At 71.6% G+C, this 57671-nt stretch carries 50 protein-coding genes and 2 pseudogenes (1 of these 52 running past the window's edge); 19 read left to right on the top strand and 33 right to left on the bottom strand.

The genetic code is table 11. The features are described 5' to 3' along the window. From ABIA32_RS14220 to ABIA32_RS14205, 4 genes are all read right to left on the bottom strand, one after another. Positions 1 to 206, bottom strand: the 5' end (the start) of a protein-coding gene (locus tag ABIA32_RS14220) for an ABC transporter ATP-binding protein (RefSeq protein ID WP_370094767.1). 526 nt of this gene lie to the left of the window's left edge; the window shows 206 of its 732 coding nt (coding positions 1–206); it begins with the start codon at positions 204 to 206; the stop codon falls past the left edge of the window. A gap of 151 nt (positions 207 to 357) precedes the next feature. Next, positions 358 to 1125, bottom strand: a complete 768-nt coding sequence (locus ABIA32_RS14215) for a DUF3710 domain-containing protein (protein ID WP_370094765.1) — start codon at positions 1123 to 1125, stop codon at positions 358 to 360. 2 nt (positions 1126 to 1127) lie between these two features. Then, the gene (gene dut, locus ABIA32_RS14210) at positions 1128 to 1637 is read right to left on the bottom strand and encodes a dUTP diphosphatase (protein WP_370095140.1); all 510 of its coding nucleotides are present in this window, start codon (positions 1635 to 1637) and stop codon (positions 1128 to 1130) included. A 5-nt stretch (positions 1638 to 1642) separates the two neighbouring features. Beyond that, positions 1643 to 2230 (bottom strand): PaaI family thioesterase, encoded by a 588-nt coding sequence (locus ABIA32_RS14205; RefSeq protein WP_370094763.1) that lies wholly within the window; start codon positions 2228 to 2230, stop codon positions 1643 to 1645. Between the two features lie 145 nt (positions 2231 to 2375). Here ABIA32_RS14205 and ABIA32_RS14200 point away from each other — a divergent pair, with 145 nt between their 5' ends. Next, positions 2376 to 2819 (top strand): DUF3093 domain-containing protein, encoded by a 444-nt coding sequence (locus tag ABIA32_RS14200; RefSeq protein WP_370094761.1) that lies wholly within the window; start codon positions 2376 to 2378, stop codon positions 2817 to 2819. A gap of 506 nt (positions 2820 to 3325) precedes the next feature. On the opposite strand, the gene ABIA32_RS14195 is transcribed toward ABIA32_RS14200, so the two are convergent. The 5 genes from ABIA32_RS14195 to ABIA32_RS14175 form a co-directional block, all read right to left on the bottom strand. Next, positions 3326 to 4183: a hypothetical protein gene (locus tag ABIA32_RS14195; RefSeq protein ID WP_370094759.1), complete on the bottom strand. Its 858-nt coding sequence runs from the start codon at positions 4181 to 4183 to the stop codon at positions 3326 to 3328. Positions 4184 to 4330: 147 nt separating this feature from the next. Continuing rightward, positions 4331 to 4630 carry a DUF4193 domain-containing protein gene (locus ABIA32_RS14190; protein WP_037607432.1) on the bottom strand — a complete coding sequence of 100 codons (300 nt, stop codon included), beginning with the start codon at positions 4628 to 4630 and terminating at the stop codon, positions 4331 to 4333. Positions 4631 to 5035: 405 nt separating this feature from the next. Next, positions 5036 to 6034, bottom strand: coding sequence for an acyl-ACP desaturase (locus ABIA32_RS14185; protein WP_370094757.1), 999 nt, complete (start codon positions 6032 to 6034; stop codon positions 5036 to 5038). Positions 6035 to 6242: 208 nt separating this feature from the next. Then, positions 6243 to 7505: a sensor histidine kinase gene (locus ABIA32_RS14180; protein WP_370094755.1), complete on the bottom strand. Its 1263-nt coding sequence runs from the start codon at positions 7503 to 7505 to the stop codon at positions 6243 to 6245. Between the two features lie 3 nt (positions 7506 to 7508). After that, positions 7509 to 8162 carry a response regulator transcription factor gene (locus ABIA32_RS14175; protein ID WP_370094753.1) on the bottom strand — a complete coding sequence of 218 codons (654 nt, stop codon included), beginning with the start codon at positions 8160 to 8162 and terminating at the stop codon, positions 7509 to 7511. 374 nt (positions 8163 to 8536) lie between these two features. On the opposite strand from ABIA32_RS14175, the gene ABIA32_RS14170 reads away from it, so the two are divergent. Further along, complete coding sequence (locus tag ABIA32_RS14170) at positions 8537 to 8722, top strand: hypothetical protein (protein WP_370094751.1); 186 nt, start codon at positions 8537 to 8539, stop codon at positions 8720 to 8722. 427 nt (positions 8723 to 9149) lie between these two features. Here the strand turns inward: ABIA32_RS14170 and ABIA32_RS14165 are convergent, their stop codons facing one another. Together ABIA32_RS14165 and ABIA32_RS14160 are read right to left on the bottom strand one after the other, a co-directional pair. Continuing rightward, positions 9150 to 9956: an inositol monophosphatase family protein gene (locus ABIA32_RS14165; protein ID WP_370094749.1), complete on the bottom strand. Its 807-nt coding sequence runs from the start codon at positions 9954 to 9956 to the stop codon at positions 9150 to 9152. Between the two features lie 89 nt (positions 9957 to 10045). After that, the gene (locus ABIA32_RS14160; RefSeq protein WP_370094747.1) at positions 10046 to 11188 is read right to left on the bottom strand and encodes a ferrochelatase; all 1143 of its coding nucleotides are present in this window, start codon (positions 11186 to 11188) and stop codon (positions 10046 to 10048) included. Between the two features lie 189 nt (positions 11189 to 11377). Between ABIA32_RS14160 and ABIA32_RS14155 the strand changes: the two genes are divergently transcribed. Then, a complete protein-coding gene (locus tag ABIA32_RS14155; protein ID WP_370094745.1) occupies positions 11378 to 12670 on the top strand; it encodes an MFS transporter in 1293 nt (430 codons plus the stop codon). Next, positions 12600 to 13937 carry a D-arabinono-1,4-lactone oxidase gene (locus ABIA32_RS14150; protein WP_370094743.1) on the top strand — a complete coding sequence of 446 codons (1338 nt, stop codon included), beginning with the start codon at positions 12600 to 12602 and terminating at the stop codon, positions 13935 to 13937. Before ABIA32_RS14155 ends, ABIA32_RS14150 begins: the two co-directional genes overlap by 71 nt. A gap of 24 nt (positions 13938 to 13961) precedes the next feature. Here the strand turns inward: ABIA32_RS14150 and ABIA32_RS14145 are convergent, their stop codons facing one another. Then, entirely contained in the window at positions 13962 to 14765 is an 804-nt protein-coding gene (locus tag ABIA32_RS14145; RefSeq protein ID WP_370094741.1) for a hypothetical protein, read from the bottom strand. 495 nt (positions 14766 to 15260) lie between these two features. On the opposite strand from ABIA32_RS14145, the gene sepH reads away from it, so the two are divergent. Beyond that, entirely contained in the window at positions 15261 to 16430 is a 1170-nt protein-coding gene (gene sepH / locus ABIA32_RS14140) for a septation protein SepH (RefSeq protein WP_370094739.1), read from the top strand. A gap of 81 nt (positions 16431 to 16511) precedes the next feature. On the opposite strand, the gene ABIA32_RS14135 is transcribed toward sepH, so the two are convergent. After that, positions 16512 to 17384, bottom strand: coding sequence for a sulfurtransferase (locus ABIA32_RS14135; RefSeq protein ID WP_370094737.1), 873 nt, complete (start codon positions 17382 to 17384; stop codon positions 16512 to 16514). Positions 17385 to 17442: 58 nt separating this feature from the next. Between ABIA32_RS14135 and ABIA32_RS14130 the strand changes: the two genes are divergently transcribed. The 3 genes and pseudogenes from ABIA32_RS14130 to ABIA32_RS14120 form a co-directional block, all read left to right on the top strand. Continuing rightward, positions 17443 to 18219 carry a VOC family protein gene (locus tag ABIA32_RS14130; protein ID WP_370094735.1) on the top strand — a complete coding sequence of 259 codons (777 nt, stop codon included), beginning with the start codon at positions 17443 to 17445 and terminating at the stop codon, positions 18217 to 18219. 225 nt (positions 18220 to 18444) lie between these two features. Continuing rightward, entirely contained in the window at positions 18445 to 19515 is a 1071-nt protein-coding gene (locus tag ABIA32_RS14125; protein WP_370094733.1) for a substrate-binding domain-containing protein, read from the top strand. Positions 19516 to 19660: 145 nt separating this feature from the next. Then, a pseudogene (locus tag ABIA32_RS14120) lies at positions 19661 to 20317 on the top strand (alkaline phosphatase family protein); the annotation flags it as partial. Positions 20318 to 20478: 161 nt separating this feature from the next. On the opposite strand, the gene ABIA32_RS14115 reads toward ABIA32_RS14120, so the two are convergent. The 7 genes from ABIA32_RS14115 to ABIA32_RS14085 all read right to left on the bottom strand — a co-directional run bounded on the left by ABIA32_RS14115 (position 20479) and on the right by ABIA32_RS14085 (position 28404). Further along, positions 20479 to 21396: a sugar phosphate isomerase/epimerase family protein gene (locus ABIA32_RS14115; RefSeq protein WP_370094731.1), complete on the bottom strand. Its 918-nt coding sequence runs from the start codon at positions 21394 to 21396 to the stop codon at positions 20479 to 20481. Next, positions 21393 to 22730 (bottom strand): alpha-L-fucosidase, encoded by a 1338-nt coding sequence (locus ABIA32_RS14110; protein WP_370094729.1) that lies wholly within the window; start codon positions 22728 to 22730, stop codon positions 21393 to 21395. The genes ABIA32_RS14115 and ABIA32_RS14110 overlap by 4 nt, the downstream gene beginning before the upstream one ends. 72 nt (positions 22731 to 22802) lie before the next feature. Then, positions 22803 to 23828: a hydroxyacid dehydrogenase gene (locus tag ABIA32_RS14105; RefSeq protein WP_370094727.1), complete on the bottom strand. Its 1026-nt coding sequence runs from the start codon at positions 23826 to 23828 to the stop codon at positions 22803 to 22805. Between the two features lie 30 nt (positions 23829 to 23858). Then, a complete protein-coding gene (locus ABIA32_RS14100; protein ID WP_370094725.1) occupies positions 23859 to 24725 on the bottom strand; it encodes a carbohydrate ABC transporter permease in 867 nt (288 codons plus the stop codon). Next, positions 24722 to 25678 carry a carbohydrate ABC transporter permease gene (locus ABIA32_RS14095; protein WP_370094723.1) on the bottom strand — a complete coding sequence of 319 codons (957 nt, stop codon included), beginning with the start codon at positions 25676 to 25678 and terminating at the stop codon, positions 24722 to 24724. The genes ABIA32_RS14100 and ABIA32_RS14095 overlap by 4 nt, the downstream gene beginning before the upstream one ends. Positions 25679 to 25688: 10 nt before the next feature. Further along, complete coding sequence (locus ABIA32_RS14090; RefSeq protein ID WP_370094721.1) at positions 25689 to 27023, bottom strand: ABC transporter substrate-binding protein; 1335 nt, start codon at positions 27021 to 27023, stop codon at positions 25689 to 25691. 202 nt (positions 27024 to 27225) lie between these two features. Beyond that, entirely contained in the window at positions 27226 to 28404 is a 1179-nt protein-coding gene (locus ABIA32_RS14085; protein ID WP_370094719.1) for a substrate-binding domain-containing protein, read from the bottom strand. 149 nt (positions 28405 to 28553) lie between these two features. Between ABIA32_RS14085 and ABIA32_RS14080 the strand changes: the two genes are divergently transcribed. Next, on the top strand, positions 28554 to 31400 hold the full coding sequence (locus ABIA32_RS14080) for a glycoside hydrolase family 2 TIM barrel-domain containing protein (protein ID WP_370094717.1): 2847 nt from the start codon (positions 28554 to 28556) through the stop codon (positions 31398 to 31400). Between the two features lie 37 nt (positions 31401 to 31437). Here the strand turns inward: ABIA32_RS14080 and ABIA32_RS14075 are convergent, their stop codons facing one another. Together ABIA32_RS14075 and ABIA32_RS14070 are read right to left on the bottom strand one after the other, a co-directional pair. Then, the gene (locus ABIA32_RS14075) at positions 31438 to 34431 is read right to left on the bottom strand and encodes a polysaccharide lyase family 8 super-sandwich domain-containing protein (protein ID WP_370094716.1); all 2994 of its coding nucleotides are present in this window, start codon (positions 34429 to 34431) and stop codon (positions 31438 to 31440) included. 276 nt (positions 34432 to 34707) lie between these two features. Then, positions 34708 to 35772: a LacI family DNA-binding transcriptional regulator gene (locus ABIA32_RS14070; protein WP_370094714.1), complete on the bottom strand. Its 1065-nt coding sequence runs from the start codon at positions 35770 to 35772 to the stop codon at positions 34708 to 34710. Positions 35773 to 35833: 61 nt separating this feature from the next. Here ABIA32_RS14070 and ABIA32_RS14065 point away from each other — a divergent pair, with 61 nt between their 5' ends. The 4 genes from ABIA32_RS14065 (at position 35834) to ABIA32_RS14050 (ending at position 40885) form a co-directional block, all read left to right on the top strand. Beyond that, entirely contained in the window at positions 35834 to 36985 is a 1152-nt protein-coding gene (locus ABIA32_RS14065) for a Gfo/Idh/MocA family protein (RefSeq protein WP_370094712.1), read from the top strand. Positions 36986 to 37062: 77 nt separating this feature from the next. Beyond that, entirely contained in the window at positions 37063 to 38199 is a 1137-nt protein-coding gene (locus ABIA32_RS14060) for a dihydrodipicolinate synthase family protein (RefSeq protein ID WP_370095138.1), read from the top strand. Continuing rightward, complete coding sequence (locus ABIA32_RS14055; protein WP_370094710.1) at positions 38196 to 39074, top strand: sugar phosphate isomerase/epimerase family protein; 879 nt, start codon at positions 38196 to 38198, stop codon at positions 39072 to 39074. The genes ABIA32_RS14060 and ABIA32_RS14055 overlap by 4 nt, the downstream gene beginning before the upstream one ends. Further along, a complete protein-coding gene (locus tag ABIA32_RS14050; RefSeq protein WP_370094708.1) occupies positions 39065 to 40885 on the top strand; it encodes a beta-galactosidase family protein in 1821 nt (606 codons plus the stop codon). Before ABIA32_RS14055 ends, ABIA32_RS14050 begins: the two co-directional genes overlap by 10 nt. A 38-nt stretch (positions 40886 to 40923) precedes the next feature. Here ABIA32_RS14050 and ABIA32_RS14045 read toward each other — a convergent pair whose 3' ends face one another. From ABIA32_RS14045 to ABIA32_RS14030, 4 genes are all read right to left on the bottom strand, one after another. Beyond that, on the bottom strand, positions 40924 to 41595 hold the full coding sequence (locus ABIA32_RS14045; RefSeq protein WP_370094706.1) for a thymidine kinase: 672 nt from the start codon (positions 41593 to 41595) through the stop codon (positions 40924 to 40926). Beyond that, entirely contained in the window at positions 41588 to 42772 is a 1185-nt protein-coding gene (locus tag ABIA32_RS14040) for an alkaline phosphatase family protein (protein ID WP_370094704.1), read from the bottom strand. The genes ABIA32_RS14045 and ABIA32_RS14040 overlap by 8 nt, the downstream gene beginning before the upstream one ends. 131 nt (positions 42773 to 42903) lie before the next feature. Continuing rightward, positions 42904 to 43494: a DUF5998 family protein gene (locus tag ABIA32_RS14035; RefSeq protein WP_370094702.1), complete on the bottom strand. Its 591-nt coding sequence runs from the start codon at positions 43492 to 43494 to the stop codon at positions 42904 to 42906. 31 nt (positions 43495 to 43525) lie between these two features. After that, a complete protein-coding gene (locus tag ABIA32_RS14030) occupies positions 43526 to 46258 on the bottom strand; it encodes a GNAT family N-acetyltransferase (protein WP_370094700.1) in 2733 nt (910 codons plus the stop codon). A gap of 231 nt (positions 46259 to 46489) precedes the next feature. Here ABIA32_RS14030 and ABIA32_RS14025 point away from each other — a divergent pair, with 231 nt between their 5' ends. Further along, entirely contained in the window at positions 46490 to 46768 is a 279-nt protein-coding gene (locus ABIA32_RS14025) for an HPr family phosphocarrier protein (protein ID WP_370094698.1), read from the top strand. Between the two features lie 270 nt (positions 46769 to 47038). Here the strand turns inward: ABIA32_RS14025 and ABIA32_RS14020 are convergent, their stop codons facing one another. The 4 genes from ABIA32_RS14020 to ABIA32_RS14005 form a co-directional block, all read right to left on the bottom strand. Beyond that, complete coding sequence (locus tag ABIA32_RS14020) at positions 47039 to 47536, bottom strand: TetR/AcrR family transcriptional regulator C-terminal domain-containing protein (protein ID WP_370094696.1); 498 nt, start codon at positions 47534 to 47536, stop codon at positions 47039 to 47041. 91 nt (positions 47537 to 47627) lie between these two features. After that, on the bottom strand, positions 47628 to 47843 hold the full coding sequence (locus ABIA32_RS14015) for a hypothetical protein (protein WP_370094694.1): 216 nt from the start codon (positions 47841 to 47843) through the stop codon (positions 47628 to 47630). Positions 47844 to 47883: 40 nt separating this feature from the next. Beyond that, positions 47884 to 48132 carry a hypothetical protein gene (locus tag ABIA32_RS14010; protein ID WP_370094692.1) on the bottom strand — a complete coding sequence of 83 codons (249 nt, stop codon included), beginning with the start codon at positions 48130 to 48132 and terminating at the stop codon, positions 47884 to 47886. 989 nt (positions 48133 to 49121) lie between these two features. After that, on the bottom strand, positions 49122 to 49520 hold the full coding sequence (locus tag ABIA32_RS14005) for a cupin (RefSeq protein ID WP_370094690.1): 399 nt from the start codon (positions 49518 to 49520) through the stop codon (positions 49122 to 49124). 159 nt (positions 49521 to 49679) lie between these two features. Here ABIA32_RS14005 and ABIA32_RS14000 point away from each other — a divergent pair, with 159 nt between their 5' ends. The 3 genes and pseudogenes from ABIA32_RS14000 to ABIA32_RS13990 all read left to right on the top strand — a co-directional run bounded on the left by ABIA32_RS14000 (position 49680) and on the right by ABIA32_RS13990 (position 51230). Next, positions 49680 to 50381, top strand: a complete 702-nt coding sequence (locus ABIA32_RS14000; RefSeq protein ID WP_370094688.1) for a TetR/AcrR family transcriptional regulator — start codon at positions 49680 to 49682, stop codon at positions 50379 to 50381. Positions 50382 to 50494: 113 nt separating this feature from the next. Further along, positions 50495 to 50848: pseudogene (locus ABIA32_RS13995) on the top strand (class I SAM-dependent methyltransferase); the annotation flags it as partial. An 88-nt stretch (positions 50849 to 50936) separates the two neighbouring features. Then, the gene (locus ABIA32_RS13990; RefSeq protein WP_370095165.1) at positions 50937 to 51230 is read left to right on the top strand and encodes a hypothetical protein; all 294 of its coding nucleotides are present in this window, start codon (positions 50937 to 50939) and stop codon (positions 51228 to 51230) included. A gap of 164 nt (positions 51231 to 51394) precedes the next feature. On the opposite strand, the gene ABIA32_RS13985 is transcribed toward ABIA32_RS13990, so the two are convergent. Together ABIA32_RS13985 and ABIA32_RS13980 are read right to left on the bottom strand one after the other, a co-directional pair. Beyond that, a complete protein-coding gene (locus ABIA32_RS13985) occupies positions 51395 to 53182 on the bottom strand; it encodes an AMP-binding protein (RefSeq protein WP_370094685.1) in 1788 nt (595 codons plus the stop codon). A gap of 208 nt (positions 53183 to 53390) precedes the next feature. Next, entirely contained in the window at positions 53391 to 53768 is a 378-nt protein-coding gene (locus tag ABIA32_RS13980; protein ID WP_370094683.1) for a YrdB family protein, read from the bottom strand. 309 nt (positions 53769 to 54077) lie between these two features. Here ABIA32_RS13980 and ABIA32_RS13975 point away from each other — a divergent pair, with 309 nt between their 5' ends. Then, a complete protein-coding gene (locus ABIA32_RS13975; RefSeq protein ID WP_370094681.1) occupies positions 54078 to 55250 on the top strand; it encodes an ATP-grasp domain-containing protein in 1173 nt (390 codons plus the stop codon). Here the strand turns inward: ABIA32_RS13975 and ABIA32_RS13970 are convergent. Further along, positions 55157 to 55984, bottom strand: coding sequence for an alpha/beta hydrolase (locus ABIA32_RS13970; protein ID WP_370094679.1), 828 nt, complete (start codon positions 55982 to 55984; stop codon positions 55157 to 55159). The two genes, ABIA32_RS13975 and ABIA32_RS13970, sit on opposite strands and share 94 nt — an antisense overlap. 147 nt (positions 55985 to 56131) lie before the next feature. Here ABIA32_RS13970 and ABIA32_RS13965 point away from each other — a divergent pair, with 147 nt between their 5' ends. After that, positions 56132 to 57568, top strand: a complete 1437-nt coding sequence (locus tag ABIA32_RS13965; protein ID WP_370094677.1) for a glycosyltransferase family 39 protein — start codon at positions 56132 to 56134, stop codon at positions 57566 to 57568. The last annotated feature ends 103 nt before the right edge of the window (positions 57569 to 57671 follow it).

Here is a 57671-nt window from a genome sequence, read left to right as displayed (position 1 = left end):
AGCAAGGTGGTCTTGCCGGAGCCTGATCGCCCCTTCAGCGCGGTGAGTTCGCCCCGACGGGCCGTGAACGAGACACCGCGCAGCGCGTGCACGGCCGTCTCCCCGCTGCCGAAGCTCCGGTGCAGGTCGACCACCTCGACCATCGCCCTGCCCGCGCTCGCGGCCGCCTCGCCCTCGGCCAGTACGCTTCCACCGGTTCCTGCCATGCGCTCCCCCACAAGTTCTGTGCCCGCACAACCTGTGCCCGGAAAACTAGCAGGTGCCCGCCCCTGGGGGGACGGGCACCTCGCGAGGAATCCGTGGAGGATCAGCGGACCAGCAGGTCAGCGCACCTCAGTGATCAGCGCACCTCAGTGATCAGCGCACCTCAGTGATCTCCGGTCCACGATCGAACGGGTTCAGGTCGTCCACCCCGGGACGGCCCTGCTGCTGCGGCATGCCGTCCGGCACCATCTGGGCGTCCTCGGGCAGGCGCAGCACGATCGGGTCGCGCGGGGCCATCGGACCCTCACCGCGGACGACCACGGTCTCGCGGAAGACCTGCTCCAGCACGCCCGCCGCGTCGTCCTGCATCGCGGCCTGGCCGGAGATGACACCGCGCAGGAACCAGCGCGGGCCGTCGCAGCCGACGAAGCGGACCAGCTGCACGCCCTGCGTGCCGTCCGGCAGCTGCACCGGGACGCGGGCGCGCAGGCCCCAGCCCAGCTCGGCCTCCTCCTCGTCGACCGCACCGCCCTGCTGGGTGATGCCGTCGGCGATCTCCTTGCGGACCTCGCCCCAGATGCCCTCGGACCGGGGCGCGGCGAAGGCCTGCAGCTGGATCGCACTGTTTCCGAGCACCAGCGTGGCCGCGACGATCGAGTCGCCTGCGACCTCGACGCGAAGCTCCATGCCCTCGACGCCGGGGACCAGCAGGCCGCCCAGGTCGACCCGGCCCTCCCTGGCGTCCTCGACCTCGGAGAAGTCGAAGGGGCCGTCGGGGCGCGGCGCGGGCGGCAGGCCCACACGCCCGTCTGCGTCGTCCTCCTCCTCGGAGGTAGCCCCTGCGATCTCCTCGCTGTCGGCGTCGACGAGCTCGTCGAGCTGCTCGACAGCGTCCTCGCTCTTGGCGCGACGACGGAACACGGTCACTGTCCTTCCCGGTCGGGTACCGAAGAGTCTTTCTGCCCGGCCGCGGGAATGCTAACCGCGGCGTGGCCCCCCGTCGACCCGAAGCCTCCTGCGGCGCGTGCCGACCCCGGCAGCTCAGCCACCTCGTGGAACCGAACCTTCTCGACCCGCTGGACGACCAGCTGGGCGATCCGGTCCCCGCGATGGAAGACCACCCGCTCGCGCGGGTCGAGGTTGACGACGATCACCTTGATCTCACCACGGTACCCGGCATCGACGGTTCCGGGGGCATTGACGAGGGCGATCCCGCAGCGGGCGGCCAGGCCGGAGCGCGCGTGTACGAAGGCCGCGTAGCCGTCGGGGAGCGCGATGGCTACTCCGGTGGGCAGCACGGCCCGCTCACCCGGCTCCAGCACGGCGTCGACGGTGGTGCGCAGATCGGCCCCGGCGTCGCCGGGGTGCTCGTACGCGGGGGCGGGCAGCTCGTCGTCCAGCCGCTGCAGCAGCACGTCGACGGGGTGGAACACAGAACTCACGGATTCACCTCGAAGGCGCGGGCGCGCCTGAACAGATCGGGGTTGTCCATGGCGGCCTTGATGTCCTCGGCCCGGCCATGGGTGACGAAATGGTCCAGCTTGACCTGGATGAACAGCGCCTTGGCGGTGATCGCGAGCGGCCCGTCGGGGGCGTCCAGCCGGGCCTCGCCGCGGCAGTAGATCTTGCGTCCGGCGACCGCGTCCACCCAGGTGTGCAGGTAGAGCGTGGAGTCGACGGGTACCGGGCGGCGGAAGTCGGTTTCCAGCCGTGCGGTGACCGAGGCGGTGTGCAGCAGCCAGTTCAGCGTGCCCAGCGCGTCGTCCATCGCGGTGACCAGCACGCCGCCGTGCGCGAGCCCTGGACCGCCCTGGTGTGCGGCGGCGACGGTGAACTCGGCGAAGATCTCGACGCCCTCCCCGGCCCGTGAGGCCAGGTGCAGGCCGTGCGGCTGGGCGGGACCGCAGCCGAAGCAGTGCTCGTAGTGCGGCTCGATCAGCTCGCCGGGCGCGGGTGCCTCCGGGTGGCGAACGGGAGGAACCGCGTTGGGAGGTGGCGTCAGGCTGGGACGGGGTGGTTCGGTCACCCCGCGACCCTACCGCCCGCGGACCCCACGGGCCTGCGAAGCAGGCGCCCGGGAAGCCGACGGCGGCGAGGCGGCACCGAGGGCTGCGGGGCGGGGTGCGTCGTGGCGGGCCCCGGGGCCGGACCGCGCGGCCGCGCGGCGCACAATGGGTCCCATGTACGACGAACGCCTCTCCGCCCCTGCGGTCCTGTGGCTGCTCCCGGTCGGCTCCGGCCTCTCGATGATGCTGATCCTGCTGGTCTTCGGGCCCGTGCCGGCCCTGCTCGGCCTGGTCGTGGGCGGCGTGGGGGCCTCGGTGCTGCTCAGCAGCTACGGGTCGCCCCGGATCCGGATCGTCCAGGGTCACCTGGTGGCCGGACAGGCTCGGGTGCCGCTCTCCGCGCTGGGCGGAGCGGAGGTGCTGGACCGCGAGGCGGCCTTCGCCTGGCGCACCACCAAGGCCGACGCGCGCGCCTTCATGCTGCTGCGCGGCTACATCCCGACGGCGCTCCGCGTCGAGGTCACCGACCCCGACGACCCGACGCCCTACCTCTACCTCTCCACCCGCACCCCCCAGCGCCTCGCCGACGCCCTCCAGGCGGCCCGCTGAGGCCTCCGGCCGGGTACCAGCCCAGGCCCTGCGGCGGTGAGCAGGCGGCGCCAGGCAAACGCGTCGGCCCGAGCGCCCTGCACCGCTCCCGCCCGCAGACCGGGTCACAGGAGACCAACAGCCCGGCTGCTGGACTCGCTGTGGGGCGTGAGCCGACGTGCAGAAGCAGTCCGATCGCAGCTCACCGCCGCCCTCCGCGCCTCCCGATCGGCCCACAGAAGATCTTCCGGCCCGAGTCGTGGACCAGCCGGGCGCGTGAGCAGGCCGACCTCCCCGCGGCTCGCCCGACGGGCGCGCGCGGTCGCGCTGGTGCGGGGCCCCGGGGCGAGGCCCAAGGGCGCCGCCCGGCGTCACCGGCGGGAGCCGTCCGGCAGGGCCTACAGCTCGGCGGAGTGCCATCCTGAGTGCCATCCGGCGGGACGACCCAATGGGTGCAGGACCCGAGGCCTGTCCATGTGCACCTCAGGGCCGCCTGGAGGGTGCTCTGGACCGCCCGACGTCGCCGTTCAGGCTCCCGGGGCCTGGTGGCCTTCCGGGGGCGGAGGCGGGTTCTTCCCGGCCTTCGCCGACTTCTGCGGCTTCGACGCCCTTTCCGACCCCGCCGACTCCTGCGGCAGCGCGTGACGCCAGTAGTCCGGGTCGGTGGGCCGGCGCTCGCGGAGGTCGCGGCGGATTTCCTTGGCCAGCCGGGCGGTGTCCTTGCGGTTGACAAAGGCGCCGGCGGCCGCGCCGATCATGAAGGGCGTCAAGGAAGGCAGCTTCCGGACACCCGCATGGGTGAGGCGCTTGCGCAGCGCCTTGCGCAGGGCCGCGCTCTTGCTCAGGGCCACGATCGTGGCGGGCTTGGTGACGTCCATCCCGCGGCGCTGCGACCAGACCGTCAGATATGCGACGGAGCGCTGCTTCGCGTTGCCCTCGGCGGGCTGCCCGTAGGCCTCGTAGAGTTCCGCGATCATCTTGAACTCGACCGCGGCCACGGCCAGCAGTTCGGCCGCGATCTCGACCGGCATCGCCGGCGGTACCGGCATCATCGCCGCCGCACCGGCTCCCGCGCCGACCGCGCCCGAGGCGCGGGCACCAGCGGCGGCGATCCTGTCGGCAAGCTCTTCGGCGCTCTTGGCGCCCGGGTGATGGACGCGGAGCGTGGCCACGTCGCGAATCTTGATTCGCGGTGCCGCGTCGACCAGACGGTCGGCGAGGCTGACGGCGCCGTCCTTGGCGCCGTTGCCGAGGCCACGACCCAGCTTCCTTGCGAGCGAGGCCATACGGCCCCGCTCGGCGGGGACGGAGTCCGCGGTCGCGGACTCGTCCCAGACCTCCATCTCGGCGGCGATCCTGGCCAGGTCGGCCGTGGTCTCATCCACCGATGTCGCGTCCGATGCCGAGTCTGAACTCGTATCGCGTGCTGTCGCATCGCTGGATGAGCGGCCGGCCGGCGGCTGTTCGTCACCGTCCGAGGATCTCTGCGGCTTGCGGAACGGTCCCATGAGTCCCCTTCCTACACCGCTCGATCAGGCGGCGCAGTCCCGGCAGATCGGCTGACCGTTCTTCTCACTGGCCAGCTGGCTCCGGTGGTGCACCAGGAAACAACTCATGCACGTGAACTCGTCGGCCTGGCGCGGCAGAACCCGGACGGAAAGCTCCTCATTGCTGAGGTCCGCCCCGGGCAGCTCCAGACCTTCGGCCGCCTCGAACTCGTCGACGTCGACCGAGCTGGTCGACTTCTCGTTCCTGCGGGCCTTGAGTTCCTCGATGCTGTCCTCGTTGAGGTCGTCATCTGTCTTACGCGGGGTGTCGTAGTCAGTCGCCATATCACTCTCCCCCTGTGGGTGCTTGCGGGTATCTCCAGCGCACGTAACGCGCAGGGAGTCGGACTTGTGCCCGACCCGAGGGCGAGATTTTGCCTTACTTCAAGGTCTGTTACTCAATCGACACCCGACTTGCCCCCCGAAGAGGTGATCGGGAGCACATTTCGCCGGGGTCACGACAGCCATCAGGCCTATGCTTCACTGACCACTTACCGTGATCATGGACCTCGGAAACCCCGTAACGACGGGCCCGCCCTCCAGGCCCGTCGCTCACCCTGCGTGACCGGCGCTTCCGCAACAAATTGGCTGAAACTGTGCGCACACTCACATGGTCGCATCAAGTTGTGATGCTCATCACAGTTCAGGAAAGTCCGGACTTGTCACCCTTGCCCGGACCATCTGCAGCCGCTAGGCCGTAGCTCCGGCCCGAGCCGCCGCCTTGGCCTCGTTGGCCGCCTTACGGGCCAGGATGGCCGCCTGGCGCTCGTCGAAGCGGGTCGCCTGGGCATCCAGGCCGTCGAGGAAGACGCCGAGCTCCTGCTGGGCCTGCAGGCCCTCGGGGCCCAGCCCGGAAACCTCCATGACCTTCAGGTGCCGCAGCACCGGCTGCAGCACGTCGTCGTGGTGGATCCGCAGGTTGTAGATGCCGCCGAGGGCGATCTGGACCGCGGCGCGCTCGAAGCCGGGCATGCCGTGGCCGGGCATCCGGAAGTTGATCACGACGTCGGCGATGGCGCGCATCGCCTGGTCCGGAGCGATCTCCAGGGCGGCCTTGACCAGGTTCCGGTAGAAGACCATGTGCAGGTTCTCGTCGGTCGCGATCCGCGCCAGCATCCGGTCGCAGACCGGGTCGCCGGAGTGGTGCCCGGTGTTCCGGTGCGAGATCCGGGTGGCCAGCTCCTGGAAGGCGACGTAGGCCACCGAGTGCAGCATCGAGTGGTTGTTGTCCGACTCGAAGCCTTCGGCCATATGGGTCATCCGGGCCCGCTCCAGGGCCACCGGGTCCACGGCGCGCGCGGTCAGCAGGTAGTCGCGCATGACGATCGCATGGCGGCCCTCCTCGGCCGTCCACTGGTGCACCCAGGTACCCCACGCGCCGTCGCGGCCGAACATGGTCGCGATCTCGTGGTGGTAGCTGGGCAGGTTGTCCTCGGTGAGGAGGTTGACCACCAGCGACACCCGGCCGACCTCGGTGACCGGCGACTGGTCGACGGCCCAGGCCTCGCCGCCCATCACGCCGTCGAAGTCACGGCCCAGGCTCCACGGCACGTACTCGTGCGGCATCCACTCCTTGGCGACGCCCAGGTGGCGGTTGAGCTCGCGCTCGACGACCTCCTCCAGGGCGTGGAGCAGCTGCGCATCGGTCCACTGGGTACGGCCGGCGGGGCGGTCGGGGGCGATGGTCACGTGAATCCAACTCTCGGTACGGCACACACCTACGCTTCCGTAGGTTACGCCACCGTAGGTTGACGATGCGCCCCCTGGCAAGAGCCGGGGGCCCACGTCACAGCCTCGCCGTCCGTTGTCAACAGAGTTACTCGCTGGTCACTTCACCAGCGCTTTCGCCGCGCGCGGCCCTGCCGCCCACCTTGCGCCGGGCGGTCTTGGGCAGGTCTCAGGCCAGCGCCCCGCCACGGGCCGCCGTGGGCGGGGTGAGCGGTGCCTTCGCGCCCGGGATCCTGACCCGGATCAGCAGACCGCCCTCGGAGCGCGGAACCGCCTCGATGGACCCCCCGTGAGCCCGCACGACCGATCGGACGATCGAGAGCCCGAGCCCCACGCCCTTGTCGCTGTGCGTCCGCTCACGGCCCTTGCCGCGCCGGAACGGCTCGAAGATGTGCTCCACCTCGTAACCGGGCACCAGCGGCCCGCTGTTGCTCACGACGAGCTCCCCGGCCCCGTCGCGGGCCGTGTGCACCTGCACGTCGACCCAGCCGTCCGCAGGCAGGTTGTACTTGACCCCGTTCTGGATCAGGTTGAGCGCCACCCGCTCCAGCAGCACGCCGTTCCCCGAGACCATCACCGCGCCGGCCGGCGCGGGAATCGTCGCGCTGAGCCTGACGCCCTTGGCGACCGCGTCGCCCCGGATCTGCTCCAGCGCCTGGCGGGCCACCTCGGTCAGGTCGATCGGCTTGCGCTCGGTGAGCTCGTTGTCGCTCCTGGCCAGCAGCAGCAACCCCTCGACCAGTTGCTCGCTGCGCTCGTTGGTGGCCAGCAGGGTCTTCCCCAACTGCTGCAGCTCCGGCGTGGCGGCCGGATCAGAGAGCTGGACCTCCAGCAGCGTCCGGTTGATCGCCAGTGGTGTGCGCAGTTCGTGCGAGGCGTTCGCGACGAACTTGCGCTGCGACTCGAAGGAGCGATCGAGCCGGTCGAGCATGTCGTCGAAGGTGTCGGCGAGCTCCTTGAGCTCGTCGTCCGGGCCGTCGAGCTCGATCCTGCGGTGCAGGTCGGATCCGGCCACCTGGCGCGCCGTGCGGGTGATCCGCCCCAGCGGGCTGAGCACCCGGCCGGCCATCGCGTAGCCGAAGAAGACGGCGAGGATGAGCAGCGCCGTCAGCGCCGCCAGCGACTTGAGCACCAGCAGGTGCAGCGCCGCCGCCGCGTGGTCGTGCTGGAAGGCGCGGAGGTAGTCGTTGAGCTCGGCGCCGGTCAGCAGCCGGCCGTCCCCCGTGTAGACCTGGACGTTGGGGCCGACGCGTATCGCCGGCATCTGCGTCGCGCTGCCGAATGCCTGGTCGACGAAGAGATACATGACCAGCACCATGACCAGCCCGGCGAGCAGGAACATCCCGCCGTAGAACATGGTCAGCCTGATCCGCAGCGTCGGCCGGAACGGCAGCAGCGACTCCCGCACGTCGACCCGAGTGTCCTCTGCCACGGCTCAGATCCGGTATCCGGAGCCCGGCACCGTGATGATCACCGGCGGCTCGCCGAGCTTGCGTCGTAGCGTCATCACGGTGACCCGGACCACGTTGGTGAACGGGTCAGTGTGCTCGTCCCAGGCCTTCTCCAGCAGCTGCTCGGCCGAGACCACGGCCCCGCCGGCCCGCATGAGCACCTCCAGCACCGCGAACTCCTTGGGCGCGAGCGCGATCGGCTTGCCCTCACGCAGCACCTCGCGACGCCCCGGGTCCAGGCTGATCCCGGCCCGCTCCAGCACCGGCGGCAACGGCGTCGTCGCCCGGCGGCCGAGCGCGCGGACCCGCGCGACGAGTTCGCTGAAGGCGAACGGCTTGGGGAGGTAGTCGTCGGCGCCCAGCTCCAGTCCCTCGACCCGGTCGCTGATGTCCCCGGCGGCGGTCAGCATCAGCACGCGGGTCGGCAGCGCCTCCTCGACCAGCTTCCGGCAGACGTCGTCGCCGTGGACCAACGGCAGGTCGCGGTCCAGCACGACGACGTCGTACTCGTTCAGGGCGATCCGGTCCAGCGCGGCCTGGCCGTCGTAGACGACGTCCACGGCCATGGCCTCTCGACGCAGACCGGTGGCGACAGCATCGGCGAGCAACTGCTCGTCCTCGACCACGAGAACTCGCACCACAGGTCCTTTCGGGCACGGCGCACCCTTCGCGGGCACGCTCACAGGCATCCATCCTGCCTCGCGCCCCCGTAAAGCACTGGTAAGCGGGCCCGGCACGAACGCGCGGCGATCACTCGGCGACGGCCCGGCGACGGCCCGGCGATCACTCGGCGACGGCGCGGCGAGGGCGCGGAATCCGGCGGGAATTCCCGGCTTCGCCGAGGTTTCCGCCGAAGACGGCCTGGGCAGGACGCTCTGTACACCCGCGATGCACGTGCGCCACGTGCGCTCTGGCGCCTTCGTCCGTCGCACCCGCCCGCCGTGCGGCCATCCGCGCCGGGCTCATTCGTGAACCCGGGGTCGCCCGACACTCAGCAAGGGGGTCATGCCTCATGGACGCCTTCACCGCCGGCATCCTTCAGCGCATAAGGAACGCCGAGCAGGACCTGCATCAGGCCCTGGAGTCGGGTGACGACTTCCTGGCCGAGGTCGAGCAGTCAGAGCTCGACGACCTGCGACGCCTCGCCTCGGACCACGGCATCGAACTGATGCCGCTGGCTCCGCCGACAGCCGCCTGAACTCCTGCCTCAGCCGGTCCACCCAGTAACCCGTAGCCGAGCACCCGTAGCCGCCTCGATCCAGTAGCCACCCTCGACCCGTCACGCTTCCCGCCCCGGACAGATCCGTCGTCCGGGGCGTTTCCATGCCGCGGGAAGCGTGAGAGGCCGCTCAGACGTCGTGCGCCGGCGCGAGAACCCTCGCGGCCGACTGCGAGCGAGCGCGCACGACAGGGGCCGTTCGGATCCGGCTCGCCCACCCGCGCGAAAGCCGTCGCCCAACACGAAGCCGGGCCCCCGCGGCGCGTCGGGCGGGCGGACAGCCGAGGGGCACGCGGTCTGCCGAGGCAGGCCGAGCCCAGGTCACGGCCCGCGTAGCCGCTGCAATCCTGGTCCGGCGCCGAGGGCGAGGGCCAGCAGGCCAGGGCCGGGCCCCGCCGGGCGCAGGCTAGTCGTGCCAGGCGCCCAGCTGCTCCAGGGCCTCCTGGAGGGGCTCGAAGAGGCCCTGGGGGGCCGCGACGGTGAGTTCGGGGCCGGCGGGGGCGCCGGGGCGGCCGGCCACGAGGGCGCCCGCTTCGGCGGCGATCAGGGCGCCGGCGCTGTAGTCCCACGGGTTGAGGCCGCGCTCGAAGTAGCCGTCCAGGCGGCCCGCCGCCACGTCGCAGAGGTCGACGGCGGCGGATCCGCCGCGGCGGATGTCCCGCAGCCGCGGCAGCAGCGCCGCGACCACCTCGGCCTGGTGCGCGCGCCGGTCCCGCAGGTAGCCGAAGCCGGTGGCCACCAGCGCCTGGTCCATCGGCGGCGCGGGGCGCACCGCCAGGGCGCGCCCGTTCAGATACGCGCCGCGCCCGCGCACCGCGTGCACCCGCTCGCCACGCGGCGCGATCTCGACGACCCCCACCACGGCCTCGCCGTCCAGCTCCGCGGCGATGCTGACGCACCACGCGGGCAGGCCGTAGAGGTAGTTCACCGTGCCGTCCAGAGGGTCGACCACCCAGCGGATGCCGGTGCTGCCCTCGCGGGACGCGCCTTCCTCGCCGAGCAGCCCGTCGTCCGGACGGCGCTCGGAGAGCACCTCGGTGATCAGCTTCTCCGCCGCGAGGTCCATCTCCGTCACCACGTCGACCGCGCTGCTCTTCGTCGCGGCCACGCCGAGGTGCGCCGGACGCCCGTCCCGCAGCAGTGCGCCGGCCCGCGAAGCCGCCTCGACGGCGACGTCGAGCAGTTCGGCGTAGAGGTCCTGATGATCCGTCATGCGGTATGTCCCTGCTCTCTGCGAACGCTGTGCCGACTGCCGACCGTGCTGTCCACCGACTCCGTGCTGTCTGCCTGTCCCGGTCCCGCTCAGTCCGTCCAGTCCGCGCCCGCCGCCGCCGGGGCCGCACCGCGCAGCGCCGGGCAGCAGCCGACCGGGCACAGGTCGTGCGAGGCGCCGAGCGCGCCCAGCGCGCAGCGGGTGACCGCCTCGCCGCGCGCGCCCGCGGCGCGCTCGAGCACCAACTCGCGTACGGCCGCGGCGAAGCGCGGGTCCGCGCCGACCGTCGCCGCGCGGGCGACGGGGAGGCCGAGCTCGTCGGCCTTCTCCTGCGCCTGGGTGTCGAGGTCGAACTTGACCTCCATGTGGTCCGAGACGAAACCGATCGGCACCATCACCACCGCCGCCGCTCCGTCGGCCCGCTCGGCCTCGAGGTGGTCGCAGATGTCCGGCTCCAGCCACGGGATGTGCGGTGCGCCGCTGCGGCTCTGGTAGACCAGCTGCCACGGCCGCTCCGCGACGCCGGTCGCCGTCGCGACGGCCTCCGCGACCAGTCGGGCGACCTCCAGGTGCTGGGCCACATACGCACCGCCCGGCCGCCCGTGGGCCGGATCCGCGGGGGCGCCCGAGGAGTCGGCGAGCGCCGTCGGGATCGAGTGCGTGGTGAACGCCAGGCGAGCGTCTGATCGAACGCTCGCCGGGAGCGAATCGAGAGCAGCCAGCGTGCTTTCGACCATCGGCTCGACGAAACCCGGGTGGTTGTAGAAGTGGCGCAGCTTGTCGACGCGCAGCTCGGCCGCGCCGGGTGCCCGCTCCTCGCGCAGCACGGTCAGCGCCGCCGCCAGGTTCTCCCGGTACTGGCGGCAGCCGGAGTAGTTGGCGTAGGCGCTGGTGGCGAGCACCAGCACGCGGCGGTGGCCGTCCGCCGCGATCTCACGCAGCGTGTCGACCAGGTACGGAGCCCAGTTGCGGTTACCCCAGTAGACCGGCAGGTCGAGGCCGTGCTCGCCGAAGTCCTTGCGCAGCGCCTGCAGCAGCTCGCGGTTCTGCGCGTTGATCGGGCTGACCCCGCCGAAGAGGAAGTAGTGCTGACCCACCTCGGCCAGCCGCTCCTTGGGGATGCCGCGCCCGCGGGTGACGTTCTCCAGGAAGGGGACGACGTCGTCCGGTCCTTCCGGGCCACCGAAGGAGAGCAGGAGCAGGGCGTCGTACGGAGCATGCGCGTCGGACATGCCCCCGATCCTGCCATCTCCCCCGCGATCCCTGGCGCTCCACATCCCCTGGCTCCCCACTTTCCCTGGCTCTCCCCTTTCCCTGACTCCCGACCTTCCCTGGCTCCGCACAATCCCTGGACTCGCCGGGAATGCGTTCGACAGTCCACGTAAGCTGTACAAACCACCCACATTCCTTACGGAGCTCCTGTGTCCGCCGCGTTGTCCGCGCTCTCCGCCTACCGCCGGATCTTCACCGAGGCCCCGGGCAGCCTGGCGTTCTCGGCTGCCGGACTCATCGCCCGGATGCCGCTGTCGATGGTCGGCATCGGCCTGGTGACCATGCTCTCCACGCTCCGCGGCGACTACGGCCTGGGCGGCGCGGTCTCGGCGACCTGCGCGCTCGCCGCGGCCCTGCTCGGCCCGCAGGTCGCACGCATGGTGGACCGGTTCGGCCAGACCAGGGTGGTGCTCCCGGCGACCGGCGTCACCGTCGCCGCCATGGGCGCCCTGCTGCTCTGCGCCGCCCTCGGCGCGCCCGACTGGACGCTCTTCGTCTGCGCGGTCGTGGTCGGCTGCATGCCGGCCATGGGCTCGCTGGTCCGTGCCCGCTGGGCGCACCTGTACAAGGGCTCGCCGCTGCTGCACACCGCGTACTCCTTCGAGTCGGTGGTCGACGAGATCGTCTTCATCGTCGGACCGATCCTGGCGGTCGGCCTGTCGACCTCCTGGTTCCCGGAGGCGGGCCCGCTGCTCGCGACGATCTTCCTCGCCGTGGGCGTGCTGCTGTTCTGCACCCAGGGCCGCACCGAGCCCCCGCCGCACCCGGCCGCCCAGGCGGCCGGCGGCACGTCCGCGCTGCGCACCCGGGGCCTGCTGGTGCTGGTGCTGACCTTCGTGGGGGTCGGCGCGGTCTTCGGCAGCGTCGAGGTGACCACCGTGGCCTTCGCCGACCACCTCGGCCACAAGTCGCTCTCCTCCATCGTGCTGGCGGTCTACGCGCTCGGTTCCTGCATCGCCGGGATCGTCTTCGGGGCCCTGAAACTGCGCGGACCGCTCTCCCGGCGGTTCCTGGTGGGGATCATCACACTGGCAGTGAGTATGCTGCCGCTCCTATTCGTGAAGAACCTCGTGGCCCTGGCGCTGGCGCTGTTCGTCGCCGGGCTGTCCATCTCCCCCACCATGGTCACCACCATGGGGCTGGTGGAACGGATCGTGCCTGCGGCCAAACTGACCGAGGGCATGACCTGGACCACCACCGGGCTCGCCGTCGGCGTGGCCTTCGGCTCCTCGGCCGCGGGCTGGGTGGTGGACGCCGCGGGCGCCGACGCCGGGTTCCGGGTGACCGTGGCCGCCGCGACGCTCGCATTCGCCGCGGCGTTCCTCGGCTCACGCCGGCTCCGGTCGGCTCCGGAACAGCAGGAGCGTGCACGTGTCGACGCAGACCACGCAGACCCAGACCACGCAGACCCAGCCAGGTCTGTGGAGCAACTGGGCCGGTAACCAGACCGCGCGCCCGCGACGGGTGGTCGCACCCGGCTCGGTCGCCGAGCTGGCCGAGGCGATCGGCGCGGCGACCTCCGACGGCCTGCCGGTCAAGGCGGTGGGCAGCGCCCACTCCTTCACGTCCATCGCCGCCACCGACGGCGTGCTGATCCGCCCGGACCGCCTGACCGCCGTGCGCGGGATCGACCACGCGGCGGGCACGGTCACGGTCGAGTCCGGACTCGGACTGGAGAAGCTGAACCAGCTGCTGGAGCACGCCGGCCTGGCGCTCACCAATATGGGCGACATCATGGTGCAGACCGTCGCGGGCGCCACCAGCACCGGCACCCACGGCACCGGCCGCGCCTCCGGCTCACTGGCCGCGCAGATCAAGGCCCTGGAGATCGTCCTCGCCGACGGCACGGTCACCCAGTGCTCCCCGACCGAGAACCCCGAGCTGTTCCAGGGAGCCCGCCTCGGCCTCGGCGCTCTCGGCGTCGTCAGCGCGATCACCTTCGGCGTGGAGCCCGCCTTCCTGCTCACCGCGCACGAGCAGCCGATGTCCTTCGACGAGGTGGTCGGCCGCTTCGAGGAGCTGGCGACCGGGAACGAGCACTTCGAGTTCTACTGGTTCCCGCACACCGAGGGCTGCAGCACCAAGCGGAACAACCGCAGCGAGGGCCCGGCGGCGCCGCTGCCGAACTTCAAGAAGTGGCTGGACGACGACTTCCTGTCCAACACCGTCTGGGAAGGCGCCTGCCGGGTCGGCCGGGCGCTGCCGAAGACGATCCCCGGCATCGCGAAGATCGCCAGCAAGGCCTGGTCCGAGCGCACGTACACGGACGTCTCGTACAAGGTGTTCACCAGCCCGCGCCGGGTCCGCTTCGTCGAGATGGAGTACGCGGTCCCGCGCGAGGCGGCCACGACGGTGCTGCGGGAGCTCAAGCGGCTGGTCGAACGCTCCGACTGGAAGGTCAGCTTCCCGGTCGAGGTTCGCGTCGCGCCCGCCGACGACCTGTGGCTGTCCACCGCGAACGGGCGCGACACCGCCTACATCGCGGTCCACCTCTACCGGGGCACCGCGGACCAGGGCTACTTCACCGAGGTGGAGAAGATCATGACGGCCCATCAGGGCCGCCCGCACTGGGGCAAGCTGCACACCCGCGACGCCGCCTACCTGGCGAAGGCCTACCCGCACTTCGCCGACTTCACGGCACTCAGGGACCGGGTCGACCCCGAGCGCCGCTTCGCCAACGACTACCTGCGGCGTGTGCTCGGCGACTGACCTGCCCAGACGCCCACCGGCCGCTCAGGGCGACGGCGTGACCTTCGGGGTCGCGGCGTCGCCCGAGGTGCCGGAGCCCGAACCGGCCCCTGAACCGGAGCCGGAGCTCGGTGAGCCCGACGGCGTCGTGGGGGGTGGTGTCGTGTCCGTACTCGGGCTCGTGCTCGGGCTCGGACTCGCGCTGGGTTTCGACGACGGGCTCGTGCTCGGCGTGGCAGCGCCCTGCTGCTTGCTGTCCGATCCGTTGCTCGACCGCCCGCCGGTGCTCTGCCCGCCCGTGCCCTGCCCACCGCCGGACGGGTCGGCCGGAGCGGAGGTGCCGGAGTTCGACCTCCCGCTGCTGCCGCCCCACTGACCGGCGGGCTTGCCCACCACCAGCTCCATCACGCCGACCGTCCCCATCGCCAGGGCGAAGACGAGCGTCGCGGTGACCGCGTAGACCTTCCAGCTCTTCGGCTTCCAGGTGTTCCGCCCGCGATAAACAGCCACGGCCTCGGCTGATTCCGGCGGGTTGATTCGCGCCATCATCCGGGTCCGCTCGCCACCCGGGTCGAACGGGTCGAAGACCTGCGTCTTCTCGCCGGTCCGCTCGCTTGCCCGCTCTTCCACCGGCTCCGCCGGATGCGAGGGCTCGACCAGCGCCGCGCCGCTCGACATCTCCCGGAGCTGCTCGCCGGTGCGCCGGAACAGGTGCTGGAAGAGCGCACCCCCGGTCGTCGCGCCGACACTCACCACCGCCGCGCCGAGAATCGTCCCGTACACACCGAGCTGCGAGGCCAGCACCGCTCCGACCACCGCCGCGAGGGCGCTCGCCGCCACCTGCGCCACGCTCAGATCGAGGGTCCTTCGCTCGGACGTTCGGCCCGACGTATCCAAATCCTCCATCAATGCCCCTCGATATCCGCCTTTCTCCATCGTGCACCAGGTACGACCGTTCGATGGACGGAGAGGTTCCGGATGGCCGAAATGTGTGAAGATGATCACCGTACGTCTCCCGGCGGACCGCCATCGGAGTGGCAACCCTTGAGAATCCGGTGATTCGGGGCACACTTGAGCCGCGAGCCGCACCATCCGGGCGCCACGAATGGAGTACTGTTCGTGAGGCCTGACTGCGCGCGGTCGGCGACGCTCGTCCCGGGGCGCTCGCCGCGCAAGACGCGATGCCAGGGAGAAGAGAAGCGACGAAAAGTGACACTGAGTCAAAAGAAGTAACTGTGCCATAACGGTGAGTCGCGGATAGAGGCCGACACACCGGGTAACTCTGCAATGTTGTGGTCCGCCGCCCCTCGGCACGCCACACTCGTTACGGGAGCAGCGACGCAGGTGACGTCGGCAGGCACCACCCGGGAGGTAACCGTGCCCGAACTGCGTGTCGTAGCCGTCAGCAATGACGGCTCACGACTGGTGCTCAAGGCTGCCGATTCGACGGAATACTTCCTTCCGATTGACGAGCGGCTGCGCGCCGCCGTGCGCGGCGACCGACCCCGACTCGGCCAGATCGACGTCGAGAGCCACCTGCGCCCGCGTGACATCCAGGCCCGGATCCGAGCCGGGGCGACGGCCGAAGAGGTCGCGCAGCAGGCCGGCATCTCCGTCGAGCGGGTCCGCCGCTTCGAGGGACCGGTCCTGGCCGAGCGCGCCTTCATGGCCGAGCGCGCCCGCAAGACCTCCGTCCGCCGCGCCGGCGAGAGCACAGGGCCGCAGCTCGGCGACGCGGTCGCGGAGCGACTGCTGCTGCGTGGAGCGGAGAAGGACAGCACCGTCTGGGATTCCTGGCGGCGCGACGACAGCACCTGGGAGATCGTCCTCGGCTACCGCGCCGACGGCTCGGCCCGACAGGCTCGCTGGACGTACGACCCGCCGCGCCGACTCGTCCAGCCCCTGGACGACGAGGCGCGCGCGCTGATCGGCGAGACCCCGGAGCGGACCGAGGAGCCGACCTTCCCGTTCGTCCCACGGATCGCCCGACTCCCCGGAGCCGACCGCGGCATGGGCATGCGCCCGCACGCGCCGGAACGCAGCCCGATCGAGCGGATGCCCGTCGAGCGGATGCCGATCGAACGCATGCCCGTCGAGCGGATGCCGATCGAGCGGATGCCCGTCGAGCGCATGCCGATCGAACGCATGCCGGTCGAGCGCGGCGTGCCCGAGCGCACGCCCGATCCCGCCGCCGCGCAGGCGGACGCGCTGGACTCCCTCGACGCGCTGACCAGCATTCTCGACGTCGTCCCCGCCACGCTGCCGTCCGCGCTTCCGGACGAGGCGACGGCTGCCGCCGTCTCCGAGCCCGAGGCGCCGGCCGCGGCGGCGGCGGGCGCCGGCTCCGCATACGCCGACATCCTGATGCCGCGCACCGCGACCCCGCACCGCGACCGGCTCATCGGCTCCACCGACCGCCAGGCCGAGGCTGACGGCGTCCGCCCCGGTCGCCGCGCCGCAGTGCCGAGCTGGGACGAGATCGTCTTCGGCACCCGCCGCAAGAAGCAGGACTAGCGCGCAGTCGCGTCGTTGCGTGAGGGCTGGACCCGCCGGGTGCGGGTCCAGCCCTCAGCGCTGCGGCGGCGCGGCTCCGCGTCAGCTGTCCGCTCGGCCCGGTCGCGGGCCTGTCGCCGCGGGGCGGGCGGGGTCGCCGGACCACTCGCTCCAGGAGCCCGGGTAGAGCGTCGCCGCCAGCCCGGCCACGTGGAGGGCCAGGATGCTGTGCGCGGCCGTCACGCCGGATCCGCAGTAGACGGCGATCTCTGCGTCCGGCGTCGCGCCCAGCGTCAGGAACCGCTCCGCCAGCCGGTCGGCCGGGAGGAAGCGTCCGTCCGCGTCGACGTTCTCGCTCGTCGGCGCGGAGATCGCGCCGGGGATGTGTCCCGCGCGCGGGTCGACCGGCTCGGTCTCGCCCCGGTAGCGCTCACCCGCACGGGCGTCGAGCAGCACGCCGGACCAGCCGCCCGCGCCGTCGGCGTCGACGGTCGGCAGCGCTCCCAGCGTCACGACGAAGTCCCCCGACCCGCCGGACCCGACCGACTCGTCCGCCGGCTCGGCCAGCGAGAGCGGCAGCCCCGCGTCCGCCCAGGCCTTGAGGCCACCGTCCAGCACCCGCACCCGCTGGTGACCCGCCCAGCGCAGCAGCCACCAGGCGCGCGCCGCGGACATCGAGGTCGCCGCGTCGTAGACGACGACCTCGCGGGCGGCGGAGACGCCGGCCCGGCGCAGCGCCGCCTGCAGCACCTGCGGCTCCGGCAGCGGGTGCCGCCCGGCGGCGCCCGGAGCGGCGGCCAGCTCGCGGTCAAGGTCCACGTAGTGCGCACCCGGCAGATGCCCCTTGGCGTACTCCTCCGCACCGGGCGGTCCGCCCAGGGCCCAGCGGATGTCCAGCAGCACCGGCGGCTGCTCGCCGCCGAGCAGCGCGGCGAGCTCGTCGGGGGCGATCAGGGTGGTCGTCGACTGATTCATGGGGACATTCTTGCGCCGAGAGCGGCGTCGGGGGTCGGCAGGTGGCAGCATCGGGAAGGTGAGTGACAGCTTGCGGCAGCCACAGGGCACTCCCTGCTGGGTGAGCCTGATGGCGCACGACCTCCCCGCGGCGCGCGAGTTCTACGGCGCGCTCTTCGGCTGGGCGTTCACGCCCGGCCCGGCCCGGCTCGGCCCCTACGTCAGAGCCAGCGTGGAGGGCCGCCTGGTCGCCGGCATCGGCGCCACCGCCGCGGTGGAGGGGTTCCCTGTCGACTGGGTCACCTACTTCTCCGTCGACAGCGCCGACCAGGTCGCCCAGCGGATCCGCGACTGCGGCGGCACCGTCGCCCTGGGCCCGCTCGACTCCGAGGACGCCGGTCGGCTTGCGCTCGCCGCCGACCCGTTCGGCGCGGCCTTCGGCATCTGGGAGCCGCACGCCCACACCGGCTGGCAGCTGCGGCGGGCGCCCGGCGCCGTGGTCTGGAGCGAGTTGCTCGCCCCCTCGGTGCTGGAGGCAGCCGACTTCTACGCGAAGTGCTTCGGCCTGTCTGCCGTGGAGGACGGCCTGGCCGAGGTGGCCAGTGACGAGGACGCCATACTGCTCAAGGTCGGCGGCCACCGCATCGCGGGCATCCGCCAGGCCGGTCCCGAAGAGCCGCAACCACGCTGGCGGGTCTACTTCGCCGTCGCGGACCTCGACGTGGCGGTCAAGACCACGGAGGCCCTGGGCGGACACCTGGAGCAGGGCGCGCTGGGCACCCACTACGGCGAGGTCGCCTTCCTCCGCGACCCGCAGGGCGGCCCCTTCGCGCTCGTGCGGCTCGCGGACGTGTGATCCGGCGCGGTCGTCCTGATCAGGCCGGAGGCCCTGATCAGGACGGAGCGCAGGAGCTGCCCCGCCCCGCCCCCACTGGCCGGGGCGACCTGATCGAGTGACCGGATGATTGTTTCGCGAAAGGCGCAGCTGCGGATTCGCTAGGCTTCGGTAGGCGAGCCGCCAGTCCCGTCCCACCTGGATTCGGCCTCACGCCCACCGTCGCCGAGCTCTGAGGGGGGAACCGTGCGCCTTTCCGTCGACGAACGGCACGAGCAGATTCTGCGCCTGGTCCGCGAGCGCGGCTCACTCCGGGTCACCGACCTGGCCGACGCGCTCGGCGTCTCGGCCGTGACCGCGCGCCGCGACGTGGAGATCCTGGCCGAGCTCGGGCGGCTGCACCGCGCCCACGGCTTCGTGACCTGGCCGGATCCCGGCGCCCCGGTCCGGTCGGCCTGGCCGCCGGACACCGTGCTCGGGCTGCTGGTACCGGCCGCGTCCTACTACTACGCCGAGGTCATCCGCGGCGCGAAGACCGCCGCCGCGGCGGCGGGTGTGCGACTGATCCTGGGGATCTCCGACTACCGGCCCGAGCAGGACAGCGCGCAGATCGCCTCGATGCTGAGCGCCGGCGTCGGCGGCCTGCTGCTCACCCCCACCTGGCCGGACGGGACGCCGAGCGCCGCCGAGGAGGAGGCCCTGCTCGGGCTCGGTGTCCCGACGGTGCTGCTGGAGCGCCGCGCCTCGCCGGGTTCTGGCCTGGCCGAGCTGGACCGGGTCTGCACCGACCACGTGCACGGCGCGTCCGTCGCGGTACGCCATCTCGCGGCGCTGGGGCGTCGCCGCATCGCGCTGCTGGCCCACCCCGGCACGCCCACGGCCGAGTTCATCAGCACCGGATACCGGGTCGGCATGGCCTCGGTCGGTCTGCTGCCGCCCCCGCTGCCGAAGCCGACCGACTTCGCCGACGCGCTGGCCGCTCTCCCCACCGCCGTCGCCGACGGCCAGGTCGACGCGGCGCTGGTGCACACGGACACCGACGCCCTGGTGCTGCTCCAGCAGCTGCAGGCGCACGGGCTGCGGGTGCCGCAGGACATCGCGCTGGTCGCCTACGACGACGAGACCGCCGCGCTCGCGGACGTGCCTCTCAGCGCGGTCGCGCCGCCCAAGCACGCGCTCGGCGAGACCGCGGTCGAGCTGCTGCTCCAGCGGATGGGCGAGGCTCCGGAAGCGGGGCCGGCAGGGGCGCAGCCGCCGCGCCGCCACCTGGACCTGCTGCCGGCGCTGCGGGTACGGGCCTCGACCGCCTCGGACTGAGCCGCACGCATCGCAACACTTGTTCAGACAAGTTTCTCCTTCCAGTCGATGGAAAGCGCTTTCCGAAGCAGCTGCGCACCGCTAGGGTGGCCACAGTCCAGCCGCCAGCCACCCCGCACCTGCTTCCGTCCGTGGAGAGCCCGCCATGCCAGACCCGCACCAGCCGACCCGCCGCGTCCTCGTCGTCGGCATCGACGGGGTCCGCCTCGATCTGCTCCCCGAGCTGGCCACCCCGCGCCTCGACGAGGTCGTCGCCGCCGGATTCCTCGCGCCGGTCCGGATCGACTCCGGCACGCCGACCATGTCCGGACCCTGCTGGGCCACCATCGCCACCGGCGTGCACATCACCAAGCACGCCGTCTGGAACAACGACTTCAGCGGCAACCGGCTGGCGATCTACCCGGACTTCCTGACCCGCCTGAACCACGGCTTCGGCCGCCGCACCTACGTCGCCGCCGGGTGGGAGCCGCTGGTGCTGGCCCGCAGCGGCGGTCCGCTCTTCAACGGTCCCTCCCGGCTCAGCTTCGCCGCACCGGCCGAGGAGAGCTGCGAGGAGTGGGAGGCCGTCGACGAGCAGATGGTCCGCGACGCCGTACGGGTACTGCGCGAAGAAGACCCGGAAGCGACCTTCGTCTACCTGGGCGCGGTCGACGAGACCGCCCATCTGCGCGGCTGCGGCGACGACTACCGCGGGGCGATCCTCCGCGCGGACGAGCGGCTCGGCCGGCTGCTGGACGCGGTCCGGGCCCGGCCCGGCTACCCGGACGAGGCCTGGACGGTGATCGTGGTGACCGACCACGGGCACGTCGACGAGGGCGGCCACGGCGGCGACAGCGAACTGGAGCGCACCGCCTGGATCGCCTGCTGCGGGCCGGACTTCACGCCCGGCCAGCGCGTCGCGCAGCTGCGCCACGTCGACGTCGCACCGCAGGTCTTCGCCTCGCTCGGCCTGCGCGCGGACCGTCACTGGACCCTGGACGGCCTTCCGTTCGCCGAATCCGCGGCAGCCGCAGCCGCTGTCGCAGCCGTCACGACCTCCGTCAGCCAGCCGTTGCCCGCCGTCAGCATCGGCGCCAACGGCTCCGCACCCGGGTACCAGCGCGCCTCGTACTCCCACACCACCCAGCCCGCGTAACCGCCCGCCACGGCCGCGGCGAGTGCCGCGGCCGGGTCGAGCACGCCGGCGCCGAGCGCCACCGGCGTCAGGTCCCCTTCCGCGCGCACGTCCTTGACCTGCAGATAGCCGAGGTGCGGCCGCAGCAGGTCGAAGGCGTCCGCCGGCTCGTCGCCGGCGAGCCGGGTGTGCAGCACGTCCCAGAGCGCGCCCGCGGCCGTCTCCGCGCCCGACCCCGACCCCGATCCCGCGCCCGCGCCCGCCGCACACAGCAGCCGCGCGGCGTCGGCGGCGGCGCGGTGCGAGTCGTGTGTCTCCAGCAGCACCCGCACACCGCAGGTCTGCGCCAGGCTCCCGACCGCCCGCAGCCGCCGGACGGCGCGCGCATCGGCCTGCGCCCGGGCCGCCGCGTCGCCCGCGAGCGCCCCGGCGCCGGGGAAGACCCGCAGGTTCCGGGCCCCGATGTCGGCGGCCAGCCAGATCTCGCGGCGTAGGTGCGCGAGCAGCGGCCCGTCGGGGCCGGGTTCGGCGATGCGTGCATAGCCCGCCAGTCCGATCGGAGTGATCCCGGCGCGCGCGAGTGAGCGGGCGACGAGCGAACGCTCGGCGCGATCGAGTCCCGGATGCACCGGCTCCTCCGGCGCACAGCGCAACTCCACCCCGCTGTAGCCGGAGCCGCTCAGCAACTCCAAGGTCTCGCCGAGCGGAAGCCCCGGCAGCCCGAGCGTGGACACCCCGAACCGGATCCCCGGCGGCTCCGGGCTCACGCGTGCCTGCGCCGTTCGGGCTCGTCGGCCCGGGAGAAGTCGAACTCCGGCTGCGGCTCGAGCGCAGGCACGGCCTCGTGACCGGTGGCGAACGCGCGCACCTGGGCCAGACCCCCCGCGAGCGCCGGTAGTTCGGTCGTCCCGTCCGGCGACGGCGCGGTCGACCAGCGGATCTCGAGCGTGTCCGCGACCGCTCGCGGGAAGGCGTGCACCCGGCGCACGCCCACCGTGCCGCCGGACGCCAGCAGTCGGCCGTCGGGTGCACGCACCTCGTGGCGGACGATGTGCTGACCTGTCGTCAACTCCTCGCGCAGCTCGAGATGGTCCAGCTCGGTCGGCCTCCCGAAGCGCATGCGCACACCACCGGCCGCTCCGTCGGGCAAGGGTTCGAGCTCCCCCGCCACCGGCGCGGCGAAGCGCCGACGCAGCTCGCCGGTGAAGTCCAGCAGCCGCTGCCGGTCCACCGGATCGAAGCGACCGCTGCGGTCCGGTGGAACGTTCAGCAGCAGCCCCGCTCCCAGACCCACCGACCGGTACCAGATCGCGAGCAGGTGTTCGCGGCTCTTCACCTGGTGCTGCTCTCCCGGATGCCAGAACCAGTGGCGGCGGATCGAGACGTCGCACTCCGGCGGCAGGTAGCGCACGCCGTCGAGCGCACGCCCCTCCCCCTCGAAGAGGCTGACGCCGGTCCGGTCCGCCGGATACCAGCAGGGGTCCGCTGCCAGGCCGTCCTCGTTGCCCACCCAGCGCAGGGTCGGGCGGCCCATGTTGAAGACCATCGCATCCGGCTGGTACCGGTCGATCACCGCCATCACCCCGTCCCAGTCGTAACGGCGCCCCTCCGAGCCTGCCCCGTCGAACCACAGCTCGGCGAGTGGGCCGTACTTGGTGCACAGTTCCGTCAACTGTCGCTGGTAGTAACGGTCGTAGGCATCAGGATCGGAGTAGCAGGGCGCGTGCCGGTCCCAGGGCGAGAGGTAGAGGCCGAGCCCGATGCCCACCTCCCTGCAGGCCTCGGCCAGTTCGCCGACCACGTCCCCGCGCCCATCCCGCCAGGGGGCGGAGCGGACCGAGTAGTCCGTGGTGGCGGTCGGCCAGAGGCAGAAGCCGTCGTGGTGCTTGGCGGTGAGGATCACGTGCGCGGCCCCCGCCTCGCGGGCGGTCTCGGCCCACTGCCGCGCGTCGAGTGCGATCGGGTCGAAGCTGCGCGGGTCGAGCGTGCCGTCGCTCCATTCGCGGCCGTGGAAGGTGTTCGGCCCGATGTGGACGAAGATCCCGAAACCCCGCTCCTGCCAGGCGAGCTGGCCGGCTGTCGGAACGAGCGGTGACGACATGGTGCTCCAGCTGGCTCGTGGGCCGTCAGACGTGTGGGGTTCAGGCCGTGCGGTATTCAGGCCGTGCCGTACTCAGGCCGTGCGGTCGAGTTCCTCGCGCAGCACGGGATGGGCGAAGGGCAGGTCCCGTCCGAAGCGGGCCACCTCGGCGATCGCCGAGTCCGCCATCCGATGCAGCTCACCGCCGACCGATCCGGCGATGTGCGGGGTCAGCACCACGTTCGGCAGCTCGTAGAGCGGGGAGTCGGCCGGCAGCACCTCCGGATCGGTCACATCGATCACGGCGTTCAATCGTCCTGAGGCCAGCTCCGCGATCAGCGCCTCGGTGTCGACCAGGGACCCACGGGCGGTGTTGATCAGGGTCGCTCCGTCGCGCATCAGGGCCAGCCGCGATCGATCGATCAGGTGTCGGGTCTCGGGCAGCGCCGGGGCGTGGATGCTCACCACGTCCGACGCCGCGCACAGCTCGTCCAGGCCGACCTTGCGCACGCCCAGTGCCCGCGCCTCGTCCTCGCCGAGGTAGGGGTCGCTGACCAGCAGCTCCAGGTCGTAGGGCCGGAGCAGTTCGATCACCCGGCGACCGATCCGCGAAGCTCCGATCAGGCCGACCGTACGACGGTAGTTGCCGACCTCGGGGTACCGGTGGTGCCAGTCGGAGCGGTGCCGCAGTCGGCGGAAGTCGTCCCTGGCGCGCAGCACCCCCTTGTTCGACATCAGCACGGACGCGACGGTGTACTCGGCCACCGGCAGCGCATTGGCCCAGGCCGCCGACGAGACGACCACCCCGCGCTGCCAGCAGGCCTCCGAGACCAGGTACTTGACCGAGCCGGCGGCGTGCACGATGGCCCGCAGCCGCGGCGCGGCCGCCAGCACCTCGGCGTCCACCGGGGGGCAGCCCCAGAAGGTGAAGAGCACCTCGGTCTCGGCGAGGGCCGCTCTGGCCGCCGCCGTCGAGAAGTCGTTCAGCACCGGGTTGCCGGGCGCGACCTCGGCCACGTCGTGCAGGCGGCGGAGCTGGTCCGGCCCCAGGATGCGCGGCAGCAGCCCCGGGTCCATGGCCAGCGCGGTGCGCGGCCGGTGGAGTCGGGAGACGGTCATGCGATCAGGCTCCTTGCTCGCCGGCAGCGGCTACTTCACGCTTCCGGCGGTGAGCCCGGAGCGCCAGAAGCGCTGCAGGCAGACGAACAGGACGAGGACGGGCAGCACCGCGATGACCGAACCGGAGATCACCAGCGACACCATCGACGGGGCGTCGGCGGCCACGCCCTGGTCCCAGATGTAGAGGCCGACGCTGACCGGGTAGAGGTTCTGGTCGGAGAGCATCACCAGGGCCAGGAAGAAGCCGTTCCAGATCGCCGAGAACTGGAAGAGCATGATCGTGGTGAAGCCGGACTTCATCATCGGCAGGCCGATCCGGCTGAAGATCCGCAGCTCCCCCGCGCCGTCGACGCGCGCCGCCTCGACCACCTCGTCGGGGACGTAGCCCTGGGCGAAGACCCGGGCCAGGTAGACCCCGAAGGGGTTGACCACGGAGGGGATCAGCACCGCCCACACCGTGTTGACCAGGTGCGCCTTGCTGGCGAGCAGGTAGAGCGGCAGCACGGTCGCCGCGCTCGGCACCAGCACGCCGAGCAGGACCAGGCCGAACAGCTTCTCCTTGCCCCGGAAGACGTACTTGTCGAAGGCGTAGCCGGCCGCGCAGCTGACCAGCGCGGAGAAGGCCGAACCGACGCCCGCGTAGAGCACGGAGTTGAGCAGCCAGCGGAAGTAGACCCCGCCCTCCTCGTGCATCAGGCCGCTCAGGTTCCCCCAGAGGTCCAGGTAGGAGAAGTCCAGGGTGTGGCCGCTCATGATGCCGGTGGAGCTCTTGGTCGCCGCGAAGATCATCCATATCGCGGGGAAGAACGCGTAGAGCGCGGCCAGGGCCAGCGCCGAGTTGACTGCGGCGGCGGACATCCAGCGCGGACGGCGCTTCGACGGTGCGGCGATGGTCATGTCCGCCTCCAGGGGTTCGAGAGACGGGTGACGGCGAAGGAGAGCAGACCGCAGACGAGCGCGAGCAGAATCGATCCTGCGGCGGCGTAGCCGTAGTTGGAGTCCTTGAACGCCTGCACCCAGTTGTAGAGGTTGGGCGTCCACTGACTCGTGATCACTGCGGGTGCCGACTGCTGCAGCAGCAGTGGCTCCTGGAACAGCTGCAGCACCCCGATGGCGGTGAACAGGCCGACCAGGCCGACGCTGCTGCGGATGCTCGGCAGCTTGATGCTCCAGGAGGTGCGCAGCTCCGAGGCCCCGTCGATGACCGCCGCCTCCAGCACCTCGCGCGGAATGGCCTGCAGCGCGGCGTAGAAGACCACCACGTTGTAGCCGAGGACCTCCCACAGCGCCACGTTGACCAGGGACGGCACCGCGACGAACGGCGAGCCGAGATCGAAGGTGATCCCGCCGCTCTGCAGGGCGGAGACGACCGGGCTCACGCCAGGTGTGTAGAGGTAGAGCCAGACGATCGCCGCGATGATTCCGGGCACCACGTGCGGCAGGAACAGGGTCAGTTGGAAGAAGCGCTTCGCCCGGGCGAGTGCGGAGTCGAGCAGCAGCGCCACCGTGAGCGAGCCCGCGATCATCACCGGCACGTAGAGCACGGCGAAGATCGCCACGTGCAGGAAGCCGTCCCGGTAGGCCGGGTCCTTCAGCACGTCCAGGTAGTTGCCGAACCCGCTGAAGACGGTGGTCGGCGGGCCGCCGAAACCGAGCCCCGAGTGGTGCTCCTTGAAGAAGCTGAGCCAGAGCGCATAGCCGATGGGGGCCAGCGTCGCCGCCGCGAAGAGCACGAAGAACGGCGCGAGCAGGGCCGCGGCCGCGCCGCCGGTCCGGAGGGTCCGGCGGCGGGCCGCGGGCGCCCCTTCGGACGTCCGCGGCGTGGCGGCCGGCTTGGTGAGGACAGCCACGGCTGCGACCTCAGCCCTGCGTCACGTTCAGGCCGGCGGCCTTGATCTGCGACAGGGTCTGGTTCTGCGCGGCCTGCACCGCGGCGCTGATCGTGCCGCCCTTGCCGACCTTGCCCCACGGGTCGGCGAAGTCGGCCCAGGTGCTCACCATCAGCGGCCCCCAGGTCCAGCCGTTCTTGACGGTGGTCGCGGCCTGCTTGCTGACGGCGTAGATGTCCTGGCCGCCGTAGAAGCTCGCGTCGAAAGCCTTCTGTGCGACGTCGGCCATGGCCGGGTCGGCGGGCAGGGCGCTGGAGGCGCCGCCCGCGACGCGGGTGGCGACGGCGTCGGCGTTGGTGGACATCCAGGAGGCGAACTCGACCGCGGCGGCAGCGTGAGTGCTGTTCTTGCTGACCGCGTAGCTGGAGCCGCCCATGGTTCCGGTGGCGGGGGTGCCGTCCCAGTTCGGGAGCGGGGCGACCGCCCACTGACCGGCCGAGGTGGGCGCCATCGGCTTGAGGTAGGCGCCCTCGTAGGAGCCGTTGATCATGCCGATCACGTTGCCGCTGCCGATGGCGGCGGTGAGTGCCGGGCTGCTGCTGAGGTCGGTGGTGACCTGGCCTGCGTCGATCAGGCCCTGCCAGTAGGCGGCGACCTTCTGGGTGTTGGCGTCGGTGAAGTTGACCTTCCAGCTGTCCCCGCTGGTGCCGAACCACTGGGCGCCGGCCTGCCAGGCGAGCGACGCGAACATGGCGGCGTCGTCGGTCGGGAAGTTGGCCAGGTGCAGCTTGGGGTTGGCCTTCTGCAGGGCGGCGGCGTCGGCCTTGAACTGGTCCCAGGTGGTCGGGACGGTCAGGTTGTACTTCTGGAACAGGTCCTTGCGGTAATAGAAGACCGTCGGCTCGATGTCGAAGGGGACGGCCCAGGTCTTGCCGCCGAGGGTGGTCAGCGGCATCGCGGTGCTGAGCGCGGAGCTGGTCGCGCTGCTCACGGACGAGCTGATGTCCTGCACGTCGCCCTGGCTGACGAAGTTCGGGAGCTCGGAGTACTCGACGTTGAAGAGGTCGGGACCGTTTCCCGCCTTGATCGCGGCGAAGTCCTTGGCGTAACCGGCCGGGCCGCCCGTGGTCTTCGAGAGGGTGACGTGGACGTCCTTGTGGGTCTTGTTGAACTCCGCGACGACCTTGTCCGAGTTCTTGGTCCAGGTCCAGAAGGAGATCTCGACGGGCTTGCCCGAAGCTGCGTTGGCGGCGTCGTTGTTGCTGCTCTTCGCGCTGCTGCCGCAGGCGGTGAGGGTGACCAGGGAGAGCGAGGCGCAGGCCGCGAGGGCGAGGGCGCGGCGACGGCGGGACGAGCTGTGCGTCATTGCTGAGCTCCTGTCGGAGGGCAACCCGGAGGGTGGGGGCCGCAGGCGGGGGTCAGGAAACGTGATCGAGGATCGTGATCGCCTCGGGGGGCTCGCGAGCGAACCGAGGCGATGAAGCGTCATCCTTGGGCTCGAATCGCTCGCCGTCAAGAGCGAATCATCGAAAAACTTTCATTTGATCACTCGATCGAAATCCGATGGGTCAGATGAGCAGATGCTCACGCCGCGCGGGCAGGACACCCGCCGGCTCCGGGGTGTCGCCGCAGGATACGCGCACCCTGAGCGAGGGCAGCAGGTCGAGGTGCCGGTGGGTGACCTCCTCGCCGTCCACGCCTCCGGCCCGCACCCGCAGCCGGTCGAGCAGCATCGCCACCGCCGTCTCGCCGAGCTGCCGCTTGGGCGGCGCGACGGCGGTCAACGGCACGTCGGCGAGCGCGGCCACCTCGTCGTCGTAGGCCACCAGCGCCAGGTCGTCGGGAACCCGCAGGCCCTGCTGGTGCAGCGCCTGGAGCAGGCGCAGCGCGTCCTCGTCGGTGTGCACCAGCGCCGCGTCGAGCCCGGCGTGCCGAACCGCCTCCACCACGTCGTCGGCCGCCCCTGTGCCACGCCCCCGCGGACCCGGCAGATCGAGCACCAGCGCTTCGAGGCCGAGCGCCGCCACGGCTGCCGCGTAGCCCTCGGCCAGATGGCCCGCGGTAGGCGTCTCCGCGCGCACCAGCAGGCCGATCCGCCGTCGGCCGAGGCGGGCCAGGTGCCGCACGGCGAGCCCCGCCCCCTCGGCGTGAGCGGTGCAGACCCGATCCAGCCCCGCCAGCCCGGTGCCGGCGGCTGCCCGGCGTTCGAGCAGCACCGCGGGCACCCCGAGCCCAAGGATCCGCCGCTCCTCGGCCACGCCGGGCTGTCCGCCGGCCCAGCTGGGCGTCAGCAGCAGGCCCACGACTCCGCTCTCGACCAGGGCGGCCAGCTGCACCCGGTCGGCCTCCGCCGAGTAGTGCGAGATGCCGAGCACCAGGCGAACCCCGGCCCGCGCGGCGGCCGCCTGCGCACCACGGATCACCTCGGCGTAGTAGTAGTCGGCGACCGGCACCAGCATGCCGATGACCAGGGGATCCGCGCCCGCGCCACCGAGCTGCCCAGTCACCGGGAGCGGTGGCAGCAGTGGCGCCGGTGGCGGGGCAGGGAAGAGCGGCGCGCCGCCCGGCCTGGTCACCCGCCCGTGGGCGCGGTCCAGCAGGCCCGCGACGGAGAGCGCCTCCACGTCGCGGCGCGCGGTGGCGGCGGACACCCCGAGCGCGGCGGCGAGCTCGCCCACTCTGAGGCTGGGTCGCTCGCGGAGCAGGTCGAGGATCTGCCGATGCCGGACCTCGGCGGTGGCGCGCATGTGCTTCCCCTTGCAGCTGTCGCGATTTTGAGCGATTCTTTCGCTTAGCGATCATACGATCATTCGCTCTTGACGCAACAGCCTCGGTTTCCTAGATTCGAGGCACTGCTCGCCCCGCCCGCGCCTGCCCCGCCGTACCGAGGAGCGCCGTGCCCCTGCCCTATGTGGTCGACCCCGCCCCTGGCGCCGGAGCGATCCCGCCCCGCACCACCGCCGACTCCGACGCCCCCGCCCTCTCGCTCAACGGTCCCTGGCAGTTCCGCCTCGACGACGGCCCGTGGACCGAGCTCCCGGTCCCGGCCCACTGGCAGCTGCACGGACACGGCTCCCCCGCATACACGAACGTCAGCTATCCCTTTCCGATCGATCCGCCGCACGTCCCGGACGAGAACCCCACCGGCGACTACCGACGCAGTTTCGAACTGCCATCCGACTGGCCGGGCACCGGCTCGGACGGCGGCGCGCGCACCCTGCTCCGATTCGACGGGGTCGACTCCTGCTTCGCCGTCTCGGTCAACGGCACTCCGCTCGGCCATGCCAAAGGAAGCCGACTGGCCCACGAGTTCGAGGTCGGCGAGCTGCTGCGCCCCGGCGCCAACACCGTCGAGGTGCGGGTGCACCAGTGGTCGAGCGGCAGCTACCTGGAAGACCAGGACATGTGGTGGCTCTCCGGCATCTTCCGCGACGTCACCCTGCTGGCCCGGCCCGAGCCCGCCCTCGACGACTTCTTCGTGCACGCCGGCTACGACCACACCACGGGCGCGGGCAGCCTCGCGATCGAAACGGCCGGCGCGACGGCCGGCTCCGGCGTCCGGCTCAGCATCCCCGAACTCGGACTGCACGACGTCGACCCGGCCGGCCCGCACCTGATCGACCGGGTCGACCCCTGGTCCGCCGAGGTCCCGCGCCGCTACGACGCCGTGCTGCGCACCGAGCGGGAGACGGTCCGCCTGCGGATCGGCTTCCGCACGGTCGCGGTCGTCGACGGGCTGCTCACCGTGAACGGAAGGCCGATCACGCTGCGCGGCGTCAACCGGCACGAGTGGCACCCGGAGCTCGGCCGCGCGCTGGACCGGGAGACGATGCTGGCCGACGTGCTGCTGATGAAGCGGCACAACATCAACGCGGTCCGGACCAGCCACTACCCGCCGCACCCCGCCTTCCTCGAGCTGTGCGACGAGTACGGTCTCTGGGTCGTCGACGAGTGCGATCTGGAGACGCACGGCTTCGAGCAGGTCGACTGGCGCGGCAACCCGAGCGACGACCCGCGCTGGCACGACGCGCTGCTGGACCGGATCCGGCGCACGGTGGAGCGGGACAAGAACCACCCCTCGGTGCTCCTCTGGTCGCTGGGCAACGAGTCCGGCACCGGCCGCAATCTGGAGGCGATGGCACGTTGGTGCCGCGCCCGCGACCCGGAACGCCCGATCCACTACGAGGGCGACTGGGACAGCGGCTACGTCGACGTGTACTCGCGGATGTACGCCTCGCACGCGGAGGTCGACGCGATCGGCCGGGGCGAGGAACCGCCGACCCGTGACGGATCGCTCGACGGGCACCGCCGTACGCTGCCGTTCGTGCTCTGCGAGTACGCCCATGCCATGGGCAACGGACCGGGCGGGCTGAGCGAGTACCAACGACTGATCGATCAGCATCCCCGGGTCCAGGGCGGCTTCGTCTGGGAGTGGATCGATCACGGCATCGCCCGCACGGACGCTCAGGGCCGCCGCTGGTACGCCTACGGCGGCGACTTCGGCGAGGAGCTCCACGACGGCAACTTCGTCGCCGACGGCCTGCTCTTCCCTGACCGCACGCCCTCCCCCGGCCTGATCGAGTACGCCAAGGTGATCGAACCGGTCGGACTCGAGCTGGAGACCGGCGGGACGACACTGCGCGTCCAGAACCGCTACGACTTCCGCTCGCTCGCTCACCTCGCGATCGGTTGGACCCTGGAGCGGGACGGACAGGCCGTCGCGGCCGGCGCCGTCGAAATGCCGCCGCTGGCAGCCGGCAGCAGCCTCTCGCTTCCTCTCGACGACGTACTGACCGCAGCGACGGCAACGGCCGGCGCTGCGCCCGGTTCCGAGCTGTGGCTCACCGTCAGCGCCAAGCTGACCGAGGACGAACCATGGGCCACGGCCGGCCACGAGGTCGCCTGGGGTCAGTTCCCGCTCGGCGCCATCGAGCCCGCCACCCGCCCCGACATCGACGTGGACCTGGACATCAACCCCGACGGACTGCTCGGCGTGGTCACGAACGCACGTCTGGACATCTGGCGCGCGCCCACCGACAACGACCGAGGCGGCGGCGAGCGGTCCCTGGCCCGCGCCTGGGAGCGAGCCGGACTGCACCGCATGCGTCACCGCACGATCGACGACGTCACGACGGCCGGTGCGCGCACCGTCCGCACCCGCGTCGCGCCGGCCGCCTCCGACCTCGGGCTGCTGGCGACCTACCGCTGGCGCGCCGAGGGTGGCGGGCTCCGGCTCGACCTGAGTATCGAACCCGACGGCGACGCCGCCCGCTGGGGCGAGCTCACGCTGCCGCGCCTCGGCCTGCACCTCGCCCTGCCCGGCTCACTGGTCCAGGTCGCCTGGTTCGGTCTCGGCCCCGGCGAGTCGTACCGCGACAGCCACGCCGCCGCCCGGGTGGGCCGCTGGGCGATGCCGGTCACCGCGCTGCAGACGCCCTACCTGCGGCCACAGGAGAACGGCAACCGCTCGGCGGTCCGCTGGGCGGAGTTCACCGACCCGCACGGTCACGGACTGCGCGTCGAGGGCGCGCCGGGCTTCGACTTCGCAGCCCGGCCGTGGAGCAACGCGGCCCTGGCTGCGGCGAGGCACCCGCACGAACTGGAGCCGGACGGCCAGTTGCACCTTTTCCTCGACCTCGCCCACGACGGCCTCGGCACCGCGTCCTGCGGCCCGGGCGCCCTCCCCGAACACCGGCTGCGCCCGGGGAAGGCGGAGCTCACGCTGCTCTTCCGACAGACCTGAACAGCTCCGCTGGAAGCTCCAGACTCGACGGAAATGCTCAGGCGTGCGTAATCACCTGCAGCACCGGCGGGTTGCTGCCGTTCTCGCGGCTGTTGAACACCGCCGCGAGACCGGCCGCTCCCAGCGGCCCGAACACCGTGACCGATGCCTTCCCGTCCCCGCCCGCGCCCGGCAGCGCCGCCGCCACGGCCGCCGTGACATCGAGGCCGACCCAGTCGTAGGCGGAGGAGATCCGACCGGTCCCCTGAGCCGTGCCCAGTGCGGGCGCGTTGTTCCAGGTCACGCCGGTCTCCGTCCAGGTGTCCGCGCCGGAGGCGAAGGCCTGGACCGTGGTGAGGGTGCCGCCGCTGTCCTGGACCTGTCCGTAGAGCCAGAGCACGGCCCGGCCGACGGTGCCGCTCAGCTGCGACACGTCGAAGGCGAGCAGCGCCTGCCGGCTGTAGCCGCTGCCGGTCGTGTTGGTGTTCTTGACTGCCAGCGTCGTCGCCGTGCCGTAGTTGACGCCGGCGTAGGACGCGCCGTCGCGCACGTAGGTGTCGGCGCTCGGGGCGAGCAGCGACGCCGTCTCCGGCACGGCCGCGCTTCCCGACGTGGTCAGGGTGACCGTGCGACTCGCTCCGTGTGCGCCGCCGACCTCCACCAGCAGCGTGATCCGGCCCGAGGTGCCCAGCACGCTCACGCCCTGCCCCGGCACGGCCGAGACGTAGCCGGAGCGGGCCAGCGTCACTCGAACCGTCGACGCCGTGCGCGAGGGATCGGCGACCGCCACGGTCAGCGTGCCGTTCTGCTCGCGCATCAGCACCGAAGCGGGCCCGGAGACCGTGATCGGCCCAGCGCTGCCTGCGACGAAGAAGTTGGCGGCGGTGACGCCGGAGGCGCTGTCGCTCACCGCCTGCACCGAAGCCGTGTTGGCCAGCACGCTGACCTGTGGCGACGCGGCGCGCGCGGCGGCTGCCGTCGCGTCGGCGCCGGGCATCAGCAGGTAGCTGTAGCCGACGTTGCTCGGGTCGGTGCCGTGCTCGAACCAGAGCGTCAGATAGCGGCGGGTCAACTGGGTGGTGGAGGCACCGGTGTTGATGTCGGACCAGGCGCCGGTGCGGGCTTCCCTCAGCGCGTTGACCGTCGCACCGCCCGGGAAGACGTACGCGCCGAAGCCGCCGATCGCGACCGACGTCGCCCCGGTGAAGGTGTTCGACCAGCCCAGCGTGGTCGACTGAACACTTCCGTCCACAGTGAGCGAATGAGTGCCGCTCGCGCCCAGGTTGCGGTTGTCGATCACCGTTTCGACCGGAACGCCGTCCGTGCAGCTGATCCCCGCGCCCAGGCACATGACCGAGTCGTCGAAGAAGAACCACGACTTCTTCCCGGTGATCGTGCTGCTCAGTCCGCGCAGGTCCTGGCCGACCGAGGCGTACGTGCCGTCCGTCGCGCCGCCGACCCAGACCGACGCCGGGTGCGAGGCACCCCAGTCGCCGCCCGCGCCATTGGCCAGGGTCACCGTGGAGACCGTCGTGCCCGGCAGCCGGTAGGGGTTGACCGTGGGCCAGAAGGCATCGGAGTACTGGCCGTTGCCTGAGCTCGCCCCCCACCAGTAGAGCATTCCGTCGTTGGTGTGCCAGCCCTTGAGGTTCTCGCCGTTGCCGGTCTCGTAGTAGGTGGTGCGCGCGCTCGCCATGCTCAGCGAGGCGGCCCAACCCGTACGCCGGAAGACGGCCCGGTCCATGCCGAAGACGTGCGCTCCGACGGGCTCGGCCGCCGCCGTCACCGTCGAGTCGTTGAGCAGCGCCTGCGCCCGCGCGAGCCCCGGCACGCCGACCGTCCGATCGCTCATGAACGGGCTGTAGTAGTCGCGCTGCGCCCAGCCCTTGACCATGCCCTTCCAGCTCGCCGTCTGCGCGGCGGGCGCCACCCCGGCGTCCGCCAGCAGCAGGATCCCGTTGATCAGACCGTGACCACGGGTGTGGTCGTCCTGCTGGATCTGCAGCGGATCGCTCAACTGCACGCCCCGGCTGATCGCCCGTCCGGAGACGCCGTCCATGACCAGCCCGTTGTAGAGGAACGGGGCGTAGGCGCGAGTGACCGAGTCGTACAGGTTCTGCACCCCTGGATCGGTGATCGCCCAGCTCGATCCGGAGAGCAGGTAGAGCAGCGAGGCGACCCCGCCCAGCAGCACCGCGCCGTAGGAGCCGGCGTAGGGCAGGTAGGTGTGCTGGATGAACGAGCCGTCCGCGTAGAGCCCGTCGCCGTTCAGCACATAGGGGAAGACCGGCGAGAGCCCGCCCTGCGCGGTCGTCAGCTTGGCCGAGCTCTTGCCCAGCACCCCGCGCAGCGCGAGCACATGGCAGAGGTCGACACGGTTGGCCCCGGTGCTGGTGCCGCTGTAGGCCGCGACGGCGGAGTCGGGGACGAAGTGGTCGATGGCGGAGCAGTAGTCCGCGATCTGCGTCGAGCTCAACTGCGCGTACATCAGCACGCAGATGTCCGCCAGCTGCTCCGGACTGCCGATCTGCCAGTCCCACCAGTTGTTGTACGTGGTGGTCGTGGGCGTGTAGGCGTGGGCGTGCATCCAGTCCAGGCCGGTGGCGATCGCGGTGGCCAGGGCGGAGCTGCCGGTCTGACCGGTTCCGGGCTGCACGTAGGCGAGTGCCATGGTCTTGAGGCGACTGAAGCTCGTGGTGACGTTCGCGGAGACGGTCCCGATGGGAAGGTCGGGCCAGAGCGAGCTGCTGGTCGCGGCCATGGTGCTGAGGTTGGTGCTCGCCTGGCTGCCGGTCGTGGCCAGCATGGTGGCGAAAGGCGCGGCGGTGGAGTCGAATCCGGTGCCGGTGAGCAGTTGCAGCCAGCGGGCCCGCAGACCGTCGTACGCGTCGGCGGCGGCTGCCGACGTGGCCGCGCCGAGCCAGCTGCCGCCGGCGGTCAGCGCGGTGACAGCCGCACCGAGCTGGATGAACCGACGGCGGCTGAGCGGGTGGGGCCCGCGGGCGGGGGTGAGGTCGGAGTTCGGTGTGGGGGAGTTGGAGCGGCTCTGCATCAAGGCCTCCTTGCCTCGAAACGTCCGTTCCGGGCAGGCGGAGGCGCGCCGCGTCAGTCTTGGCCGCGTCATTCCGGGGGAGCGGCGCGGGTGGGGAAGGCCCGCCTCCGTTCCCGGGTGGCATGACGGTAAACGCTTTCCAGTCTGCGGTCAACGACTCCGACAGCAAGCACCGCCGACCGACCGCAGGCGGCTACCGACCCGCCTCGCGCCCATCCTGCGCCGACACCCGCACCACAACACAACGCACCCACACCCGCACCGCCACCCGCAGTACTAGCGTCGCGCGAGCCCCGTACTCCCCCGCAGGATCAGCTCCGCGGGCAGCTTCACCTGCCGCGGCACCTCCGCGCCGTCCTCGAGGACGAGGCGAAGTGCCGCCTCGCCCGCGGCCTCCAGCGGGAGCCGGACCGTGCTCAGCGGCGGGCACAGGTCCGCCGCGAAGGGGACGTCGTCGAAGCCGACGACCGACACCTGCTCGGGCACCGCGAGCCCGAGGTCGTCCCTGAGCCCCGCCAGCGCACCCGCCGCCATGACGTCGTTGAGCACCAGCACCCCGGTCAGCTCAGGCCGCTCGGTCAACAATCGGACCGCCGCCCCCCGACCACCCTCGCGGGTGAAGTCCCCGGAGCGGACCGCGCCCGGATCCCACGGCGCGCCCAACGCGCGCAGCGCACGACGCGCCCCGTCGAGCCGGTGACGCACCGTCAGCAGCTCCTCCGGACCGGAGACCACGCCGATGCGCCGGTGCCCGAGCTCCCACAGCCCCTGCACCGCCAGCCCGCCGCCGGACCGGTTGGCCATGGCCACGGTGTCGAGATCCGGGCCCCGCTCGCCGATGCAGACGACCCGGCCACCGTCAGCCTCGAAGCCCGCGATCTCCTCCGCGAGGCGCTCCGTCGCGGCGGCGTCGACCGTGCCGCTGCCGGCCAGGATCACCGCCCGGGCGCGCTGAGCGCGCAGTCCACGCAGGTACTCCAGCTCCAGGCCGGGCTCACGAAAGGTGGCGGCGATCATCACCAGCAGGCGGTGCTCTCGCGCGGCTCGCATCGCCCCGGCCGCGATCGCGCCGAAGTACGGGTCGGCGACGTCGTGGACGATCAACCCGACCACCGAGCTGGTGGAGCGCGCCAGGGCCTGGGCCGGCGCGTTGGAGATGTAGCGCAGTTCCTCGGCCGCCGACTCGACCCGCCGCCGCAGCTCCTCGCCGACGGTGCGCGTGCCGCTGCCGTGCAGCACCCGGGACGCGGTCGCGAGCGAGACCCCGGCGTGCTCGGCCACCTGCAGCAGCGTCACACCGCCGGTGCGTGCCGGACGGGTCCTTGACCGTGGATTCGCCATGCTCGTAACGTACCTCTTGGAAAGCGCTTTCCATGACACTGACGAGAGGGGCGACACGCTCATGGCACAGAGGTCCATCGGCATCGTGATGAACGGCGTCACCGGGCGCATGGGCTACCGCCAGCACCTGGTCCGCTCCATCCTCGCCCTGCGCGACCAGGGCGGCCTCACCCTCCCCGACGGCACCGTGGTCATGCCCGAACCGGTCCTGGTCGGGCGCAGCGAGGAGAAGCTGCGCACCATCGCCGAGCGCCACGGCCTCACCCAGTGGACCACCGACCTGGACGCCGCCCTGGCCGACCCCGCCAACGAGATCTACTTCGACGCCCAGCTCACCCAGGTCCGCGAGAAGGCCCTGCGCGCGGCGATCGCGGCCGGCAAGCACATCTACACCGAGAAGCCGAGCGCCGACTCCCTCGACGCGGCCCTCTCCCTCGCCCGCGCAGCGCGCGACGCCGGGGTCAAGAACGGCGTCGTCCAGGACAAGCTCTTCCTGCCGGGCCTGCTGAAGCTGAAGCGCCTGGTCGACAGCGGCTTCTTCGGCCGGATCCTTTCCGTCCGCGGCGAGTTCGGCTACTGGGTCTTCGAGGGCGACTGGCAGGCCGCGCAGCGGCCCTCATGGAACTACCGCGCCGAGGACGGCGGCGGCATGGTGCTCGACATGTTCCCGCACTGGCACTACGTGCTGGAGCGGGTCTTCGCCCCGGTCCGCTCCGTCTACGCGCAGGCTGCCACCCACGTCCCCGAGCGCTGGGACGAGCACGGCCACGCCTACCGGGCCACCGCCGACGACGCCGCCTACGGGGTGTTCGAGCTCGACGGCGGCGTGATCGCCCAGATCAACTCCTCCTGGGCGGTGCGGGTGGACCGCGACGAGCTGGTGGAGTTCCAGGTCGACGGCACCGAGGGCAGCGCCGTCGCGGGGCTGCGCAACTGTCGGATCCAGCACCGCGCGACCACGCCCAAGCCGGTGTGGAACCCGGACCTGCCCGCCACCGAGCCGTTCCGCGCCCAGTGGCAGCAGGTGCCGGACAACCAGGACTTCGACAACGGCTTCAAGGTGCAGTGGGAGCAGTTCCTGGCACACGTCGTCGCCGACGCGCCGTTCCCCTACGACCTGCTCGCCGGCGCCAAGGGCGTGCAGCTGGCCGAACTCGGCCTGCGCTCCTCCCGCGAGGGCCGCCGTCTGGATGTCCCCGAACTCAGCCTCTGATCAGCAAGCTCTGACCACCAGGAGCACCCTTGCCCTCCCTTCTGCTTCCGCTTCGCGGCGTCGCCACCCGCTACGAACTGCACGACACCTCGGCCCTGCTCGCGACGCTCCCCGCCACAGCACCACCCGCCCGCAGCCGGACCGTCTTCGCCGCCGCCCACGTGGTCGCCGATCCCGCACGGCCGAACGGTCCCGGCCTGCCTGCCGCCCTCGACTGGGACGCGACGCTCGCCTTCCGGCACCACCTGTGGTCCCTGGGCCTCGGCGTAGCCGACGCCATGGACACCGCCCAGCGCGGCATGGGCCTGGACTGGCCCGCCACCCGCGAACTGATCGAACGCAGCGGCGCGGCGGCACGGGACGCCGGTGGACTGATCGCCTGCGGCATCGGCACCGATCAACTGGGCGCGGCGACGATCGGGGACGCTCATTCGCTCAAGGCGATCATCGCCGCCTACGAAGAGCAGTGGGAGGTCGTCGAGGGCGCCGGCGCGCGCGTGGTGCTGATGGCCAGCCGCGCCCTGGCGCGCGCAGCCGCCGGAAGGCCCGACGACTACGCCGAGGTCTACGGCCGACTGCTCGCGCAGTCGGCGCAGCCGGTGATCCTGCACTGGCTCGGCACGGCTTTCGACCCGGCGCTCGCCGGCTACTGGGGCTCGGACGACCTCGACCGCGCCACCGAGCAGGTGCTCGCGATCATCCGCGACCACGCGGACAAGGTCGACGGCATCAAGGTCTCCCTGCTCGACGCCGACCGGGAAATCGCACTGCGCCGAGCGCTCCCGGACGGCGTGCGCCTCTACACCGGCGACGACTTCCACTACCCGGAGCTCATTGTTGGCGACGAGCAGGGCTTCAGCCACGCGCTGCTCGGCGTCTTCGATCCGCTGGCCCGCCACGCCGCCGCCGCGCTGGACGCGCTGGACCGGGGCGACGCGGCCCGCTACCGGGCGATCCTCGAACCGACCGTGCCGCTGGCCCGGCAGGTCTTCGCCGCGCCGACCCGCCACTACAAGACCGGCGTCGTCTTCCTCGCCCACCTGGCCGGCCACCAGGACCATTTCACCATGGTCGGCGGCGAGCAGGAGAGCCGCGAGGTCGCGCACCTGGCACAGCTGTTCGTGCTCGCGGCCGAGGCCGGTGCGCTGCCCGACCCGGACCTGGCCGCCGACCGTATGCGCACGTTCCTCGCCACGAAGGGCTTCGAGCAGTGACCGCCAGTCCCGCGACCCCCCGCGCGCATTCTCCCCTGCTCCCCGGCCCCGGCCTGGAGCTGCTTGCCCTGAACACCGCCACGACCAAGAACTGGACCCTCGCCGACGCCGTGGCCGGCTGCGTCGAAGCGGGCATCGCGGGGATCGGCCTCTGGCGCGACCGGGTCGCCGAAACCGGACTCGACCAGGCCGCGCGCCTCGTGCGCGACGCCGGACTGACCGTCACCAGTCTCTGCCGTGGTGGCTTCTTCGCCGCGCCCGACGCCATCGAGGACAACCGGCGGGCCGTCGACGAGGCGGCCGCGCTCGGCACCGACACCCTGGTCCTGGTCTGCGGCGGACTGCCCGACGGCAGTCGCGACCTCCCGGCCGCCCGGCGAACCGTCGCCGAAGGCATCGCCGCCCTCGCCCCCTACGCCGAGGCACACGGCGTCAGGCTGGCGATCGAGCCGCTGCACCCGATGTTCTGCGCGGACCGCGCCGTCGTCTCCACCCTGGGCCAGGCCCTCGACCTGGCGGAGCAGGCCGGTCACGGTACCGGCGTCGTCGTCGACACCTACCACGTGTGGTGGGACCCGGAGTTGGAGACCCAGATCGCGCGCGCGGGCGCGGCGGGACTCATCCACGCCTTCCAGGTCTGCGACTGGCTGCTGCCGCTGCCCGCCGACGCCCTGCTCGGGCGGGGCCACGTCGGCGACGGCTCGATCGACATCCCACGGATCGCGGCGCTCGTCGCGGAGGCCGGGTACCAGGGCTGGACCGAGGTCGAGATCTTCAACCAGGAGGTCTGGGACACGCCCGGCACCGAGACGCTGCGGACACTGACCGAACGTCACCGCCGCTTTCTGGCCGCAGGGGCGCCCGCATGCCACTGACTGTGACGAGCAGCACCACCGGCACCGGCTTCCTCAGGAACGGCGTCCCGCACCAGTTCGTCTCGGCCGCGGTGCACTACTTCCGGATCCATCCGGACCAGTGGCGCGACCGCCTGCTGCGACTGCGCGCGATGGGCGTCAACACCGTCGAGACGTACGTCGCCTGGAACCTGCACGAGCGCGAGCGCGGCAGTTTCGACTTCAGCGGCTGGCAGGACGTCGCCGGCTTCGTCCGGCTCGCGGGCGAACTGGGTCTCGACGTGATCGTCCGGCCCGGCCCCTACATCTGCGGGGAGTGGGAGTTCGGCGGCCTGCCGGCCTGGCTGCTGGCGGACAGGTCGATCCGCCTGCGGCTCAGCGACCCCCGCTTCCTGGCGGCCGTCGACTCCTGGTTCGACGCTGTGCTGCCACAGTTGACGCCGCTCCAGGACGACCGGGGCGGACCGATCGTGGCGATGGGGGTGGAGAACGAGTACGGCAGCTACGGCAACGACACCGACTATCTGGCCCACCTGCGGGACGGAATGCTCGCCCGCGACGTCAGCTGCCTCCTCTTCACCGCCGACGGCGCCGAGGACCGGTTCCAACTCGGCGGGCGACTGCCGGGGGTGCTGACCACCGGCACCTTCGGCTCCCGGCCCGAGGAGGCGTTGGACTGCCTGCGCCGACACCAGCCGCAGGGCCCGCTGGTGTGCATGGAGTTCTGGGACGGCTGGTTCGACCACTGGGGCCGACCGCACCGGGTGCGCGATCCGCGCGACGCCGCCGAGGCGCTGGACGCGCTGCTGGCGACGGGCGCCTCGGTCAATATCTACATGGCGCACGGAGGCACCAACTTCGGCTGGTGGAACGGCGCCAACCACGACGGAGCCGACTACCTCCCCACCGTCACCAGCTACGACTACGACGCGCCGGTCGGCGAGGCCGGGGAGCTGACGCCGAAGTTCCACGCCTTCCGCGAGGTGATCGAGCGCCGCATCGGCCCCGTCCCGCACCCGCTGCCGGCGCCGCTGCCGCGCCTCGCCTCCCAGGCGGTCGTGGCCACCGGCCGGGTGGCGCTCCGCGATTGCCTGGACGAGCTGGGCAAGCCGGGGCAGTGGCTGGAGCCGGAGCCGATGGAAACGGTCGGGCAGTCGCTCGGCCTGATCCACTACCGGACCCGCCTGCGCGGTCCGCTCACCACGACCGAACTGCGCGTGGACGGTCTCGCCGATCGGGCGCAGGTCTTCCTCGACGGCGAGTCGATCGGTGTGCTCGAACGAAACCGACCCGAGCAGTCGATCGCGCTGAGCGTCCCCACGAGCGGCGCCGAACTGGAGCTGCTGGTCGAGAACCAGGGCCGGATCAACTACGGCCCGCTGCTCGCCGACCGCAAGGGCATCACCGGCGGCGTACTCCTGGACGGGCGGTACCAGTTCGGCTGGGAGATCCGCCCGCTGCCGCTCGACCCGCTGCCGGAGCTGCCGTTCCTGCTGGACCGACCTGGCCGACCGGGCCGGCCTGACCGGCAGGACGAGGCGACGGGCACGGCCGGTCCGGTCTTCCACCGCTTCGAGCTGGACATCCCGGCCCCCGCCGACGGCTTCCTCGCGCTGCCCGGCTGGACCAAGGGCGTGGTCTGGCTCAACGGCTTCACGCTCGGCCGCTACTGGGAGATCGGCCCGCAGCACACCCTCTACGCCCCTGCGCCGCTGTGGCGCGCCGGACGCAACGAGGTGGTGGTACTGGAACTGCACGAGCCCGGCACCGCGCTGGAGCTCCGCGACGAACCCGACCTCGGCCCCACGGAGACCGCACGCTGCGACTTCTGACCTGCCTGAATCGTTCAGGCCGGGACGATCCGGCCTGATCAGGCGTCAGATCGCTGCCCCGAGGCGCTCTCGAACGGAAGCACGTCCGGCGAGAGCGCCCCGGCGCGGGCCGTCGCCGCCGTCATCCGCCGCCGGTGGTGCCTCCGGCACAGCACCTCGTATCCCACCTGGTCCTCGTTCACCGCCACGTCCCCGATCACCACCTGCGCGCCCTCGACCACCATCACGCCGCCGACGGTCCGCGCGTTGTGCGTCGCCCGCGCCCCGCACCAGCAGAGCGCCTCCACCTGGAGCACCTCGACTCGGTCGGCCAGTTCGATCAGCCGCGCGGAGCCGGGGAAGAGCCGGGTGCGGAAGTCGGTGGTGATACCGAAGGTGAACACGTCGATCGACAGGTCGTCCACGATCCTGGCCAGTTGATCGACCTGCTCCGCCTCGAAGAACTGTGCCTCGTCGCAGATCAGGTAGTCGATCCGGGCGCCGGCCGAGAGCAGCGCCACCACGTGCGCGTGGAAGTCCAGGTGGTCGCCGACCTCGACCGCCTCCGTGCTCAGCCCGAGCCGACTGGAGAGGATCGCCGAACCGGCGCGGTCGTTGCGGGTGAAGATGATCCCCTGCCGCCCGCGCGCCCGGTGGTTGTGGTCCATCTGCAGCGCCAGCGTCGACTTTCCGCAGTCCATGGTCCCGGAGAAGAAGATCAGATCAGCCACGACGGACCTCCAGCAGCGGCACCAGCTGCTCGCCCGGGTGCATGGACCCGTGCAACCCGACCATCGACGACTCCCCCGGCTCCCTGCGCGTGGCGACCACGGCGGCCTCCGCGGCGGCGACCGCGACGACGTCGCCGATCCGGCCGCGCACCCGCTCGTCCACGACGGGCCCGAACCAGCCCGCCTCGATCGCCTCCTCGCGCGAGGCGATCCAGAACCTGTCCCCCAGCTGCTCCCGCCAGGCCGCCAGCACCTCGGCCTCGGCCCCCGGCTGGGCGTAGACGTGCCGCGCACGTCCCTCCCCGCCGAGCAGCAGCACGCCCTCGCGCAGCTCCTGCTGCTCCGGCGCGTCGAAGTCGACGCGCGCCCCCGCTCCCGGATCGGTCGGGATGTCGACCATGCCGTGGTCGGCGGTGACGTAGAGCGCGGAGCGCGGCGGCAACTGCTCGGCGAGACGCTGCGCCAGCCGGTCCACGACCATGAGCTGCCCGCGCCAGGCGTCCGAGCCGACGCCGTGCCGGTGGCCCATCGCGTCGAGTTCGCTGTAGTACGTGTAGACCAGGGCCCGGTCAGTGGCCGCCAGGCGCTCGGCGGCCAGGTCCATCCGCTCCTCGCCGGTCAGCCGGCCGAGGAACTCACCGCCGGAGAGCGCGACCTCGGTCAGCGGGGTGAACTCGAACATGGGCGAGGAGACCTGGCAGGTCGAGATGCCCGCCGCATGGGTCCGCTGGAAGACGGTGGGGTACGGCTGCCAGCTGCGCGGCATCACATGCGGCTGCCAGCGCAGCTGGTTCATCAGCCGCTTCTCGCCGGGGATCCGGACCAGGTACCCGGCCAGCCCGTGCTCGCCAGGCGGCCGCCCCGTCCCGAAGGACGCCAGGCTGGTCGCGGTGGTGGAGGGAAAGCCGACGGTCAGCGGACGACCGCTGCCTGCGAGGGAGCTGGGCAGCAGCGAGGTGAGGAACGGCGCCTCGTCCGGGTGACTGCGGATCAGTTCCCAGCCCAGTCCGTCGACCAGGAAGACGCAGACCCGGTCCGCCTGCGGCAGCTCAAGACCGGTCCCGGGCACACCGTCGGTCCCGGTCAGGCCGAAGCCCGCCGCGATCGCGGGCAGGACATCAGCGAGTGAGGCCGAGCCGTAGGCGGGTACCGGCGCGGCGGAGAGAGGGAGAGTCATCAAGTCGTTTCTGTGCTGGCGTCGTCGCTGTTCTGGCGTCGTCTGCCTCGGAGGGCCCGGACCGGTGCGGCCTCGGCCCGGACAGCCTCGGCGTGGGCAGCCTGTGGCCCGGGCAGCCTCGGCGTGGGCCGTCACTCCGGCGTGCGGGCCGTGGCCTCCGACAGTGCCTGCGCGAAGGCGAGCGCCTGGGCCACGGTCTCCGGACCGTCGCCCGCCTCGCTCACCCGCAGCGACAGGTCGTCGGCCGTCGCGGATCCGGTGTAGCCGTGATCGGCGTCGCAGTTCGGGTCGCCGCAGGCGGCGGGCTCCAGGTCGATCCGGGAGACCGCGCCCCAGCCGATGGTCAGCACGACCTCGCGTGGCAGGGTGCCGCGGGTGTAGTTCTCCGGGTTGGCGACGACGCGGCTGACCACGACCGAGGAGATCCGGCCAATTTTGACGCTCTCGGTGGAGGTGGTCGCGTACGGCACCGGGGAGGTGTCGTCGGCGCCCTGCTCATCGGTGTGGCTGACGATGAACCGGGTGTCGGTCAGCACCAGCACCGTGACGTGCCGGCGCACCTCGTTGGCGTCGAAGGTGGTCTCCTGGTGGACCAGGAAGGCGTCGACAACGTCGCTGCCCACCGCCTGCTCGACAGCCTCGGACACGAGGGTCGGGTAGTAGCCGCTGCGCTCGATCGCGGAGCGCAGCCCCTGGGTGGTGGTCGTACCGGTCTTCGCCATACCTACCATCCTGGCACGACCCGGGCCGGACTCATGCCAGCGCGCGCGGCCCCAGATCCGTCCGTGCGGGCAGCCGGGCCAGTCGGACGCCCGCACCCAGCACGCTCAACCCACGCGGAGCGACCAGTACCGGTTCCAGGGTGAGCGAGGCAACCTCCGGCAGGTCGTCCACCAGCTGGGACACCCGCAGCAGGAGCTCCTCCAGCGCGCCGGTGTCCACGGGCTCAGAGCCGCGCCAACCGAAGAGCAGCGGGGCGGCCTTGACCTCGCGGATCAGCGAGGCGGCCTCGGCGCCGGTGGCCGGAATCAGCCGGTGCCCGACGTCCCCGAGCAGCTCGGACGCGACCCCGGCCAGCCCGAAGGAGAGGATCGCCCCGACGGCGGGGTCGACGCTGGCGGAGATCGTGACCTCGACGGCCTGGTGCGCGTCGGGCTGGTGCGCGTCGGGCTGAGGTGGTTCGGCCTGCTGTGGGGCGTGCGGTTCGAGCTTCACGCCGTAGCAGGCGAGCAGGCGCGTCGTGATCCCCGCGTCGAGCACCGCCTCACGCCGATCCCTGCCGCGCGCCTCCCCACTGCGCGCCTCGCCACCGAGCGCCTCGGCGACGATCGCGCGCGCCTGCTGCTCGGCGACGTCCTCGAAGTCCGGGAAGGTGCGCTCCACCGCGCTCTGAGCCCGCCATGCGGCGTAGCGCACCGCGTGCGCGAGCGCCCGCACCGCCCGCTCAGGCCGCGGATAGCCCGGCACCCGCCCAGCGCCGTCGCCTGTCGCCCCGCCGTCACCCGCCACCCCGTCCGGCCCGGTCCGAGCCACCTGGTCCAGCAGCTCCGGCATCGCCAGGTGCACGATCAGCAGCGGCTTTCCCGCTTCGCGGGCCCGGTGGGCCGACTCGCGCAGCGCCGCGGCGAACGGAGCCGTGTCGAGCAGTGGCGCGCGGTCGGGCGTAGGTGCGTGCGCGAGCAGGCCCGAACCGGGGAAGTGCGGGAAGCCACCCGCGCCGATCGGCGGGATCACCACCGCGACCACCGCGTCACTGTCCGGTCGGTCGATCGCGGCCCTCAGTCCGCGACGGAAGTCCTCCGGCCCGGCGCCGGTCGTCAGGTCGTGCGGCAGCAGCGGCTGGAGCCCGGCGCTCAGCGCGGCGTCGTGGGTGAGCAGGCCGAGCGAGTCCGAGTTGCCGACGATCGCGATCCGGTCCCCGGGGGGCAGCGGCTGGTGGGCGAGCAGGTCGGCGGCGTCGTAGAGCTCGGTGATGGTGTCCACGCGGATCACCCCGGCCTGCTCGAAAAGGGTGTCGACGGTGCTGTCCGCCATTCGGGTGACGATGCCGGCGTGGCCGGCCGGGATGCTCCGGGTGTCCCGGCCTCCCTTCACCACGACCAGCGGCTTCCGGGCCGCCACCCGCCGGGCCAGCCGACTGAACTTCCGCGGATTGCCGAACGACTCCAGATAGAGCAGCGCCACTCCGGTCGCCTCGTCCTCCTCCCAGAACTGCAGCAGGTCGTTGCCGGAGACGTCGGCCCGGTTGCCGGCGGAGGCGAAGGTGGAGATACCCAGTCCACGCCGGTGCGCCGCCTCGAGCAGCGCGGCGCCGATCGCACCGGACTGGGTGAAGATCCCGAGCGGTCCCGCGCCAGGCAGTTGCGGCGAGAGGGAGGCGTCGAGACGCACCTCAGGGTCCGTGTTGATCAGGCCGAACGCGTTCGGCCCGAGCACCCGCATGCCCGCCGCGCGAGCCTGCCCCACCAGCTCACGCTGGCGCGCGCGCCCGTCCACCCCGGTCTCGGCGTAGCCGGCAGTGATCACCACCAGTCCGCGTACCCCGGCGGCCCCGCAGTCGGCCACCACACCCGGCACCTGCTCGGCCGGCACGGCCACGACGGCGAGGTCCACGGGGTCCGGCACGTCCCCGATGCGCGCGTGGACCGGAACCCCGTCCAACTCGGTCAGCGGCGCGCCCGGTCGACCGGCAGCTTCCTGACCGCCCGCCTCCTGACCGCCCGCCTCCTGACCGCCCGCCGCCGCCTCGCCCGCCGCGCGGTTGATCGCGTACAGCTTCCCGGTGAACCCGCCCGTCACCAGGTTGCGCAGCAGCGTGCGGCCGACGCCGACCGGGTTCCGTCCGGCCCCGATCACCGCGACCGAGCGGGGTGCGAACAGCCGCTGCATCGATCGCGCCTCGGCCCGGTGCTCGCGCGCCCGCATCACGGCGAGGGAGTCCTCGGTCGGCTCGAGGTCCAGCTCGAAGTGGAGCACTCCGTCCGTGAAGCTGCGCCGCTGGGTGTAGCCGGCCTCCGTGAAGACCTTGGCCATCTTCCTGTTGTCCGGCAGCACCTCCGCCGAGAAGCGCCGGATGCCGCGCTCCCTCGCGCAGGCGGCGATGTGTTCGAGCAGCGCCGAGGCGACGCCGCGCCCCTGATGCGCGTCCTGTACCAGGAAGGCGACCTCCGCCTCCGTCCCCGAGCCGGAGGGCCGTCCGGTCGCGTCGATCCGGTCGTACCGGACGGTGGCGATGAACTCGTCCCGCACCAGAACGGCCAGGCCGACCCGGTCGACGAAGTCGTGGTGGGTGAAGTGCCGCACGTCGCGGGCGGACAGCCGGGGATAGGGAGCGAAGAAGCGGTAGTACTTCGACTGGTCGGAGACCCGCTGGAAGAAGGCCACCAGCCGGTCCGCGTCGTCCGGGACGATCGGCCTGATCCGGGCCGTGCCGCCGTCGCGCAGGACGATGTCGGCCTCCCAGTGGGCCGGGTAGCTTTCGCTCACGTGCCCAGGTTATCCGCCGTCGCGGGCGGGTAGCGTGCGACTCAGGCAGGGTGGGCAAGGCGGGACGAAAGGCCTGAATCATGGCCGAACCAGCCCTGAACGCCTCGTTGCGTCGGAGACCGTGCGAGAATGGTCTAGACAACATCTGGAACCCGCGATCCAGCAAAGATCACATTGTTCCGAATATTCTGAGTTATCCGATTTACTTGCACCTCGCGAAAGGCACGCACCATGGCTGAGCGCCGCGTCACCATCGGCTGGCCCGAGGGCCTGCACGCCCGTCCCGCCTCCGTCTTCGTCCGCGCCGCAGGCGCCGTGGGCGTTCCGGTGACCATCGCCAAGAACGGGGGCGACCCCGTGAACGCCGCGTCGATGCTGGCACTGCTGGGCCTGGGCGCCCAGGCCGGCGAGGAGGTCGTGCTCGCCTCCGACGCCGCCGGCGCCGACGCCGCGCTCGACCGCCTCGCGAAGCTGGTCTCCGAGGGCCTGGACGAGCTGCCCGCCGCCTGACACCTCCGCTCGGCAGTCCCACGAGGGCCGCGTCGCTCCCCCGGAGCGACGCGGCCCTCGCGCTTGCGTGCCTCGTGCGCGCGGGGCGTTGCGCGCGCGGCGCGCTTGACTGACCGCACCGCGCTGCGGACTCCGTGAGTCGTTCCTCTCGCCGAAGTCGATCCACGTTCAGTCAGAAGCCGTGGCGCCCAGTCTGCATGAGCGGTTTGCCCGCGTCGGGGCAAGACCGAAAGCGGCTGCCGTGCTGCCGCAGTGGAACGTCAGGAAGACTTAAGCCCTGCCAACGGCCATGGCCTGCGTGAGCAGGCCATCGACAAACGCCTCGAGCCCCTGGGGATAGGTCTCCCGCGAGGCCAGCGCCGGCCACTGGTCACCGAAGGCAGAGAGGCGCGGCAGACGCGAGGTGTCGAGCCCGCTGAAGAAGGTGTCGGCGGACTCTTCGACGCGAGCCCGTCGGCGATCGGAGTGGGCTCGGACGAGGATTTCGCCGACGGTGTAGTACCAGAGGCTACGGAAGACATCGACGGCCTGCTCAGGCGTGCAGCCGTGGTCGATGGCTCCGACCACGATGGTCTCGACCGCCCACAGCGCCGACTCGCCGAGGCGGCCCAGGAAGCCGTCAGCCGTGAGGATCTCCGCAGCCCCCGGCCAGGCAGCGAGAGAGTCGTGGATCGCGTTGGCGGCCGCGATGACGCGCCCCCGCGGATCCTCGGGCAGCGTGGGGCGGAGGGTCTGCTCGGCGTGTTCGTCGCCCGCCGTGCAATTCATCACAAGTCAATGTGCGATTTTCACAATGACTCGGTAGCCCAGCCCATTGTCGTCGGCGCCCGCGGCCGCGCTCAATGAGAAAGGACCGATATCACCGATCATCAGGAGTCCGCCGATGCTCGCGGGTCAGCTCGTCCCACATCGGTGTGCCGGCCAGCGTGGTGAGGGACTCGCTCATCCACGGCAGGTCGGGCTCGATGGACTCGGGCCAGTCGAACATCGCGTAGGGGTTGTAGTACCCGGATTCTGCCAGGTTCTCAAGCCGGTCAAGTTCGAGCACGATGGGCTCGATCTCACGTACCGCCATCTTCCTTCGTCCCTCCAGTCGGAGCAGTTCGGTGAATCCGTCAGCGCAGCGATCGAATGTCCGCGCGCACGTGGACGGGCGTTCCCGAACCACAGGCGTGGGCGCCGAAAGACGCCTGACCGGCAGCGGTCGACGGGATCACCTTGTTGTAGACCGACCCGAGGCAGAGGTCCTGGAAAGCCCCGGTGTCCGCGGAGAGTCGCGCGGCCAACTGGGCCTTGGCGATGTCGACCGTCCGCAGACCGCCGTCCTCGTCCTCGACCTCCACGCACGCGTGCGGCAGATCCATGGCGCCACCGAGCACGCCGCAGAACCAGCCCCGCTTCGCCTGGGCGCGGTAGCCGGCGGCCCGGAAGGCGTCCGCCCAGGAACAGGCTGGCCGCGATGCAGCTGGTCGCCCCCATGGAGTGCACCAGCTCGTAGTCGGCCCGCATGGGCACGGGGAGCATCTGCCAGCGGTAGCCGGCGTCCAGGTAGTCCTGGACCAGCCGCCGCAGCACCGGCGAGGCCAGCGGGGTCCGCGCACCAGAGGTGGTGACCCGGGCCGTGTACTCCGCCGAACCCGAGCTCGCGGACGGTTCCACGACATCGTCCAGGCGTCCGCCGAAGCGCTCCACGTCCGGCCCCTCGAAGCGCCATGGCGCTTCCCCGGTGCAGTCGACGCACTCCAACCGGACCCGGAAGTCCCAGGTCTTCGGGCGCAGAAGGTCGTCGACGGGCCGACCGGCGAACCGGAAGAGCATGCGAAAGGCGAGCTCCGGCTGCGTCGTCGACTTCTTCGAATACATCCCCAGGTTGTAAAGATCGTTCGCATCGAAGTGGCGGATGCCGGCCCGGTCCGCGAACGGCAGACCTACGGCGACCAGCCGGTCGATCTCCGGAGACCCGCAGCCGAGCATCTCCCGGGCCACCGATTCGGACTGGGTCTGCTCGGCGTACTGCGCCGGAACGAACTCGATGGAAGACGCCACTTCTTCCCACGGCGTGACTACAACTACAGCTTGGTGCGGCACACCCTGTCTCCCCCGACGAAATGCATGCGCGGAATAGCGGAACGGCCTGCGGCACAATTCGCTGGAAAGAATCCGCCGGCCCGTCTCCCCGGATTTCAAGAGAGCGATATCGACCCTAGCAGCAGGAAATCAGGGGGCGACAGCTTCACTTCACATCCGTCAATGTGCGTTCTGCACGGGCGGGATAGAGAAATCCATGTCCGCCGGCTGCCGGGCGGCGGGGCTTCGGCCTTGATGGCCGACCCCGCCGCTGCGACCCGTCAGCTCATACGGTGCGCTTCTCGTGGCGGGTGCCGTGGCGAGGCGTGATCGTCATCAGGTCGCTGGGGGCGTCCAGCTCCAGGCGGTGCCAGCGCCCACGGGGGACCACCGCGGCGACGCCCGCCGGCAGCCGCACCATCTCCTCGGCGGCACCGGGCTCGGTGGGACGCAGATACAACCGGAGGGTGCCGGTCACGCAGCACACCACCTCGTCGGCGTCAGGGTGCAGCTCCCAGTGGTCGGCATGGAGGTCGGCGTCGGTCTGCGCGCGGAAGGCCGCGATCTGCCAGGCACCTTGGTCGCCACCGGCCATCGACCCCTCAGCGGGTTGGACACCGGTGTCGGGGTGGATCTGCAGCGCGGAGACGAACAGGTCACAGGTGGGGATCGGCGTCGTCGTCATGAGGGTGTTCCTTCCAACTGGGTCTCCGGGGATGCGGCGGATCGCAGGCCGGATGCGGCGGCCGGACGGCGGCGGGGCATGACGCCACCGCTTTTTATACATGTAAGGAAAATACGCTGCGGAGATCGCCGCTGTCGACACTTCGGGGATGATGAGGGAATGCCAGAACCGTCCGCACCGCGCAGAGCCCCCGGCCGACCTCCCCGGATCTCCCGCGAGGAGGTCATCCAGACCGCCCGCCGGATCGTCGACACGGAAGGCGTGGACCGGCTGACCATGCGGCGGCTGGCCGCGGAGATCGGCAGCACGGCGATGGCGCTCTACCACCACGTCCTCAACAAGGAGGAACTGCTCGTCCTGCTGCTGGACGACTACGCCGCGCGCAACCTCCACCGCCCCGATCTGCCCGCCCGCCCCGAGGAGCGGGTCATCGCCGCCGCCGGCGCGATCCACGAGGCCCTCGCCGACTGCCCCTGGATCGTGGACGTGATCACCGCCGACGACCTGATGTCCACGTCCGTCCTGTGGTTCGTCGAGCAGATCATCGAGGGCCTGATCGCCTGTGGTCTCCCTCCGGACCAGGCCGTCCACGGGTACCGCGCCATCTGGTACTACACGGCCGGAGAGATCGTGGTGCGCACCACGGCGGCCCGGCGGCGCCAGGACGACGACCGCCCCGCCTACCGCGACCGGGTCTTCGCCGACATCGACCCGAGCGAACTACCCCACCTGGCCCGACTCGCAGACCGCTGGCCGTCGCTGACAGCCCAGGACACCTATCGCGCGGGGCTCCGGTCCCTGGTCAACGGCCTGCTCGCCGACCGCCGACGACCCACCGGAGACACAGCCGGGACGGAGTAGGTGCTCGATCCGGTGTACTCCGAGCCGGCCTGGGTAGCCGAAACATCCACACCATTCGAGGCGCGCCGTCCGATCCAGCACCCGATCGCACCGAAGACCGAGAGACGAGCGAGATGGCAGCGAGCAGCTACGACACGAAGACCGCGGCCGCGTACCGGGCCTCGCGAGAAATCCCCCGCGAAGGCCTCGGGGCCTGGCGGGAAGCGATCACCGAGGAGGTGCACCCACAGCCCGGCCAGACAGTGCTCGACGTCGGCGCCGGCACAGGCGCGTTCGCTGCCGCCTTCGCCGAGTGGTACGAGGTGCGCGTGCTTGCGGTCGAACCCGCTGCGGCGATGCGCGCCCTCATCGAAGCCGCGCCGGGCCGCATAGAGCCGCTCGACGGCCGCGCCGAAGCGCTCCCCGTGCCGGACGCGAGCGCTGACGCCGCCTGGCTGGGCTCGGTCGTTCACCATCTCACGGACCTGGAGGTGGCCGCCCGGGAACTGCGCCGGACGCTGCGGCCGGGGGCGCCCGTGCTGATACGCAACACCTTCCCCGGACGCTGCGTCGCGGGTGCGTTTCTTCCCCGAGACCGCCGCCGGTATCGACGACTACCCCTGCGTCGAGGATGTGACCGCAGCCTTCGCCAAAGCAGGCTTCCGCCGGACCGCACTTCGCGCACTCCCACAGCAGTCGGCCCGGACGCTCGGCGAGTACGCCGACCGCCTGAACCGTGACGCGGACTCGAAGCTGCGCGCTCTCGATGACGACGTCTACCACCGCGGCCTCGCCCGCCTGCGCGCGGCCGCCGCCGCAGACCCGGAGGAACCGGCCATCAGCTGGATGGACCTCCTCGTCCTGCGCTGAGACACGCGACGTGGACGGGCCCCTCACCGACCGTCATCCTGCGTGCACGCCTCGGCGCCGCTCCTGCCGCTCCTGCCCTCGTAACGGCCCGCCGCACCACGATGTCCCGTGCTGACACGGGCCGGCGAGGGCACACTGGGGTTCGAGGTCAGCCTGATCGTGGCTCAGCCGTCCTTGACGCCGGGGAAGTCCTCCTCCCAGAACTCGCGTTCTGCGCGGGGCGGACCGTCGGGGTTGCCGGAGTTGCTGATACTCCCCCCGGCCTGGTGCCGCTCCTGTTCCCGGCCGCGTAGTTCGATGCGCCGGATCTTGCCGGAGATGGTCTTGGGGAGATCGGTGAACTCGAGGCGGCGGATCCGCTTGTAGGGGGCGAGCCGCTTCCGGGTCCAGGCGAGGATGGAGTGGGCGGTCTCGGCGTCAGGCTCGTAGCCGGGGGCCAGGACGATGTACGCCTTGGGCACGGAGAGTCGCAGCGCGTCGGGCGAGGGGACGACCGCGGCCTCGGCCACCGCCGGGTGCTCGATCAGCACGCTCTCCAACTCGAACGGCGACAGCCTGTAATCGCTGCTCTTGAACACGTCATCCGCGCGGCCGACGAACGTGTAGTAACCGTCAGCGTCGCGCTGCGCGACGTCTCCGGTGTGGTAGCGCCCGCCGGCCATGGATTCGGCGTGACGCTCGGGATCGTCCTGGTAGCCGTCCATGAGCCCCAGCGGCCGGCCGGCCAGCGGCAGACACAGTTCCCCGTCGACCCCTTCACCCGTCACCTCTGCACCGGTGATCGGATCCACCAGCACCACCTCGTAGCCGGGCAACGGGCGGCCCATGGATCCTGGCCTGACCAACTGTCCCGGCGCGTTGCCGATCTGCGCGGTGGTCTCCGTCTGCCCGAACCCGTCCCGCAGGGCCACGCCCCAGGCACGCTCGATCTGCTCGACCACCTCGGGGTTCAGCGGCTCACCGGCCCCGACCAGCTCGCGCAGCGGAGGCCGCCACTGCCTCAGATCCTCCAGCAGCAGCATTCGCCACACCGTCGGCGGCGCACAGAACGAGGTCACCTGGTAGCGGACCAGCGCGTCCAGCAGCGGCCGCGCCGAGAAGCGGGGCTGATTCACGATCAGAATCTCGACGCCGGCGTTCCAGGGAGCGAAAAAGTTGCTCCAGGCGTGCTTGGCCCATCCGGGCGAGGACACGTTCAGGTGCACATCACCAGGCCGCAGCCCGATCCAGTACATCGTCGACAGGTGCCCCACCGGATAGGAACGGTGGGTGTGCTGCACCAGCTTGGGCCGACTCGTCGTGCCCGACGTGAAGTAGAGCAGCAGCGGGTCCTCGGCCCGGGTCGGCCCGTCGGGGGTGAAGCCCGCCGGCGCGTCGGCGGAGTCCGCGTACGGGAGCCAGTCGGCGACCGGCTCGCCCACGGCGATCCGGGTCCACGCGCCCTCGATCGCGGCGAAGCCGCCGGTCAGTCCGGACTCGGCGACGACGTGCCGGACCTCTCCGCGGTTCACGCGGTCGGCGAGGTCCTCGGGCGAGAGCAGCGTGCTGGCGGGGATGACGACGGCGCCGAGCTTGATTGCGGCCAGCATCACCTCCCACAGCGCCACCTGATTGCCGAGCAGCAGGAGCACGCGGTCGCCGCGTGCCACACCGAGGCCGCGCAGCCAGTTCGCGACCTGGTCCGAGCGGGCGCTCAGCGCGGCGAAGCTCAGCGCGGTCTCGCGCAGCAGCGAGCCGTCCGCGTCGAGGTCGACTACGCGCAGGCCCACCGCGTGGTTGTCCTCGGCCTCGACATCGAACCAGTCCAGAGCCCAGTTGAAGTGCTCGCTCTCCGGGCGCGGAAAGGCACGGGCGGCGACCAGGTCACCGCGATACCGCAGCAGGTGATCCCGGGCAGCAAGGAAATCGCGATACGCGGCCGAATCGCGCGCAGCAGTGGTAGCCGGTGCCATATGTCCGTCCCCAGTCGTCTCTCGGCCCGGCCGCCGCCATCGCCCGACCATGGCTTCAGCGGCACGCTGCCAGCCTCCTGAACACCGGTCAAGAGCGCACCACCAACAGCCCCCGCCAGATTCCGGACGCTACCCGACTGGACCACACCCAGGCAGCCGACCGCCGCGAGGGCAGCCCGGCGCAAGAACCCGCGGCGCGGGAGCCGGGTCAGTCGGCCCGGGTCCCGCGCTGACGGGCCATGGCCTCGCGATCGGCCGTGGCGAGCGCGGTGTTGATCAGCGCGACCACGCCGAGGACGAGCCCGAAGGCGTGCGCGCCCGTCACGTACACCGCGGCGCTCGCGAGCGCGAAGACCAGCACCTTGTAGCAGAGCACCAGGAGCAGCGGCACCCGGTACTTCGCGCGCGGCGCCGCGATCATCCCCCAGGTCCAGGCCATGAGCGCCGGGGCGCCGAGACCGAGCAGCAGGTGCACCACGATGCCGGAGCCGGCATGGAACCCCCACCAGGCCAGCGCGCCGAGCGCCACCAGCTCCACAGCGAAGGCGAGCCCCTCGTTGACGTAGTGCAGCGGCTTGGGTACCACGGTGTGCTCCTCCGTCTGGTCGGGCAAACACATTCGAGAGCAGTGCTCTCGAACAAGAACAGTGTGCGCGCGGCCGTGGCAGCAAGTCAAGAGCAGTGCTCACGATTGTGAGCGGCGGTCACGAATCCCCATCCGCGCAGCTCGCCACGGACACGTGTACGCGCCCCGTGTTAACGCCCGATGACAGCTGAACTCCCGCGCGTCCACGCACTCGCGCTACCCCCTCCCCACGTGATCTGATACGCCCACGACCCGCGCGGAGCGCCCGGTCGACCCCTATCTCTTTCGGCCTTCGTCCCGGAGACCTGCGTGAACGACTCCCTGCGCATCTGGCTGAACCGCACCTACGCGGAGAACGCCTTCTTCATCGGCCTGCTCCGGAACAACCCGGACGCACGGCCCGTCACCGTTCACGCCACCCATATCGATCCCGACTCGCCCGTCCTCCGCGCCGCCGACGTCCCCGGCCTCGAACCCGACGGCCTCTCCCCCGCCGCCTACGTCGAATTCGCCCTCGACTACTGCGCCCGCCACGACATCCGGCTCTTCCTCCCCCGGCTGCACCAGCACGCCGTCGCGCTCCAGCGCGATGACTTCGCCGAACTCGGCACGACGGTGCTGACCCCTCCGGCCCAGGCCATCGAGCTGTTCGCCGACAAGGCCGCCGCCTACCTGGCTCTCGCCGAGGCGGGCCTGCCCGTGCCGCCGTGGTGGCGGGTCCGCGACGCCGCAGGCCTGCTGGCCGCAGTCGAGCAGATCGAGGCGGCCGGCGACACCCCCTGCCTCAAGCCCGTGACAGGCGCCGGCGGCGAGGGCTTCCGGGTACTGACCCGCAAGCCGTTCAGCCTCTCCCGGCTCGCGGGCTCCCCGAGTTGGCACGTCACCCTGGACCACGTGCTGCAGGCGCTGGAGGCCGCCGAGCGTGACGGCCGCTCACGCCCCGTCGACTGGCTGGTGATGCCGCACCTCGCCGGGCCTGAGGTCTCCGTCGACTGCCTCAGCGGCCCGGACGGCAGCCTGCGCGCCGCCGTCGGCCGCACCAAGGAGGGCCGCCGTCGCGGCTTCACGCTCGACGGCGCCTATCTGGAGCCCGCCCAGCTCCTCGCCGAGACCTTCGGCCTGGCCTTCCTGACCAACATCCAGTTCCGCCACCACCACGGCGTGCCGGTGCTGCTGGACATCAACACCCGCCCCTCCGGCGGCCTGCACCAGCTGTCCCGCTGCGGCCTCAACCTCCCCTGGGCCGCCATGCGCCTCGCTCTCGACGAGCAGCCGGGCGACCTCACCGTCACCCGACTCGGCGACGACTACACCCTCATCTCCACTCCGTACCCGGCCCTCGCTCCCAGCCACGTCCTGACTCCCCCGGCCGGCCTGCCCATCCCCGGTCAGCGCGCCGAAGCGGAATCCGAGCCGAGCACCGGGACCGCCGACGAGCCGAGCCTTGAGCCCAACGCCGAGGCCGGGTCCGCCGTCGGCTGAGCCGTTGCGGCGGCCGCGTCAGCCGTGACAGCCGCGTCAACCAGCGCGCGCACGGTCACCATCCCGCCTTCGTGGGCGTGTCCCGCGACGGCGGGGCGGCAGCGTCGCAGCTCCGGTGCGTACTCCGCCATGACCACGCCCGCGTGGTCCGTCGGCGTCTCCGTGTAGACGACCGGCCAGTCGTGCTTCTCCAGCGCCGCTGCGAACTCCCTGGAGCAGCGCACGTCGACGACCGAGTCGGCCGAACCGTGCACCAACTGCACCGGCAGCGCAGGCTCCTCCGTCACCAGCAGATCCTCACAGGCAGGCGGCCCCATCCGGGGATCGTTCGAACTGAGGTAGTTCCCCGCGATCCCGACCACCGCCGCCGGACGCCACCCGTCCCACGCGGCCGGTCGCAGCACCGTCGCCAGCGCCGCTCGCGCCCCCAACGACCAGCCGGCCAACACCGCCCGCCCCGCGTTCCCACCCCAGCCGGCGGCCCGGCGACGCAGGAACTCGACCGAGTCACGCAGGTGCGCCCAACCGCCGTCCTCCGCGTCAGAACGCCAGTCAGGAACGACGACGAGCAAGCCCTGCGCGGCGGCCTCCTCGGCCAAGGCCCCCAGCACGTCCCGCTCCTGCGGACCGCGTCCGTGCCAGAGGAGAACGGTCCCGGCGGGCTCGTCCTCCGGCATATGGACATCCAGCAACTTGCCCCCCGACCCGTACCGCAGGCCGCTCACCACCGGCATCGCTCTGGCTCCTCGTGTCGCGCGCTGCACCGTCGTCCCGTCCCCTGACAGGGCTGCAGTTGACCACCAGCATGCCCCACGGCCCCTACGCCACACCGCTTCGACGGCCCCATTCACACAGGCGCGCGACGCTGTCACCCTGACGGGGTGACCCCGAGACTCGCCTGGGCCCGGATCGCACCACCCCTGCTGCTTGCGGCAACCGTCCTGCTCGCCACCGCAGGCCGCTACGGCTACCACCGCGACGAGCTGTACTTTCTCGTCGCCAGCCGCCACCTCGCCTTCGGCTACGACGACCAGCCTCCACTCGTCCCACTGATCATCCGACTGGAGACCGCGATCGGCGGCGACTCGGTGCAGGTGATCCGCGTCGCACCGATGCTCTTCGCCCTCGGCCTCATCCTGCTCGCGGCCCTCTGCGCCCGCGAGTTGGCCGGTGACGACCCGATCCGCTCACGCCGCGCCCAGGGCCTGGCCGCACTCGCGACCGCCTGCAGTTTGCTGGTGCTCTTCGGTGGCCATCTCTTCGTCACCTCGACGCCGGACTTCTTCTTCTGGACGCTGATCCTCTGGCTGGTCCTGCGCTACCTGCGTACGCGTGACGACCGGCTCTGGTACGCGATCGGCGCGGCGGCCGGCGTCGGCACGCTCAACAACAACCTCATCGCCGTGCTCGCCCTGGCCCTCCTCCTGGCGGCGCCCCTGACCGGCCAGACCCAACTCCTGCGACGGCGCGCAGTCTGGGGCGGTGTGGCGCTGGCCCTCGTCATCGCCTCGCCGGACCTGATCTGGCAGGCCACCCACGGCCTTCCTGAGTTCCGGATGGCCCGTCACATCTCCAGTTGGGACGAGCGCATCCAACTGATCCCCTTCCAGCTCGAGACCGGCACGGCGCTGAGCTGGGTCTGGATCGTCGGTTGGTTCCGCCTTCGGGCGGACCAGCGGTACCGGCTGTTCGCCTTCGCCTACCTGCTGACGCTGGCCTTGGTGCTGGTGACCGGCGGCAAGCGGTACTACCCGGCTGGGTGGTACCCGTTGCTGCTGGCAGCGGGCTCGGTCTGGTTGGCCGATCAATGGCCCCGTTGGCGCACGACGTTCGTGGTGACGGCGGTGATCGGCGCTCTCGTCGCGCTGGTGACAGGTCCACCGGTTCTGCCCATCTCCGTCTACCGACATCTCACCGGCCTCAACGGCGAGAACGCCGAAACCATCGGCTGGCCCCGCTTCACCGACACGGTGGCCACCGTCTACCGCGCCCACCCGGGCGCCACGCTGCTCGCCGAGAACTACGGCGAGGCCGGTGCCCTCGCCCGCTACGGCCCCGCCCTCGGCCTCCCGACCGCCTACGCCGACCACAACGGCTACGCCCGCTTCGGCCACCCGACGGGGGTGTCGGCGACAACAGTCGCCGTGGGCTTCAAGCCCGGGGTGCTGGACCGGTACTGGAGCTCCTGCGTGGTGATCGCGCGGATCGACAACGGCGTCGGTGTCGCCAACCAGGAGCAGCGCCGGACGGTGCAGGTCTGCACGGGTCAGCGGGAGCCGTGGGAGCAGATCTGGCCTGCGATGCTGCGCTATTCATAGGCCGGAACGCGTGTGGGCGTGCCGGTGGGCCGCCTGGTGGGGCGGCTCGTCGGCACGCTGGCTCGTTATCGGGGGTATCTGGTGTTGGGGGGTGGTGGGGTGT

This window comes from Streptacidiphilus sp. MAP12-20, from assembly GCF_041262525.1.
In the GTDB taxonomy this organism is placed as follows: Bacteria; Actinomycetota; Actinomycetes; order Streptomycetales; family Streptomycetaceae; genus Streptacidiphilus.
This window is presented reverse-complemented; position numbering and strand designations above follow the sequence as displayed.

Coding starts and splice junctions, on each gene's coding strand:
- ABIA32_RS14070 (WP_370094714.1), bottom strand. CDS start 35,772: ATGGCGAATCCACGGTCAAGGACCCGTCCGGCACGCACCGGCGGTGTG.
- ABIA32_RS14110 (WP_370094729.1), bottom strand. CDS start 22,730: ATGTCGTCACCGCTCGTTCCGACAGCCGGCCAGCTCGCCTGGCAGGAG.
- ABIA32_RS14000 (WP_370094688.1), top strand. CDS start 49,680: ATGCCAGAACCGTCCGCACCGCGCAGAGCCCCCGGCCGACCTCCCCGG.
- ABIA32_RS14075 (WP_370094716.1), bottom strand. CDS start 34,431: ATGCAGAGCCGCTCCAACTCCCCCACACCGAACTCCGACCTCACCCCC.
- ABIA32_RS14085 (WP_370094719.1), bottom strand. CDS start 28,404: ATGCGCGCCACCGCCGAGGTCCGGCATCGGCAGATCCTCGACCTGCTC.
- ABIA32_RS14170 (WP_370094751.1), top strand. CDS start 8,537: ATGGACGCCTTCACCGCCGGCATCCTTCAGCGCATAAGGAACGCCGAG.
- ABIA32_RS14050 (WP_370094708.1), top strand. CDS start 39,065: ATGCCACTGACTGTGACGAGCAGCACCACCGGCACCGGCTTCCTCAGG.
- ABIA32_RS14015 (WP_370094694.1), bottom strand. CDS start 47,843: ATGGCGGTACGTGAGATCGAGCCCATCGTGCTCGAACTTGACCGGCTT.
- ABIA32_RS14065 (WP_370094712.1), top strand. CDS start 35,834: ATGGCACAGAGGTCCATCGGCATCGTGATGAACGGCGTCACCGGGCGC.
- ABIA32_RS14090 (WP_370094721.1), bottom strand. CDS start 27,023: ATGACGCACAGCTCGTCCCGCCGTCGCCGCGCCCTCGCCCTCGCGGCC.
- ABIA32_RS14005 (WP_370094690.1), bottom strand. CDS start 49,520: ATGACGACGACGCCGATCCCCACCTGTGACCTGTTCGTCTCCGCGCTG.
- ABIA32_RS14160 (WP_370094747.1), bottom strand. CDS start 11,188: ATGTCCGACGCGCATGCTCCGTACGACGCCCTGCTCCTGCTCTCCTTC.
- ABIA32_RS13985 (WP_370094685.1), bottom strand. CDS start 53,182: ATGGCACCGGCTACCACTGCTGCGCGCGATTCGGCCGCGTATCGCGAT.
- ABIA32_RS14105 (WP_370094727.1), bottom strand. CDS start 23,828: ATGACCGTCTCCCGACTCCACCGGCCGCGCACCGCGCTGGCCATGGAC.
- ABIA32_RS14010 (WP_370094692.1), bottom strand. CDS start 48,132: ATGGATCTGCCGCACGCGTGCGTGGAGGTCGAGGACGAGGACGGCGGT.
- ABIA32_RS14190 (WP_037607432.1), bottom strand. CDS start 4,630: ATGGCGACTGACTACGACACCCCGCGTAAGACAGATGACGACCTCAAC.
- ABIA32_RS14100 (WP_370094725.1), bottom strand. CDS start 24,725: ATGACCATCGCCGCACCGTCGAAGCGCCGTCCGCGCTGGATGTCCGCC.
- ABIA32_RS14020 (WP_370094696.1), bottom strand. CDS start 47,536: ATGAATTGCACGGCGGGCGACGAACACGCCGAGCAGACCCTCCGCCCC.
- ABIA32_RS14200 (WP_370094761.1), top strand. CDS start 2,376: ATGGGTCCCATGTACGACGAACGCCTCTCCGCCCCTGCGGTCCTGTGG.
- ABIA32_RS14035 (WP_370094702.1), bottom strand. CDS start 43,494: ATGGCGAAGACCGGTACGACCACCACCCAGGGGCTGCGCTCCGCGATC.
- ABIA32_RS13970 (WP_370094679.1), bottom strand. CDS start 55,984: ATGCCGGTGGTGAGCGGCCTGCGGTACGGGTCGGGGGGCAAGTTGCTG.
- ABIA32_RS14040 (WP_370094704.1), bottom strand. CDS start 42,772: ATGACTCTCCCTCTCTCCGCCGCGCCGGTACCCGCCTACGGCTCGGCC.
- ABIA32_RS14025 (WP_370094698.1), top strand. CDS start 46,490: ATGGCTGAGCGCCGCGTCACCATCGGCTGGCCCGAGGGCCTGCACGCC.
- ABIA32_RS14135 (WP_370094737.1), bottom strand. CDS start 17,384: ATGAATCAGTCGACGACCACCCTGATCGCCCCCGACGAGCTCGCCGCG.
- ABIA32_RS14165 (WP_370094749.1), bottom strand. CDS start 9,956: ATGACGGATCATCAGGACCTCTACGCCGAACTGCTCGACGTCGCCGTC.